The sequence below is a fragment of the Rhizohabitans arisaemae genome (assembly GCF_025996515.1).
In the GTDB taxonomy this organism is placed as follows: Bacteria; Actinomycetota; Actinomycetes; order Streptosporangiales; family Streptosporangiaceae; genus Rhizohabitans; species Rhizohabitans arisaemae.
Genome location: NZ_BLRH01000014.1, coordinates 229881 through 287232 on the forward strand (window position 1 = coordinate 229881; position 57352 = coordinate 287232).

Genomic DNA, 57352 nt, shown 5'->3' on the forward strand with positions numbered 1-57352 from the left:
GGTCACCCTCGCGATGGCCCAGACACTGGTCGGCCCGCTCCGGCGGCTCCGGACCGAGGCCTTGGCGATCGCCGGGGCGCGCCTGCCCGAGATGGTGCAGACCCTGCGCGAGTCCGGCGACACCGTCGTCGCACCCAAGGTGCGCCCGATCGGCGTCGACAACCGCGACGAGATCGGCGAGGTCGCCCGGGCCTTCGACGAGGTGCACCGCGAAGCCGTACGGCTCGCCGCCGACGAGGCCAAACTGCGCGGCAACGTCAACGCCATGTTCGTCAACCTCTCCCGGCGGTCCCAGACCCTGGTGGAGCGTCAGATCGACCTCATCGACGACCTGGAGCAGGGCGAACAGGACGACGCCCGTCTCGCCAACCTCTTCAAACTCGACCACCTCGCGACACGTATGCGGCGAAACAGCGAGAACCTCCTGGTCCTCGCCGGTCAGGAGGCGTCCCGGCGATGGAGTGGCCCGGTCGAACTGGTCGACGTGGTGCGGGCCTCGCTGGCCGAGATCGAGAACTACGAACGGGTGGCCCTGCGCATCCGGCCGGACGTCGCCGTCGTCGGGCAGGCCGTCAACGACGTCATCCACCTCTTCGCCGAACTGGTGGAGAACGCGATCTACTTCTCGTCCAAGGACACCGAGGTCGAGGTGGGGAGCAACACCATCGAGAGCGGCGGGGTCGCCCTCACGGTCGACGACCTCGGGATCGGCATGAGCGCCGAGGAACTCGCCGACGCCAACCGCCGACTGGCCGACCCGCCCGTCGTGGACGTCTCGGTGTCGCGGCGAATGGGGCTGTTCGTGGTCGGCCGGCTGGCGATGCGGCACGGCATCGGGGTCCGGCTGCAACGGCGCGGAGACGGGAACGGCCTGCGGGCCGTCGTCCTGCTGCCGCCGACGCTGATCACCCGGTCCGATTCCGTCTTTCCCGCCGACGCCGGCTGGCATCCGGGTGCGGTTGAGATCAACAGCCCCTGGCCGGACGTGGCGCCGCCGGTGTCGGTGCACTACGGGGCGCCCCCCGCGTTCTCCGGGTTCCGGCACAACGGAGTACGGGATCCGCTGGGGCCGGTCCGGCCCGAGAGTCCCCGGCACGCGTCGGCGTGGCCCTCCGCCGACTCCGCGCCCGGATCCACCACCGGCCCGGTGTCCTGGCCGTCCTCCCACGTCTCCGACACCGGCCCCATCCGTACCGGAACAGGCCCGATCCCGTGGCAGCGCGCGGAAGACGACAACGGTCCGATCCCCGACTTCCGCTCCGGGCCACTCGGACCGGAGGAGTTTCTTCCGATCTTCGCGGCGCTGGAGTCCGACTGGTTTCAGCGGGCGGACGAACCCGCCGCCCCGCCGGACCCGCCGGTCGAAGAGGACCTGTCCGCCAAGCCCGCCCCGGGGCCGGCCGAGCCCGTGCCCGAGCCGCCCGGGCCGGAGAAGGAACCGGCCTGGCGTTCCCCGGGCGACGCCGGCTGGGCCGCCGCGACCGCGGCCGTACAGGACACGGCCTTCGGCGGGCTCACCGCCGCCGGCCTGCCACGCCGGGTACCCAGAGCCAACCTCGTGCCCGGGGCCGCGCCCGAGCCGGGCCAGGCTCCGCCCGTACTCTCCCCTGAACAGGCACGTTCCCGGCTTTCCGGCTTGCAGCGAGGGGTACTTCGAGGCCGGGCCGAGATTCGCGGCTGGTCGTCACCGTCGTCCGAGGGAGGGGCTCATGGGCGGGCAGAGTAGCGCCAAGGGGTGGCTGTGGTAGGACACACCTGGCCGGAGGGGAGCGGCGCGCCGCCGCCCGGTGAACCCCCCGGCAAAATGCGGACCGGTCGAGATCGGGTGGTACGGCCCTACGCCGTCACCCGAGGCCGGACCAAAGGCCGACGCAGGCTCGAACTGGAGGCGCTCGTCTCCTCGGTGGCACCGGGCGGCAAGCAGCAGCGGGTTCTCACCCCCGAGTACCAGGCGATCGTCACGCTCTGCCGGAGCGTCCGGTCGGTGGCCGAGATCTCCGCCCTGATCAGGATGCCGCTCGGCGTGGTTCGGGTGCTCGTCGGAGACATGGCTGACGAAGGCCTGGTCAAGGTACACGAGCCGGCACTGGCCGAAGGCCCCTCCGAACTCAACCTCCTGGAAAGGGTCCTCAGCGGCCTCCGCCGCCTCTGACCGCGGGGCTCCCAGGTCCGTGGTGGTGGGTACGGCTGGATGCCGGGTGCCCGAGGCGTCGCGTCCGCACGTCCCGTGCCGCGCTCTCGGCGGGAAGGCGCGTGGCGGTTCATACCGTGTGAACCGCCACGGTCAAGGTCGGAGAAGACTGTTCTTGCAGGCCGCATCGTTCCTGGCGGGGTACCGCACGTCCAAGGTTGTCGTCACCCGGACGATTCCTCCCTGAGGAGCACTCACCGGGATAGATGAGAGCTTATGATAAACCGAGCAGTCGGTTTATTTTTGCGCTCGCCGTATCGGAGGTCATCTTGATCCGAACCCTCGACCCTGAGAAACACGCCGCCAAACGGCGCCGGATTCTGGTGGCGGCCGGTGAGTGCTTCGCCGAGAAGGGGTTCCACGCGACCCGGACCGCGGACATCTGCGCCAAAGCGGGGATCAGCTCGGGGAGTCTGTTCCACTACTTCCCCAGCAAGCACGCCGTCGTCGTCGCGCTCCTGGAGCAGGAGGGCCGAGAGACCGCGGAGGAGTTCGCCCGGCTGGCCGAGCTGGAGGACCCGCTGGAGGCACTGCTTCTCCTGCTCGACCACATCGTCGCACTGGCGGCCGACCCCGAGTACGCCGCCCTCGCCCTGGAGATCTCCGCCCAGGCCAACCGGGACGAGCCCATCGCCGACCTGGTCCGGAGGAACGATCGGGAGCTGCGGGAGAGCCTCGCCGGACTGGTGACCCGAATCCTGGCGCGCGGGCAGGTCGACCCCGGCCTCGATCCGGCGACCGTCGCCACCTGGCTCGCCGCCCTGATCGACGGGCTGTTCGCACGGGTCGCGGCGGATCCCGGGTTCCTCCCCCTGACGCATGGGCCGGTGCTCCGGACGCTGGTCACCCGATTTCTGCGCCCGGTCGGCACCGGGAACCCCGGGGGAGGGCGCGGGTGAGCGCCGTCGGCAGGGGTCTGGCCGCGGCGCCGGTCGCGGAGCGGAGGCTCGCCGATGTCGACGCGCTCCGCGGGCTGGCGCTCTTCGGCATCCTCATGGTGAACGTCTGGGCGTTCTCCTCCGGCTACTACGGCCTCGGCGTGATCGATCCCGCTTCCGGCTCTCCCCTCGACCAGGGGGTGCGCTGGATTGTCTCGATGTTCTTCGAGACCAAGTTCTACCTGCTCTTCTCTTTCCTGTTCGGATACAGCTTCACTTTGCAGATGGCGTCCGCGGAACGGGCGGGCGCGGGGTTCCTGCCCCGGATGCTGCGCCGGCAGACCGGGCTGCTGGCCATCGGGGTCGCCCACGGCGCTCTGTTCTTCCACGGGGACATCCTCGGCGTCTACGCGCTGCTCGGCCTGGCGTTGCTCTGCCTGCGGGGCGTTTCGGCGCGGGCCGCGGTGCGGACCGCCGTGGTCGTGATCGCCGTCGCCGGGGCGCTGTGGTGTCTGTTCGGTCTGGCGGTGCTGGTGGAACCCCAGGTCCAGGACGCGGCCGCACTGCACGCCGAGGCCGCCCGGATCGAGGCGGCTTACGACGGGACGGCCCTCGGCGTGCTCGCGGAGCACGCCGGCCGGCTGCCGGGGACCTTCGCCCTTCTTCTCCTCCTCCAGGGTCCGAGTGTTCTCGCCATGTTCCTGCTCGGCCTCGCCGCGGGGAGGCGACGGGTTTTCGCGGACTTCGACGCGCACCGTGCACTCTTCCGCCGTCTCCTTGTCCTCGGGCTGCCGATCGGGCTGGCGGGCGCCCTGGTCTACTCGTTCCTCGCGGTCTTCCGTCCGGGGAGCGCCGCCGAGGTCCTGGGCTTTGGGATCGGCGTTCTCTCGGCACCGCTGCTGACCGGCGCGTACGTCGCCACGGCAGTGATCTTCTTCCGGACCGGGGCAGGTGCGGCGGTGGCCCGGGCGCTGGCCGACGCGGGCCGGATCGCGCTCTCCAACTATCTGCTTCAGTCCGTGGTTCTCGGCGTCCTCTTCACTGCGTACGGGTTCAGGCTCAGCGGGGACCTGCCACCCCTGATGGTTCTGCTCACCGTGTCGGCCGTCTTCGCCGGGCAGCTTGTGGTCAGCGCGTGGTGGCTGCGGCGCCACGTCTACGGCCCCGGTGAGTGGCTGCTTCGCGCGATCACCGTCGCCTCCCGCCCTCCCTGGCGCAGGTCGTGACGGAGCGGAGGCGATTCCGCGGCCGCCCGGCGCCTCCGCTTCACCGCGGCCTCGGGTGCCGGTACGGGGATTTTCCGGCAAGCGGGCGGTGGATTTGGTAAAGATCTCAAGCTGAGCGCCGGACCGCGCCACATGGCCCGGCGGCGGGGTGGGCGCGACGTCCGGCATCCCGTTCCCGCGTTGGGATTCCGGGATCGCGCGGCGGCCTGCGCGGTGGCCGCCGTACCGTCAGGGGAGGGCGCGAGGCAGCCTGATCGTTTTGGGGTCACTCTCCAGTGAATGTCCTGTTTAGATAACAAAATGACTCTTTGTCCTATTTGTCGTATTAGCCCTGTCTGGCTGGATTGTGGTGCAATAACCCTCGCCCGCCCGTAGCGCCGGGTGTCGTAAGCGTTGCGGTGAGAGGTTGCGGAGACCAGTGACCACGGGATCGTTCCCCCATGACCGGGCTCCCGACGACGGGCGGCCCAGGCACGCGGCCCAGTCCACCGCCCGCAGCCCCTTCAAGATCGGCAATTGGCGGGTGCGGTCCCGGCTGATCGCGCTCATTCTCATCCCCACCGTGGTCGCCGTCTTCCTCGGCGGGGTCTCGGTGACGAACGCGATCAAGACCGGTGTCGAGTACCAGCGGCTCACCGAGATCGCCGAACTCGTCGAGCGGATCAGTCGGCTCACCCACGAGCTGGAGCGGGAACGCGATCTGACCACACTCGCCCTCGCCGAGGCCGGAACCGCGAACCGCCCGACCCGGGTGGAGGGCCTGCACGCCACGGTCGACCGCCTGTCGGGGGAGGTCCGCGGCCGGCTGGACAAGATCGACCAGAATCACGGCACCCGGGAACGTGCCAAGGCCGACCGGGTGGGCCGATGGCTCGACGGGCTCCCCGGGATGCGCGAACTCGCGGCGACCCAGGTGCCTCCCCGTGCCGCGTTCGACATGTACACCCGGATGATCGAGGACATGTCGGGGCTCCACGACGAGCTCGGCAGGGACGGCGACGACGCGGCGCTCTTTTCCGACGCGCTCGCGCTGAACGCGTTGACCCAGCTCAAGGAGGCCATCGCCCGGCAGCGAGGCATCCTCTCGGTCGCCCTCGCGGAAAAGAACCTCGGCTACGACGACATCGCCGACTTCCTCGGCGCCTGGTCGCAGCAGGAGACGGAGCTGGCGCGCTTCCGGAGCGAAGCCGAACCCGCCGACCTCAGGTTCTTCGACGCCACCGTGAACGGTCCCCAGGTCAACCAGACCGACGCGATCCGCGCCCTCGTCCTCAACCGGGTGCGGGCGGGCACCCCGGTTCGCGACATCGACCCGCGTCGCACCGACGACGTCAAGGTCTGGTTCGACGTCTCCACCGCCACGCTCGACCGGGTGCGCGCCGTCGAAGAACGCCTCACCACCTCGGTCGTCGCGGCCGTCCGGGACCTGCAGTCGGGCGAGACCCGGGGGGCGCTGGTGATCGGCGGACTCACCGTCGCCCTCCTGCTCCTCGTGCTGGCGATCACCGTGGGGGTGGCCCGTTCCCTGGTACGGCCGCTGCGGCGGCTCCGTACCGAGGCGCTGGAGGTCGCCGGGAACCGGCTCCCGGACACCGTGCGCGCCATCCGGGACTCGGGGGACGCCGGGACCGATCCGCGGATCGAGCCGATCGGGCTCGACTCCGGAGACGAGATCGGCGAGGTGGCGCGGGCGTTCGACGAGGTGCACCGCGAGGCCGTACGTCTCGCGGCCGACGAGGCGCGGGTCCGGCGGAACGTCAACACGATGTTCGTCAACCTCTCCCGGCGCAGCCAGACGCTGGTCGAGCGGCAGCTCGCCCTCATCGACGGCCTGGAGCGCGGCGAGGAGGACGAGGATCGGCTGGAGGATCTGTTCCGGCTCGACCACCTCGCCACCCGGATGCGGCGCAACAGCGAGAACCTGCTGGTGCTGGCCGGGCAGGAGACCGCGCGGCGCTGGAGCAAACCCGTTCAGCTCGTCGACGTGGTCCGTGCCGCGCTGGCCGAGGTGGAGGGGTACGAGCGGGTGGAGCTGGAGATCGCCTTGGGTACCTCGGTCGCCGGCCAGGCGGTGAACGACACCGTCCACCTCGTCGCGGAGCTGGTGGAGAACGCCCTGTCCTTCTCATCCGGCGAGACCCACGTCACCGTGTCCAGCCGGGTGACCGACGCCGGTGAGGCCATGGTCGTGGTGGACGACGCCGGCATCGGGATGACCGAGGACGAACTCGCTCAGGCCAACTGGCGTCTCGCCCATCCCCCCACCGTGGACGTCTCGGTCTCCCGCCGGATGGGCCTGTTCGTGGTGGGCCGGCTCGCGGCCCGGCACGGCATCGGGGTTCACCTCCGTCCGCGTCCGCAGGGCGGGCTGACCGCGCTGGTACGGCTGCCGCATGCGATCGTCTCGCCCGACGGGCTCGGGGTGCGGCCCGTCGTCCCGGCCGACCGGGGGCTCCCGCACCCGGCACCGGAGCGTCCCGCGGTCGCCGCCGACCCGGTCACCCCGGTTCGCGAGGCCGCGACGCCCCCGCATCCGGGTTTCGCCGAGCTCGGCCCGCCGTTGGAGCGTTCCGGAAACGTGGCGGACATCGTGCTGCCGACGGGACGGCCTCCGGCGTGGAGTTCGGAGGAGTATCTCCCCATCTTCGCGGCGGTGGAGTCCGACTGGTTCCGCTCCGGGGGAGCGGGCGGGGCCGGGCGGCGGCCGGGCGCCGAACCCGCGGCGGCCGAGAACGCCCCGCCGGCCTGGCGGGCCTCCCGCTCCGACTCGGGCTGGTCGGCCGCCGAAGCGGTGCAGGAGCCCGCCAGCGGCGGTGTCACCTCGGCCGGCCTGCCCAAACGGGTCCCCAAGGCCAATCTCGTCCCGGGGAGCGCGGATCAGGGTGAGGCGGCGCCCGCTCCGCCGGTTCTGTCAGCTGATCGAGTACGCAATAGGCTGTCGAGCTTTCAGCAGGGACTTCGGCAAGGACGCGCAGAGTCGCGTGCGTTGAAGGAGGATTCATGACAGAGCTCAGCAGGGCCGCCTCGAGCATGAACTGGTTGATCACCGATTTCGTCCACGGCGTTCCCGGTGTCGCGCACACCGTGGTCGTCTCCGCGGACGGCCTGCCCCTGGCGTACTCCGACGGTTTCCCCAAGGACCGCGCCGATCAGCTGGCGGCGGTCGCCGCCGGCCTGATCAGCCTGACCTTGGGTGCGGCCCGGGTCTTCGAGGGCGGGCAGATGATGCAGACGATCGTGGAGATGGAGCGGGGTGTCCTGTTGGCCATGTCCATCAGCGACGGGTCGTGCCTGGCGGTCCTCGCCTCGGCGGACTGCGATCTGGGGTTGGTGGCCTATCAGATGACGATGCTCGTGGAGCGGGCCGGAGAAGTGCTCACGCCGGCGGTGCGAAGCGAATTGCAGGCGGCCCATCCGCGGAGATGACGACAGGAGAAGGTGATGGCGGGAGCGGGGGAACACGGGTTCGGCGGCATGCCGGACCGGCCTGGTGGCGCGGGCTCGGATGCCGCCGACGAGATCCCCTTGGTCCGGCCGTACGCCTTGACTCGAGGGCGGACCAGAGCGCGGGTCAAGCTGGCGGTCGAGGCCTTGGTCTCCTCTGCGACGTTGGGGAATCGAGACCTGTCAACCCTTACTCCCGAGTTTCAGGCGATCGTATCTTTGTGTCGGCAAGTACGTTCGGTCGCGGAGATCTCCGCTCTGCTCAGGATTCCGCTCGGCGTCGTGCGCGTGGTCGTCGCCGACATGGCCGCCGAAGGCTTGGTACATGTGCATCAGCCACAACTTGATGAGGGTCAGCCAGATCTGAACCTGCTGGAAAGGGTGCTCAGTGGACTTCGCAGGCTCTGATTCCTTCCGGAGCCGTTCTTTTGGGAACGCCCCGGACCGGTCGAACGGCGGGCCGACGGGCATGGGCTCCGCGTTGACTTCGACGAAGATAGTGGTCGCGGGTGGGTTCGGCGTGGGGAAGACGACGTTTGTCGGGGCGGTTTCGGAGATTCTGCCGTTGACGACCGAGGCGGTGATGACCGAGGCGTCGGCGGGGGTGGACGATCTGGCGTTGACGCCGTCGAAGACGACGACGACGGTGGCGATGGACTTCGGGCGGGTGTCCTTGGATCAGGATCTGATCCTGTACCTGTTCGGGACGCCGGGTCAGCATCGGTTCTGGTTCATGTGGGACGACTTGGTGCGGGGTGCGATCGGGGCCGTGGTGCTGGTGGACACGCGGCGGCTTGCGGACAGTTTCCCGGCGGTGGACTACTTCGAGGAGGCGCGGCTTCCGTTCGTGGTGGGTGTGAACGGGTTCGGCGGGTCGTTTCCGCACAGTGAGGCGGAGATTCGTGAGGCGTTGACGTTGTCGCACGGTGTTCCGGTGGTGCAGTGCGACGCGCGGTCGCGGGAGTCGGTGAAGACGACGTTGATCGCGTTGGTGGAGCACGCGCTCACCGTCCGCTCGTCCACGGCGTTCTAAGGGCGACCGGCCTGATCGACGACAGGGGCGGTGACCTTTCAGAAAGGTCACCGCCCCTGTCGTCGGCGGATCCGGCGTTACCCGGGCACGCCCCGGACGAGACGGCCCACGTCGGCGCGGAGCCGGACGAACTCGGGGAGCTGCCGGGTGGCGATCTGGTCCCGGGGGTAGGGCAGCCCGACCGACAGGTCCCCCACGATCCGGGACGGCGCCTTGCTGAGCACGACCACCCGGTCGCCCACGTAGACGCTCTCGTCGATGTCGTGGGTGATCAGGACGATCGTCATGCCGTGCACCCCCCTGACCTGGAGGACGAGGTCCTCCAGGTCCTCGCGGGTCTGCGCGTCCACCGACCCGAACGGCTCGTCCATGAGCATGAACGCGGGCCGGTAGGCGAGCGCGCGGGCGATCGCCACCCGCTGCTGCATCCCGCCGGAGAGCTGCCAGGGGTACTTCGCGGCGGCGCCTTCCAAGCCGACCTGCTCCAAGGCCTCCAGCGCGGAGGTACGGCGCCGGGCGCCGCTCATGCCTTTGCGCCGGAGGGGCAGGGCGACGTTGTCGGCGACCGACATCCAGGGGAAGAGCGACCGGCTGTAGTCCTGGAAGACCACGGCGAGGTTGTCCGGCGTCCCGGCGACGGGGACGCCGTTGATCAGGATCTCCCCCTGGGTGGGCTTGAGCAGCCCGGCGATGGAACGCAGCAAGGTGGACTTGCCGCAGCCGGACGGGCCGACGATGCACAGGAGCTGACCCTCGTCGACCTTGAGGTCGATGCCGCCGAGGACCTCGTGCGAGCCGTACGAATGGCGCAGGTGGTTTATCTCCAGCATTAGTCCGTCCTTCTCGCACCCCGGTGCCAGGCCAGGATGCGGCGCTCCACGAGGAGGAACGTCGTGTTGAGCAGGAACCCCATGAGGCCGAGGAGCACGATCGCCGCCCAGGTCGTCGGGATGTCGAAGAGGCCCTGCGCCTGCAGCATGCGATGGCCGATCCCGTCGGTGCTGCCGACCAGTTCCGAGATGATCATAAGGATCAGGGAGAGCGAGACGCTGATCCGCAGACCCGCGAAGATCTTCGGGGCCGCAGCGGGCAGGATCACCCGCCGCAGCCGATCAAGGCGGGACAGCGAGAACACCTGGGCCGTGTCCAGATACTGCCGGTCGACGTACCGGGCTCCCTCGATCGCATTGATCATGATCGGCCAAACCACGCCGAAGACGATCGTGGCGACCTGCATGCTCCCGCCGAACTGGAAGAGGACGAGGAAGACCGGGACGAGGGTGGGCGGGGGGATCGACCGGCCGAAGTGCACCAGCGGGTCGACGTAGGCGGAAAGACGGGTGGACCGGCCCAGCGCCACCCCTACCCCGACACCGACGGCGCAGCCGAGCACCCAGCCGATGGCGAGCCGGGTGAAGCTCGGCAGGAAGTTGCCGATCGCGTCGTCGGTGAGGAAGAAGGTCCGCCACGATCCGGAGAACCAGAGCTCGTGCAGGCGCACCAGGACGGTGGACGGGGGCGGAAAGTAGACGGCCTGGATCCAGCGGGTGACGACTTCCCAGAGCACCAGGGCCACCGGCATGATCCACAGGGACAGGATCCGGCCGGCCACCCGCCGGGCCACCCCGGGCCTCTGGGCGGAGACGGCGGTCACGACGTCCCCCCCACCCGCTCCTGGTGCCAGCGGAAGAGCCGGCGTTCGGCACCGGTGAGCAGGAAGTTCGCCACCAGGCCGATCGCACCGGCCCAGATCGTCCCCGCGAGCACGAAGTCCATGTTCCCGGCCCCGGTGCTCATGTGGGTGAGGAAGGCGCCGATGCCCTCGCCGCCCGCGACGAGTTCGACGCTCACCGCGACGATCAGTGTCACCGAGGCGGCCAGCCGGATCCCCGTCGCGATGAAGGGCGCGGTGCTCGGCATCGTCACCCGCCACAGTACGGCGAGGGAACCGAACCCGAAGCTGCGCAGCGTCTCCTTGGCCAGGGGATCGACGTCGCGCACGCCGTACATCGTGTTGATCAGCAGCGGCCAGGTGCAGGCGTAGACGATGAGTGCGATCTTGGCGTTGTGCGTGGGGATGAAGACGAACAGTGCCAGCGGGATCAGGGCCAGGGACGGGATCGGCCGGAGGAACTCCAGCAGGGGACGGGTCGCCCGTTCGACCTTGGGGAGTGTGCCCAGGGCGACGCCGGCCGGCACCGCGAGGACGATGGCGATGAGGAGTCCGGCGAAGCACGCCAGCAGGGTGGCGCCGACTTCGCTCAGGAAGTCCCCGTCGGCGGCAAGGCCGATCGTACGGCCGAGAACCGTCGAGGTCAGGGGCAGGATAGTGGGATCGATCAGGCCGAGGCGCCCCGCGGCCTCGGCGACGAGGAGGAACCCCGCGACGCCAATGGCGCCGCGGAGTACCTTCCGAACGGTCATCCTGTGCTGCTCGCCAGCAGCTTGGTGACGTCGACGTTCCGCTTGAGGTACTGGAAGCGGAACATCAGGTCGGCGACCCGCTGCACCCGCTGCGGGCTGAGGGAGGTGCTGTAGACCCCCATCCCCATGGCGGCGGCGGCCTCAGCGGAGATCTTCGTGTAGGTCGGGATGATCCGGTTGATCGCGTTGCGGTCCTCTGCCGCGATCTTCTGGCCCTTGGCCAGCGCCCGCGTGAAGGCCGCGGCGGTCTTGGGGTGCTTGGTGACCCATTCCTCGGTCGCCGCCCATCCGTCCAGGGGCAGGTCCGCGGTCGGGCCGGCGATGGTGTCGATGATCGTCCTGACCCCGAGCTTGGTTTGGGCGCCGGAGAGGAAGGGCTCCACCAGCCAGGCCGCGTCGACCTTGCCGGTCTCCAGCGATGCGATCTGCTGATCGAACGGCACCGCGACGAAATCCACATCCAGCGGTGTGAGGCCGTGCACCTGCAGCTGGGCCGACATGGTGAGCTCGCCGAGGGCCTTGAGGGCGTTGACCGCGATGGTCTTGCCCTTGAGGTCCTTGGGCTCCTTGATCGCGGAGTCCTTCAGCACCACGATGTTGTGGATTCCGCTCTTGCCCGCCTGGGCGTCGGCGAGGAGCCGCAGTTTGGCCTGCTCCGAGTCGTTGATGGAGAGGAAGGAGACATAGCTCGACATGAAGGTGTCGATGCTCCCGTTGAGGATCTGCGGCATCACCGCTTGGGGGGCCTGGATGGGCAGCGTCTTGATCTTGATGCCTTCTTGGTCGAAGAACCCCTTTTCCATGGCGATGTACAAGGGTGCGGCGGAGGGAACCGGGACTACACCGATGGTGAGTTCTGTCTTCTCCAACCCGCCGGCGTTTGCAGGCTTGCCCGAATCTGTACCGGAACTGCCGCAGGCGCTGAGGGTCAATGCGGCAACAAGCCCAATGAGGGAACCGCGGAACGCGAGCCCAAACCTCATGGAGTCTCCTTAGCTGGGAAAACGCGCGAATGCGCACCCCTCAAACAGACCCGGGCGGGCGGGACCCAGTCGGACCCGTCACCGGTAACCTCGAGTTGCGCGAGGGGGCGAGGCGACGGCGGACCAGCGTAGCGGAGGGTAGATCAGGGCGGCTATGCCGAGTGTCAAATAAATCCGACTATCCCGTAAAAATCTGGATATCTCGGTATGCGCGAGGAAGTCGAATTCTTACATGGTTTGATCACCGGCTGTCACGGCTTCTTGTGCATGCCAGGGGCAGGGATATGCCCGTTCTGGCAATGTTTGGGTGGTTTGTCCAGATTTCTGGATGTGGGGCGACAAGGGGTGACCGTTAATACGGCATCCGAGTCCACCCTTACGGCCTTCAGGCTCTATGCTGCGAGGATCGCATGCGGCCAGACCATCCGATTCCGGTTCATAATGCCAAAAGCGTCCTGATGGTTGTCCGTTCGTTATGAAGTAGTGCAAGTGATTGTGGTGGCAATTAGGGATGTTTGGGTCCTGTGGGCTATTGGCCTATCTCATCCGGCTATGCTCCAATAACCCTCGCCCAATGGATTGCGATGGCGGGCCACGCCACACCAAGACGTGATCGCCCTGCACAAGACCGTCCGGTGAGAGGTTGCGGAGACCAGTGGGGACAGGACCAATCCAGCAGAGCGGTCGTAAGTCAGGCACCGCTGCGGCGACGCCTTCAGGTGGGACCAAGAAGACGAAGAACCCGAGGCGTGGCGGAGAGCCGGCCAAGGGAGGGCGGCTGGCCCTGCAGAACTGGCGCGTGCGCTCGCGCCTGGTGGCGCTCATCCTGATCCCGACCATCGCGGGTGTCTTCCTGGGTGGGCTCCGGGTCGTCGCCTCCATCAACGTGGCCGCGGACTACCGGCTGGTCCGGCAGAACGCCGAGTTCGTCGGAATCCTGGGTGAGCTGACCCAGGCCCTCGCCATGGAGCGGGACATCTCCGTCCTCTTCGTGGCCCAGGGCCGCCAGGGTGACACGCTGAACGAGGTCAAGGAGCAGCAGCGCCGCGTCGACAAGGTCGCGACGGAGGTGCGGGCCGTCGCCGCCGAGATCGTGAACGTCCCCGGGCAGGTCGACCGGCAGGAGATCCAGCAGGTCATCAACCGGATCGGCTCGCTCACCACCCTCCGGCGCGCGGTTCTTGAGACGCGGTTGCTGGTCGGGGACGCCGCCCAGGCGTACTCCCGGACGATCGACGACTTCCACTCGCTCAACGACAACATCAGCGGCGCGGTGGACGAGGAACTCATCGCCAGCGTGAGCGCGCTCGCCTTCCTCGCCCGGGCGAAGGAGCAGGCCTCGCGGGAGCGGGCGCTCCTCGCCGCCGCCCTGCACGCCGGGGCGTTCGACCGAACCGGCTACGCCCAGTTCCAGGCCGCGCGGGCGCAGGTCGCCACCGAGCTCGCCTCCTTCCGGGTCGAGGCGTCCATCGAGCAGCGTCAGTTCTTCGACGACACCCTCGCGGGTGACGACACCGACCGCGCCGCGTTCATGTCCTCCCGGGCGATCATCCTGGCGGAGCAGGGGCTGAACCTCCGGGGTGTCGTCCCCGCCGGCACGATCGCCTCCAACGACTGGTTCCGGGCGAGCACCGAGTCGATCAACCGGATGCGCAACGTCGAGAAGGTGATCGCCGACGAGATCATCTCGCGCAGCCGCACCCTGCAGGAGGACGAGCAGGCCAACGCGCTCGTCGTCGTGGGACTGGTCGTGGTCCTGCTCGTCGCGGTGCTCGCCGTCACCACGCTCGTCGCCCGGTCGCTGGTACGGCCGCTGCGGCGGCTCCGTACCGAGGCTCTGGAGATCGCCTCCAACCGGTTGCCCTCGGTGGTCAGCACCCTGCGTGAGTCGGGCGACACCGGGGTGGCGACCGAGATCCGCCCGATCGGTGTGGAGTCGTCCGACGAGATCGGTGAAGTCGCCCGGGCCTTCGACGAGGTCCACCGCGAGGCGATCCGGCTCGCCGGGGACGAGGCCAAGCTGCGGAGCAACATCAACGCGATGTTCGTCAACCTCTCGCGGCGCACCCAGACGCTGGTGGAGCGGCAGATCTCCCTGATCGACGGCCTCGAACAGGGCGAGCAGGACGGCGCCCGGCTGGCCAACCTGTTCTCGCTCGACCACCTCGCCACCCGTATGCGGCGAAACAGTGAGAACCTGCTCGTTCTCGCGGGTCAGGAGCCCGCACGGCGGTGGAGCCAGCCGGTTCCCGTCGTGGACGTCGTCCGCGCCGCCCTCTCCGAGGTGGAGAACTACGACCGGGTCAACCTCCAGGTCCAGTCCGGCATCGCGGTCGCCGGTCAGGCGGTCAACGACGTCGTCCACCTCATCGCCGAGCTGGTGGAGAACGCGATCTCGTTCTCCCCCCGCGACACCCGCGTCGTGGTCTCCAGCAACAGGATCGACGGTGGCGGGCTGATGCTCGGCATCAGCGACGCCGGTATCGGAATGACCGCCGAGGAACTCGCGCACACCAACGAGCGGCTGGCCACCCCACCCGTGGTGGACGTCTCGGTATCCCGCCGGATGGGCCTGTTCGTGGTCGGCCGGCTGGCCGCCAGGCACGGCATCCGGGTGCAGCTCCGCCACCAGGACGTCGGCGGTCTCACCGCCATGGTGCTCCTGCCGGAGGGCCTCGTCGCGCACGCGGGTTCCCCCGCTCCCGGCGGATTCGGGGCCGGCCCGTCCGCGCCGCTGGTGGGAGCAGGTGCCGGATCGGCCTCCTCGTACGGCGGGCAGCCGCTCGGCAGCCCCACCCTGTTCGCCGGCAACACGTCCCCGCCGGCGCAGCCGACGCCCGCCTGGCCGACTCCGCCGGCCCCGCAGCCCGCCCAGAGCGGCTGGTCCGCGGGAAGCCCGAGCGGCGGGTCGGGCTGGTCGTCGCCGCCTTCGGCCACCGATCGCCCTTCGGGGGGGCATTCGTTCTTCGACCAGCCTTCGGGTGCCCATTCCTTCACGGACCGCCCTTCAGGTGCCCATTCGTTCACAGATCGCCCTTCGGGCAGCCACTCGTTCACGGATCGTCCGTCAAGCGGCAGTCTGTTCGCCGACCGCTCCTCCGGGGACAGCCTGTTCTCCGACCGTCCTTCAGGCGCCCACTCGTTCGGCGGTCCCTCCGGTCAGCAGGACGTCATCAACACCGGCCCGCTCCCCGTCGTCCGCTCCTCTCCGATGGATCAGGCCGAGGAGTTTCTTCCGATCTTCGCCGCGGTCGAGTCGGACTGGTTCCGGCGGGCCGACCGGCGTGACGGAACCAAGCCCGCCGAGCAGGAGCCGCGGAAGGAGCCGGTCCGGCCGGTGGTCGAGGACGCTGCGAGCGTCGGCCGGGACACCGGTGGCTGGCGTTCGTCGCCGACCGACGTGGGCTGGCAGGCGGCTCAGGCGGCTCAGGAGCCGACCCTTGGCGGTACCACGTCCGCGGGGCTGCCCAAGCGGGTGCCGCGGGCGAACCTGGTCCCCGGCACGGCCGACCTGTCCGGTGGTTCCCCGGTCCCCCTGCCCCAGCCCGTCCTGTCGCCGGAGCGGGTTCGTAATCGTCTGTCGAGCTTCCAGCAGGGAGTCCGGCAGGGTCGTGCGGCGGTCCGTGGCGGGCCGCACGAGGAAGACGCCCCTCACGGGGATCAGAGTTAGGGAGGCTTGAGTGCGGGAGTTGAGCCAGGGCGCTCGCGGCGTGAACTGGTTAATCACCGATTTTGTCACCAATGTGCCAGGAGTGGCGCACACGGTGGTTGTCTCCTCGGATGGGCTTCCTCTTGCTTTCTCTGAGGGTTTTCCGAAGGATCGAGCTGACCAACTGGCGGCGGTCGCCGCCGGGTTGATCAGTTTGACGCAGGGAGCTTCGCGAGTCTTCGAAGGCGGTGCGGTGACGCAGACCGTGGTGGAGATGGAACGAGGCCTTCTGCTGATCATGTCGGTGAGTGACGGGTCCTGTCTTGCGGTGCTCGCGTCGGCGGATTGTGATATGGGCCTGGTGGCCTATCAGATGACGCTGCTGGTGGAGCGTGCGGGACAGGTCTTGACGCCTGCGGTGCGGGCTGAATTACAGGCATCGCATCCCCGGTGATGAAGGAGGACACCGTGGCAGGCCGCGGCTGGAGTGAGGGAGACCCGCTGGGCGGGTCTTCCTATACCCCTAATCCGGTGGGGTTCGGGGACGACCCTCGACAATTTGGTGCTGGGCACGGCCCGGAGTCACCGGAACCCAGCTCCTTGGTCCGGCCCTACGCCGTGACCGGAGGGCGTACCCAACCCCGGCGCGAGTTGGCGATGGAGGCGCTCGTCTCCTCGGCGACCGTGGTGAACCGGGACTTCTCTACCCTCATCCCCGAGTATCAGGCGATCAGTACGCTGTGTCGGCAGGTCCGATCGGTTGCCGAGATCTCCGCTCTGCTCCGTATGCCGCTGGGCGTCACCCGCGTGCTCGTCGGCGACATGGCTGACGAAGGCCTGGTGCAGTTGCATCAGCCGCAACTTGATGAGGGTCAGCCAGATATGAACCTGCTGGAAAGGGTGCTCAGTGGACTACGCAGGCTCTAACTCGCCCGGGCGATACACCCCGGGTAACCCGCTGACTTCGACGAAGATAGTGGTCGCGGGTGGGTTCGGCGTGGGGAAGACGACGTTTGTCGGGGCGGTTTCGGAGATTCTGCCGTTGACGACCGAGGCGGTGATGACCGAGGCGTCGGCGGGGGTGGACGATCTGGCGTTGACGCCGTCGAAGACGACGACGACGGTGGCGATGGACTTCGGGCGGGTGTCCTTGGATCAGGATCTGATCCTGTACCTGTTCGGGACGCCGGGTCAGCATCGGTTCTGGTTCATGTGGGACGACTTGGTGCGGGGTGCGATCGGGGCCGTGGTGCTGGTGGACACGCGGCGGCTTGCGGACAGTTTCCCGGCGGTGGACTACTTCGAGGAGGCGCGGCTTCCGTTCGTGGTGGGTGTGAACGGGTTCGGCGGGTCGTTTCCGCACAGTGAGGCGGAGATTCGTGAGGCGTTGACGTTGTCGCACGGTGTTCCGGTGGTGCAGTGCGACGCGCGGTCGCGGGAGTCGGTGAAGACGACGTTGATCGCGTTGGTGGAGCACGCGCTCACCGTCCGCTCGTCGTCGCGGTAGGGCAGCCGGAAACCCTGGAGGAGCGGCCCGGCCGATCACCGTCGTCCTCGGTCTGAGCGCGCGGGCCGACCGGGACCGGATAGGCTGAGAGGTCAATTGTGCTTATGCCGCCCCAGATGACGAGCAGAGACTGGCCAACCACGTGTTCGAGACACTTTCCGACCGTCTGACATCGGTCTTCTCCTCACTCCGCAGCAAGGGTCGGCTCTCCGAGGCCGACATCGACGCGACCTGCCGCGAGATCCGAATCGCCTTGCTCGAGGCCGACGTCGCGCTGCCTGTGGTGAAGGAATTCGTCGCCCAGGTCAAGGAGCGGGCGCGCGGCGCCGAGGTCTCCCAGGCGCTCAACCCCGCGCAGCAGGTCGTGCAGATCGTGAACGACGAGCTGATCGCCATCTTGGGTGGCGAGACGCGCAGGCTGCGATACGCGAAGACCCCCCCTTCGGTTTTCATGCTGGCGGGCCTGCAGGGCTCGGGGAAGACCACCCTGGCGGGAAAGCTCGCCCGCTGGCTCCGCGAGCAGGGCCACACGCCGCTGCTCGTCGCCTGTGACCTCCAGCGTCCCAACGCGGTCCAGCAGCTGTCCGTGCTGGCCGAGCGCGCCGGCGTCGGGATCTACGCCCCCGAGCCCGGCAACGGCACCGGAGACCCCGTCGCGGTCGCCAGGCAGTCGATCGACCACGCCCGGCGGCAGCAGCACGACATCGTGATCATTGACACCGCCGGCCGTCTCGGCATCGACGTCGAGATGATGCGCCAGGCGGCGGACATCCGGGACGCCGTCGACCCCGACGAGATCCTCTTCGTGGTCGACGCCATGATCGGCCAGGACGCCGTCACCACGGCGCAGGCGTTCCTGGACGGCGTCGGGTTCGACGGGGTGGTCCTGACCAAGCTCGACGGCGACGCCCGCGGCGGCGCCGCGCTCTCGGTCCGGCACATCACCGGGCGTCCCATCGTCTTCGCCTCCACGGGCGAGAAGCTCGACGACTTCGACGCCTTCCACCCGGACCGGATGGCCTCGCGCATCCTCGACATGGGTGACGTCCTCACCCTGATCGAGCAGGCGCAGCGGACCTTCGACGAGCAGGAAGCCGCCAAGATGGCGGGCAAGCTCGCGTCCGGGGAGGGCTTCACCCTCGACGACTTCCTCGAGCAGATGATGATGGTCCGGAAGATGGGGCCGATCAGCAACCTGCTCGGGATGCTCCCCGGCATGGGGCAGATGCGTGATCAGCTGAACCAGGTCGACGACCGCGACCTCGACCGGGTGGCCGCGATCATCCGCTCCATGACCCCCGGCGAACGGCAGAACCCGAAGATCATCAACGGGTCGCGCCGCGCCCGTATCGCCAACGGTTCCGGCGTGAGCGTGACCGAGGTGAACAGCCTCGTCACCCGCTTCTTCGACGCGCAGAAGATGATGAAGCAGATGGCCGGCGGAATGGGCATCCCCGGCATGCCGGGCTTCCGCCGCAAGCAGCAGAAGACGGCGAAGAAGGCCAAGGGCAAGCGGGTCAGCGGGGACCCCCGCAAGGCCGCGGCGGGACGCCCCGCCCTGGACCCGGCGCCCGCGCCCCAGGCTCCTTCCCCGGGTATGGGGGGATTGGGGGCGATTCCCGGGCAGCTTCCCCCCGGGCTCAAGCTCCCGCCGGGATTCGACCCCGCCAAGCTCAATCTGCCGAAGAAGAAGTAGCCCCCTGGGCTCGCCGGTTGATTGGGTCACCTGGGCGATCGTCTGGCACAATAAGACGTTGGAGCATCGTGATCGCCCGGGTGCCCTCTCAAACTCCGGGGAATTGCGTCTGTCCCTCGGACGGTCTCCGTCGAATCCCCACTCGATGTGATGCCGTTCACCCACGTTTCAGATCCAGGAGTTGACCACACCCGTGGCTGTCAAGATCAAGCTCAAGCGGTTGGGAAAGATTCGCAACCCGCAGTACCGCATCGTCGTCGCGGACGCCCGCACCAAGCGGGACGGCCGTGCGATCGAGGAGATCGGTAAGTACCACCCCAAGGAGCACCCCTCCTACATCGAGGTCGACTCCGAGCGCGCCCAGTACTGGCTCGGCGTGGGCGCCCAGCCCACCGAACCGGTCCTGCACATTCTCAAGCTCACCGGGGACTGGCAGAAGTTCAAGGGCGAGCCGGCTCCGGCCCCGCTGCTGACGCCCGAGCCGAAGCCGGACCGCCACGCGATCTACGAGGCCGCGGCGAAGGAGGCCCTGACCGGCGACGCCGGCGGTGCCGCGACCACGCAGCGCAAGCAGACGAAGAAGAGCCCGAAGAAGGACGAGGCCCCGGCTGAGGCCAAGGCCGCGGAGACCGAAGTGCCGGCCGCGAAGGCCGAGTCGGCTGAGGAGAAGTCGGAAGGCGAGGCCTGAGATGCTCGAAGAGGCCCTTGAACACTTGGTTAAGGGCATCGTTGAGCACCCGGGCGACGTCCGGGTTCACGCCCGGCGCATTCGCAGCGGGCGAGTGCTTGAGGTTCGGGTGCACCCCGACGACCTCGGGAAGGTCATCGGTCGCGGAGGCAGGACGGCCAAGGCGCTGCGCACCGTGGTCGGTGCGCTGGCCGGAGGCAGATATGTCCGGGTAGACCTGCTAGACCTGACCGAGGCTCGATAGCCGGACAGCGAGCAGCAGGCTTCAACGCCCTGGCGTGACGGGTAGCCCACTCACGGTATCGGTGAGTGGGCTCGCTCGTTTCCGGCGCTCGCACGGGCGCGTCGGGGGAATTCGAGGAACGATGTGAAGGGGGTCCGTGACGTGCGCCTTGTCATCGGCCGGATCGGCCGCCCGCACGGGGTCCGGGGAGAGGTCACCGTCGAGGTGCGGACCGACGAACCCGGGCGGAGATTCACCCCGGGTGCGGTGATCTCCACCGAATCTGCGGATGTCGGAAATATCACGATCGAGGCGGTGCGCTGGCACTCCGGCCGTCTCCTCCTGCGCGTCGCCGGGGTCGCCGACCGGGACGCGGCGGAGGAACTCCGGGGGACCGTGCTCGTCGTCGACTCGGCCGAACTGGACGACACCGGCGACCCGGACGAGTTCTACGACCATCAGCTGATCGGACTAGCCGTGGTCACCACCGCGGGCGAGGCGGTCGGCACGGTCGAGGCGGTCCTCCACCACGGTCAGGACCTCCTCGTGGTACGGCGGAACGCGGGGGAGCCGGTCTACATCCCGTTCGTGAAGGCGATCGTGCCCGAGGTCGATCTCGGCGCGGGCCGGCTAGTCGTCGACGCGCCCCCGGGTCTGCTCGACCTGAACGAGGCCGACTGATGCGCATCGACGTCATCTCCATCTTCCCCGAGTACTTCAGCCCGCTCGAGGTCTCCCTGCTGGGCAAGGCCCGTACCCGGGGGATTCTGGACGTACGGCTCCACCAGCTCCGCGACTGGACCCACGACACGCATCACACGGTCGACGACACGCCGTACGGCGGCGGTCCGGGCATGGTCATGAAGCCCGAGCCGTGGGGGGAGGCGCTGGACTCGGTGATCGACGGTCCGGCGCGGCTGATCGTGCCGACCCCGAGCGGGCGGCCGTTCACCCAGGCCCACGCGGTGGAGTACGCGAAAGAGGAACATCTGGTCTTCGCGTGCGGCCGGTACGAGGGCATCGACTCCCGGGTGGTGCGCGAGTACTCCACCCGGCTCACCGTGGACGAGGTGAGCATCGGGGACTACGTGCTCGCCGGCGGTGAGGCGGCCGTACTGGTGATCGTCGAGGCCGTCGCCAGGCTCCTCCCCGGCGTGCTGGGCAACACCGCCTCGGTGGCCGACGACTCGTTCGCGCCGGGCGCCATGGCGAACCTGCTGGAGGGCCCGGTCTACACCAAGCCGCCCACCTGGCGGGGACATGAGGTCCCGGAGATCCTCCTCTCCGGTCACCACGGCGCGATCGCCCGATGGCGGCGGGACGAGGCACTCCGGCGGACGGTCCGGAATCGCCCGGATCTCGCGGCCAACCTCGGCGATTTGGACAAGCGGGACAGGCAGGTCCTGGACGAGGTCTCGTTTCGCGTCCCGCCCCAGGATGTGGCAGACTGAATCGCTGTGCCAACGCCCAGGTCGTTGGCGCCGATCCGGATGACCGACCCGGGTAACCAGGATTCGTCTCGCACGTCCCCTGCCGATTCAGATATGTGGACCTCTGTGAGCACGCCGAATGAGGACTGCCGTCATGCACACGTTGATTCAGGAGCTTGAGAAGGCTCAGAAGCGCACCGACATCCCCCCCTTCCGCCCGGGTGACACGCTGGACGTCCACGTGCGTGTCATCGAAGGCACCCGGTCGCGTATCCAGCACTTCAAGGGCTTCGTCCTGCGCCGCCAGGGCAGTGGCTCCCGGGAGACCTTCACCGTCCGCAAGGTGAGCGCCGGCGTCGGCGTGGAGCGGACCTTCCCGGTGCACAGCCCGGTGATCGAGAAGATCGAGGTCGTGACCCGTGGTCACGTCCGCCGCGCCAAGCTCTACTACATGCGTGACCTGCGGGGCAAGGCCGCCCGCATCCGGGAGAAGCGCGACGTGCTCCCCGCCAAGTAATCGTCTGCTTCACCCGTGGCCCGCGCGACCTCGCGCGGGCCACGGTCGTTTTCCGGGCCTCCCGGCTCGCCGGCCGGAAATCTTCACGGCACCCATGCGTGTGAGCACTTGTCGGCGTTGCGCATCATCTAGGCTCGTCAGCGATGACAAGCGAATCCGAGGCTGTCGCCGGAGAACCGGAGCGGGTCGGTGCGGCCCACGAGACCGCCGGGGCCCACAAGCACGATGACGAGGTGGACGTGGTCTCTGAGGACGCCCGGGATGCAGGGGAGTCCGGGCCGGTCGGCGAAACCATGGGGAAAGCCAAGGAAAAGGGCTCTTTCTGGCGGGAGCTTCCGGTCCTCGTCGTCGTCGCGCTCGTCCTCGCGGTGATCATCAAGACCTTCGTCGTTCAGGCGTTCTACATTCCGTCGGAGTCGATGGAGGACACGCTGCTGAAGAACGATCGGGTCCTGGTCAACAAGCTCGTCTATCACACCCGCGACATCGAGCGCGGGGACGTCGTGGTCTTCTCCGGTGTGGACTCCTGGGACGGCGAGGTGGCCCTGGCCGAACCGGCCAACCCGATCGCCGCCTTCTTCCGCTGGCTGGGCACCTCCTTCGGGGTCGTGCCCGGTGAGAAGGACTACATCAAAAGGGTCATCGGGATCCCCGGTGACACCGTCAAGTGCTGCGACGCCCAAGGCCGGGTGACGGTCAACGGGGTTCCGCTCGACGAGCGGGGCTACCTGTATCCGGGAGACGTCCCCTCCCGGACCAAGTTTGAGATCAAGGTTTCCGCGGGGCGGCTCTGGGTGATGGGCGACCACCGCTCCGTCTCGCTGGATTCCCGCTCGCACCAAGGCGACCCCGGGGGCGGCACCATCCCGGTCGACAACGTCATCGGGCGTGCCTTCGTGATCGTCTGGCCGTTCGCCCGGGCCGGCTCGATTCCGATTCCCGGCACCTTCGCCCAGCCGGCGCTGGCCGCGCTCGGCGCGACGCCCTGGCTGCTCGGTCTCGCCGGGGCGGTGCCCTTGGTGCTGCTCAGAAGGCGCCTTCTCCATACCCGGGGACCGGGTGGCGATGGGGCCGGGCACCCGGCCGCCGTGTCCACCGGCCCGGACCGAGTCTCGGCACAGAGCCGCAGGCCGTAACCGTCCACCGCCCGACGACTCGGCGGGCGGCCCGGGGGGCGCGTCTTGGGGCGATCATCCGGACGGTGTACGGCCGCAGCCGACGGGACACGACCCAGATCGGCCCGGCGTGCGCTTTGTCCCCCTCAGGGTCCGGGTGGATGGCGGCGTACGCCGTACAGGATGCCGACGAAGCCGGTTCGGGTCGGCACCTTGGGGCGATCATCCGGACGGACGCGGGCCGCCGGGGCACCGCCGAGATCGGCCCGGCGTGTGCTGTGGTCCCGGGGTCGGGGCGGGGTGGCGGCGTACGCCGTACGGGATGCCGGGAAGCCGGTTCGGGCTGGGGAATAGGCGGGTACATCGGGAGGAATTGAGAACCATTCCGCGACAACGGCGGGAAGGACGTACGCTGCCAACATCATGTCGGTTCATGCCTTTCGTCCGCGGCCATGCATCATCCGCCGCGATTCCGGTCTCTACGGGTACGAACGCGCACTCAAACGCCGGGGCTTCTGGCCTGTCGCGGGGGTGGACGAGGCCGGCCGGGGTGCCTGCGCCGGTCCCCTGGTCGTCGCCGCGGTCATGCTGCGGGGGGAGATCGAGGGGCTGGCCGATTCCAAGCTCCTGTCCGCCGCGACCCGTGAGTACCTGTACGGAAAGATCGTGGGCTCCGCGCTGGCGTGGAGCGTCGTGGTCATCCCGTCGACGGAGATCGATCTCGTCGGGCTGCACAAGTCCAACGTGGCGGGGATGCGCCGCGCCGTCGCCGCGCTGGACTCGCCGCCCGGCTACATCCTCACCGACGGGTTCCCGGTGGGCGGCCTGACCGCGCCCTCGCTCGCGATGTGGAAGGGTGACCAGGTGGCGGCCTGTGTGGCCGCCGCGTCGGTTGTGGCGAAGGTGACAAGAGACCGGATGATGGTCACATTGGACGAACGGTATCCCGAGTACGGGTTTGCCGAGCACAAAGGGTACGTAACCGCGGTTCACCGCCGGGCGTTGACCGAACACGGCCCATGCCCAGACCATCGGTTCTCCTACGTGACGGTGGCGCGTGCGGCGAGAGGTGGGCAGATGGGCGAGAATGGAGCCGATGGCCATGGGTACGGGGCCGAAGCCGTAATCGTCTGAGGCTAAGTGAGGAGGGGAGTGCGGCCGTGAGTCCAGAGGATCTTGAAAAGTACGAGACCGAGATGGAGCTACAGCTCTACCGTGAATACCGCGATGTGGTGGGCCTGTTCTCCTACGTCGTGGAGACGGAACGGCGTTTTTACCTCACCAACTCGGTCGACCTCAAAGTGCGCAGCGCCGAGAACGGCGATGTGTACTTCGAGGTGACCATGCAGGACGCCTGGGTCTGGGATATGTACAGGCCTGCGCGCTTTGTGAAGAATGTTCGGGTGGTCACCTTCAAGGATGTCAACGTGGAGGAACTGGCCAAGCCCGAGCTGGAGGTTCCGAGCGGCAAGCCGGGCTTCCCCGGCTGACGGTACGGGTGAGCGTGTAGACGGCGGTAATGCTCACCGTTATGGGTATGGATTTCCTATGATGTCCGATCCCAATGTCAACCAGGAGAAACGGGAGCCGCTCCCGGTGAGCCCGGAAGAGGAGTCCGGCACTCCCGCGACCGATCGAAACGAGGAGCTCGGCCTGCTCCGACGGGCCGAGGAGAGCCCGGAAGCCGGAATCGTGACCCCCCTCTCGCCGACCGTGCCCACCCCCGGTGCGCCCTCGTCACCCCCCGAGGTGGAAATCGCCGCCATCGAGCGGGACGAAGCCGGCAAGCCGATCCTCATGCGGGTGGTGAGCGCCCCGCCGGGCAAGCCCGAGGGCGAGGTCGACACCCGCTGACCGAAGCCGGATCCCCGGCCGCGCGATGGTGTGACCCGCACGCGCCGCCGACCCCTTGTGGCCGGATCCGGAGAAGCCGACAGTCGGTGGGCGGGTTTCCACAGGGAAGATCGTTCTCTTGCGGGTCATCCCCAGAATCCGGTTCGGGTCCTCGGGGTCATGACGGGCCGCGGCACAGTCGTGGGCCGGAGGTGGTCTCATGGCCGCGAAGGACGAGCTCGGCAAGCTCGGTGAGCAGTTAGCCGCCGACTATCTGCGGGACGTGGGTTTACAGATCATCGACCGCAACTGGCGCTGCCGGGCGGGAGAGATCGACATCGTCGCACGGGACGGAGACGTCCTCGTCGTGGTCGAGGTGAAGACGAGGTCCGGCACATCGCACGGCACCCCGCTCGGGGCGGTCAGCGCCAAGAAGGCGTTGAGGCTGCGCAGACTCGCGGCCCACTGGCTGGGGGCGCAGTACGAGTGGTTCCGTTCGGTGCGCATCGACGTCCTCGCCGTCCAGCGGGTGGCCGACGGGCGCATGTCGATCAAGCATGTTCCGGGGGTGCTGTAGATGGCGGTCGCACGGACCAGGTGCGTCGCGTTGATCGGCGTGACCGGTCACATGGTCGAGGTCGAGACGGACGTCGCGAACGGGATCGTCGCCACCAACCTCATCGGCCTCCTGGACACGACGTTGACGGAAGCCCGCGATCGGGTGCGCTCCGCCGTGGTGAACAGCGGGTTTTCCTGGCCGGACGCCCGGATCACGGTGAGCCTCTTCCCCGCCGACCTGCCCAAGCGCGGCTCCGGGTACGATCTCGCGATCGCCGTGTCGATTCTCGCGGCGGCGAGGATGCTCCCCGCCGACCACATCGTCAAGCCGGTCTTCCTGGGCGAGCTCGGTCTGGAGGGACGGATCCGGCCCGTCCGCGGTGTGCTGCCCGCGGTGATCGCCGCCGCCGAGGCGGGGGCCGGGATCGTGGTCGTGCCGGGTGAGAACGCCCCGGAGGCGGCGCTGGTGCCCGGGCTCACGGTCGTCGCCGCCTCGACCCTGGCGGAGCTGGTCGGCTGGATTCAGGACGACGACCTGCTGGGGAACGCCTACACCCTGGACCCCACGGAACCGCCTCCCGACGACGAGTTCCCCGAGAACGGCGTCCGCAGGAGACGCCCGGACCTGTCGGATGTGGCGGGGCAGCCGGTGGGACGCAGGGCCCTGGAGGTGTGTGCCGCGGGCGGGCACAACCTCTGGATGCTCGGGCCGCCGGGAACCGGCAAGACCATGCTCGCCGAGCGCATGCCGACCTTGCTGCCCCGCCTCGACCGAGCCGCCTCCCTGGAGGTGAGCGCCGTCCACTCGGTGGCGGGGACCTTGCCGCCGACCTGGCCGCTCCTCGTCGAACCCCCGTTTCGCAGCCCCCACCACACCTCGACGACGGCGGCGATGGTGGGCGGTGGAAGCGGGCAGCTCAAGCCGGGCGCGGCGTCGCTCGCCCACCGCGGGGTGCTCTTCCTGGACGAGGCACCCGAGTTCGCCATGAACGTGCTGGACTGCCTCCGTCAGCCGCTGGAGTCGGGATACGTCATGGTGTCCAGGGCGGCGGGCACGGTCACCTTCCCCGCGCGGTTCATGCTCGTCCTCGCCGCGAACCCCTGCCCGTGCGCGGGTTCGGGCACGGCGGAGTCCCCCTGCATCTGCACGCCGAACACACGGCGGCGGTATCTCGCCAGGCTCTCCGGCCCCCTCCTGGACCGGGTCGACGTGAAGGTCACCCTGTTTCCCGCCAGCCGGCACGAGCTCCTCTCCGATCGGCGGTTCCTCGAATCCAGCGCGGTCGTGGCCGAACGGGTCCTGCAGGCCAGGGACCGGGCGGCACGGCGGTACGCGGGCACACCGTGGCGGACCAACGCCGAAGTGCCGGGGACCGAGCTGTGCTCCACCTTCCGGATCCCCTCCGACGCCTTTCACTCGCTGGAGGGGTCGCTGGACGACGGGTCGCTCAGCGCCCGAGGCGTCGATCGGGTCCTCCGGGTCGCGTGGACCCTGGCGGACCTGGCGGCCAAGCCGAAGCCGACCTCGGCCGAGGTGCACGCCGCGCTGATGATGTGGAAGGGGGTGCCGTCGTGACGTCGCGGAAGACAGGAGCGGCTCCGCCCGGAGGGGCGGATCGCGAGCGGCTCGCCCGGGTGACCCTCTCCCGCGTGGCCGAGGCGGCCGACCCGGTGATGGGGCGCCTCGTGCACGCCTACGGAGCCGAGGCCGCCGTGGATCGGATCCGCAGGGGCTCCCTCCCGGCGAAGTTCGTCGAGAGCGAGCGTTCCCGGGCGCGGGCGGAGCGCCGGAGGTTCGACCCCGGCGGCCGGCTGCAGACCTGGATCGCCCGCCTGGACGGCACCGACCCCCGGCGTGACCTGGCGCAGTCCGCGGCGCACGGGGCGAGGGTGATCGTCCCGGGCGATCCCGAGTGGCCGAGCCAGGTCGACGACCTGGGTGACCGGCGCCCCCTGGCGCTCTGGGCACGCGGCGAGACCGACCTGCGCTTCTCCTGCCTGAAGTCGGTGTCGGTCGTCGGATCCCGGAGCGCGACCCCCTACGGTGTGCACGTCGCGGGGGAGATCGCGGCCGACCTCAGCCGGGGCGGATGGGGTGTGATCTCCGGCGGGGCCTACGGGATCGACGGAGCGGCCCATCGGGGTGCGCTGACCGGAGAGACGCCGAGCGTGGGCGTGCTCGCGTGCGGGGTCGACGTCACCTATCCCCGCGGCCACACGGAGCTGTTCCGCGCCCTGCGCCGGACCGGGCTCCTGGTGAGCGAATCACCCCCCGGGGTCAGTCCGACCCGCATCCGTTTTCTGGTGCGGAACCGGCTGATCGCCGCACTGAGCAGAGGGACCGTGGTCGTCGAGGCCGCCCTGCGGAGCGGCGCCCTGAACACCGCCGCCCATGCGGTCACCCTGAGCCGCCATCTCGCCGTCGTACCGGGGCCGGTCACCTCGGGGAACTCGGCGGGATGCCACCGGCTGCTGCGCAGCGGAGCGGCGGTCTGCGTGACCGGAGCCGCCGAGGTGATCGAACTCGTCGGGGAACTCGGTGCGGATCTGGCGCCGGTCGCCCGCGGGCCGGTTCTCGCCCGGGACGCGCTCGATGAACGGACCCGCCGGGTGCTCGACGCGGTTCCGAGCCGGGGGCGGGCGGAGACCGCCTCGATCGCGGTCGCGGCGGGCGTCGACATCGGCACGGTGCTTCAGTGCCTGGGGGAGCTCGCCGCAGGCGGCTACGTGGTCCGGGCGGCGGGAGGCTGGAGGTTGAAAGCCCATGACCGAACCTGACCCGGGGGTGGACGCCGCCGCGTACGGGGAGCCTTGGGGTAGAGCCCCCGATGCGGGGGGAGACTGGATTCGTGATCCCGTTCGACTCCGCCCTCGCCGAGTACGCCCGCCACCTGAACCTGGAGCGCGATCTGTCGCCGCACACCGTGCGGGCCTACCTGGGAGACGTCACCGCGCTGTTCTCCCACGCGTCCCGGGTCGCGGGACTGTCGAGCCCGGCGGACGTCGACCTCACCCTGATCCGTGGCTGGCTCGGCGAACTGCACCGGGCCGGCCGGTCGCGGGCCGGTCTCGCCCGGCGAACCGCGGCCGTACGGGTGTTCACCGCCTACGCACACCGGCGTGGCTGGCTCGCGACCGACATCGGTGCGCTCCTGACCACCCCCAAGGTCGTCAGGGCCCTGCCCGAGGTGCTCCGGCAGGACGAGGCGGCGAGCCTGCTCGACGCCTTGGGCGGCACGTCGGCGAAGGACCTGCGGGACCGGGCGATGCTGGAGCTTCTCTACGCGACGGGGATCCGAGTCGGCGAGCTCTGCGCACTCGACGTCGACGACGTCGACCGTGACCGGCACACCGTCGTCGTCACGGGCAAAGGCCGCAAACAGCGGACCGTACCCGTCGGGCTCCCGGCACTGGCGGCGCTGGACGCCTGGTGCGTGCGGGGACGTCCGCTGTGGATACGCGACGGCACCGGACCTGCGCTCTTCCTGGGCGTGCGCGGGGGCAGGATCGATCAGGGGACGGTGCGCCGGGTCGTGCACGCCCGGCTGGGCGCGGTCGAGGGCGCCCCGGACCTGGGCCCCCACGGTCTGCGCCACACCGCCGCCACCCACCTGCTGGAAGGCGGCGCCGACCTGCGCAGCGTCCAGGAACTGCTGGGGCACGCGTCCCTGGCCACGACCCAGCTGTACACCCATGTGTCGATCGAGCGGCTGCGCCAGGGCTTTCGCCAGGCCCATCCACGCGCCTGACCCGCTCCAGGCGGGCGCCGGGGACGCCGACGTGGCCCCGGCGGGGCCGAATCAGGGACCGCCCGGTCCGTCGCGGTCGCGGGAGTCGTCGGGGTCGGCGGTGAGGGACTCCGCGAGGGGGAGGACGCGGTGGGGGACCACGGTGGACAGTGAGATGACCGTGGTGCTGCGGCGGACACCCGGGACGGCCAGGATCCGGTCCACGGTCCGCTGGAGGTCGGCGTGGTCGCGTCCCGCGATCCGGCACCAGATGTCGCCGGGACCGGTGATGATGTGCGCCTCAAGCAGCTCCGGGATCCCCGTCAGGACCGAGCTGATCGAGGCGCGGGAGAGCTGTTCCACCTCCAGGACGGTGAAGGCCTCGACGGGGTAGCCGAGCGCCCTCGGCGACAGGCTTGGGCCGAAGTCGGTGACGATGCCGGCGGAGACCATGTGGTCGAGACGCGCTTGAGCCGTGCCCCGCGCCACCCCGAGACGCCGGGCGATCTCCAGCAGGCCTTCGCGGGGGTGATCGCGGAGCAGGCGGAGGAGCCGCGTGTCGAGCTTGTCGGGTCGTCGCCTGCGTCGAGAATCAGCCAATGTGCACATCCCAGCCCGTCGGATCATCGAGGATGCTGCAAATATGGCAATAGATGAGATGAAGTGTTGTCGAAACACGCGGTATAACTCAAAATACGCTCACATTAATGACAGCCTTGGGAGCGCCATGCCTCGCGAACACAAGTACCCGTTCTTACCGTACGCTCCGGCGCGCTACCCGGAGCCGGACATGATCACGAAGGGGAGGGATCTCCTCTGCCTGATGGAGAAGCGGCGGAGTGTGCGCTTCTTCAGCGATGAGCCGGTACCGAGGGAGTGCATCGACCTCGCGATCCGGGTGGCCAACACCGCGCCGTCCGGGGCGCACCAGCAGCCGTGGAAGTTCGCGGTGATCGGGGACGCCGCGACCAAGAAACAGATCAGGCTCGCCGCCGAGGTGGAGGAGCGGGAGAACTACGAGGGCGGTCGTCTGACACCCGAGTGGCGGGAGGCGCTCGCCCACCTGGAGACCACGTCGGACAAGGGCTACCTGGAGACGGCTCCGTGGCTGGTGGTGTGCTTCGCGGAGAAGTACGGCATCCGCCCGGACGGGAACCGGCGCAAGCACTACTACGTCAACGAGAGCGTCGGAATCGCCTGCGGGTTCTTCATCTCGGCGCTGCACACCATGGGCCTGGTCACGCTGACCCACACGCCCAACCCGATGTCCTTCCTCACCGAGATCTGCCACCGGCCCGGCAACGAACGGCCGTACATTCTTTTCCCCGTCGGCTACGCGGCCCAGGACGCCGAGGTGCCCGATCTGCGCCGCAAGTCCCTCGCCGAGGTGGTGGTGGAGAGCCCCGGCCTCATCGCCTGAGGCCGTCACCCCGTTGATCGACTGTGCCGGGTACGCAAGGCGCCGCCAGACCTGGCGCGGTCGTCACGATCACCTCCGGCGGCGCGACCCGCCGTTCCGGCCGTGCAGATCGCGAGCCGACTCCGCTGATCGCTTCATCGGCGCCGACGACCGAGACGCAGTCGGCACGGCATCGAGGAGGGGCCGTGATCCGGCCGACCTCCGGGCCGGATCGTCTTGGCCACGACGACGATGAGGCTCCGTTGATCGGCTCCCCGTCGCGGGGAGCCGGATCGGTGCCGACCGTCGGCGGCACCGCGGGCCGGGGGTCCCACCGGCGGTACGGCTTGAGCCGGCGTGGCCCGTACCGGGGGACGGCCCGGTACAGGCGTCTCGGACACAATGATCTCCGCTCCGTTCGGCGCTACAGTTTGGTCACTGCCGTTTACCCCGACATTGCGTGATGTGGGAGTTGCCGTCATGCGCGTGGCGATCGCCGACGACTCCGTCTTGCTCCGGGAGGGCGTAACCCGGGTCCTCGAGGCGAGTGGAATAGAGGTGGTCGCTGCCGTCGGCGACAGCGCGGAGCTCGTCGCGGCGATTGAGCGGACGGTGCCGGATCTCGTGATCATCGATGTGCGGATGCCGCCGACCTACACCACGGAGGGGCTGCGGACCGCGCTCGCGCTACGGCGGAGCAGGCCGGAGATCGCGGTGATGATGCTCTCGCAGTACGTGGAGGAGAGCTATGCCGCCGAGCTGCTCTCCGGTGACATGTCAGGTATCGGATACCTGCTGAAGGATCGTGTCGCCGACGTCGGAAGGTTCGTCAAGGCGGTTCGCCGGGTGGCGGAGGGGGGAACGGCGCTCGACCCGGAGGTGGTCTCCCAGATCCTGGCCAGGCACCGCGGCAAGAGCACCGTGGAGCGGTTGACGCCGCGCGAGCTGGAGGTGCTCGGGCGGATGGCCGAGGGCAGGTCCAACTCCGGGATCGCGGAGGCGCTGGTGATCAGTGAGAGCGCGGTCGCCAAGCACGTCAACAACATCTTCGCCAAGCTCGGCCTGGCCCTCGCGGACGCCGACCACCGCAGGGTGCTCGCGGTGCTGAGGTTCCTGCGGGTGGACCGGGACCGCTGACCCTGCGGCGCGGATCACGGGGATCCGGTGCGGCACCCTGTACCTAGTGCCACCTCTATTCGGGTATTGCTACCAGTGACCGGCTGTCAGCGGAATGTCAGCCTTGATCGCATGCTCTCTCGTATAGGACGGTTCTGTATCCGGTTCCGGTGGTGGGTGCTCACCGCGTGGTTCATCGTCATGATCGCCGGTGGGGCATCGGCCGGACCACTGTTCTCCCTGCTGGCGGAGAACAGGGCACCCCAGGGGACCGAGTCCGACGTCGCCCTCCAGGTACTCACCGACGAGCGGTCCTACGGCGCCCGGCTCGTGGCCCTGGTCGACCGCGTCGACCCGGACCGGCCGCGGACCACTCAGGCCGTGGACCGGGCCGGCGCCGACGTACGGAAGACGGCCGGGGTCAAGGAGGTGGGTGAGCCCCTGATCGCGCCCGACCGCCGCGGTATGGCGATCACGGTCACCCTGGAGGGGCTCGACCACGCCGCCGTGGACGCCACGTTGCTCGCGGTGGAGAAACGCATGAGGGCGCTGGCCGGTGAGCTGCCGGGCGCGCAGGTGCGAATCGGCGGCGAGGAGATGATCGCGCTGGAGACGGACGCGACCTCCCAGAACGATCTGGCCACCGCCGAGCTGATCGGTCTGCCGCTCACACTGATCGCGCTGGTCTTCGTGTTCGGCGGTCTGGCCGCGGCGGTGCTGCCGGTGATCGGTGCGATGGTCACGATCTGCGGGTCCTTCCTCGGGGTCCTCGCCGTCACCTCGTTCGTCGAGATGGACACCACGGTGGTCAGCGTCGTCTCGCTGATGGGCCTGGGCCTGTCGATCGATTACGGCCTGCTGCTGGTCGCCCGCTACCGGCGGGAACTGGCCGACGGGTACGCGCCGGCCGAGGCGGTCGGCCGGGCGTGGGCCACCGCCGGGCGGACCATCGTGTTCAGCGGCCTCGTGGTGGTCGCGACCCTCGGCGGGTTGCTCGTGTTCGACGTGCCGCGGCTGCGGACGCTCGGCGTGGCGGGGATGAGTTCCACGCTGGTCGCGCTCCTGGTCGCCTTGACGTGCACGGGAGCCTTGCTCGGCGTGCTGGGCGGATGGATCGGGCCGGCTCGGGAGAAGCGGGCCGGGCGCGGGTTCTTCGCACGGCTCGGCCGGTTCACGCAGCGCAGGCCGCTCGGGGTCACCGTGGCCGCCGTCGTGATTCTGGCGGTGATCGCGGCGCCCCTGCTCACCGTCAAGGTGGCGCAGCCGAACCTGGCCGGTCTTCCCCGCGGTATGGAGTCGGTCCGGGTCGCCGACGAGCTGGCGGACCGCTACGGGCAGACGATCGACCCGCCGGTCATGGTGGTTTCCCGGGCCGACGCGGCCACCCTTGCGGCCTGGGCTGCGGGGTGGCGGGACGATCCGGCCGTGTCCGCGGTCGAACCGGTGGTCACGGAGGGCCCGGGGTTGACGTCGGTGGTCGTCAAAACCGCGGGCGGTTCCCAGGACGAGGTGGCCCGCGACCTGGTCCGCAGGATTCGGGCCGACCGTCCGCCGGGTGGGGATTCGTGGGTTCGGGGTGAGGCGGCCGTGCTGATCGACCTGGTCGGGGAGACGGCGGCCGGACTTCCGGCGGCCGTCACGATCATGATCGTGTCGGTGCTGGTGCTGCTGTTCCTGATGACCGGCTCGGTGCTGGTCCCGCTGAGCACGCTGGGGATGAATCTGCTGTCGACGGCGGCCGCCTTCGGGGTGATGACCCTGCTGTTCCAGCACGGCTGGCTGGCCGGGCCCCTGGACACGCTCACCCTGCCCGGGTTGAGCCCGTATGTGTTCCTGGTCGTGTTCACCTTCGCGTTCGCCTTCTCGATGGACTACGAGGTGTTCCTGCTCAGCCGGATCAAGGAGTACGCCGACGAGGGGCTGGAGAACGGCACGGCCGTCCGCCGGGGGTTGACGGACAACGGCCGGATCGTCACCTCCGCCGCGCTGCTCATGCTGATCGTGTTCGCCGGGTTCGGCGCCGCCCGGCTCGGCGACATCGAGCAACTGGGCATCGGCCTGTTCGTCGCGGTGCTGATCGACGCCACGATCGTGCGGTGCCTGCTCATGCCCGGGTTGATGACCTTGTTCGGGGCCGCGAACTGGTGGGCGCCGCATCCGCTGCGCCGCTTCCACGCCCGGTACGGCCTGCGGGAGTCCGGGCCCGCGCCGAGGCCGGAGGCGTATCCGGCCGGTTCCGGACGGGGAGCCGGGTAGCGGCGGCACACCCCGCCGATCCCGGGCGCCGTGTTCGCGCCCGGTGGCACCGCAGGACGGTCGAGCCGCGGGGGCCCGTCCGCGGAGCCGGAGCCGCCTCGGCGTGACCCGCACCCGATGCGACGGTCACGCCGAGGCTGCGCCGCAGGGAAGCTCCACCCGGATGGCCGTACCGCCGTCCGGCGGGCTGTCCATCGTGAACGACCCGTCCACCGATCGGACGCGCTCGGCGAGTCCGCGCAGTCCGCTGCCCGAGCCGACCACGGCGCCGCCGCGCCCGTCGTCGGTGACGTGGACCAGCAGCCGGTCGCCCTGCCGACGGACGACGACGTCGACCCGGCTGGCTCCGGAGTGTTTCGCGGCGTTGGTCAACGCCTCGGAGACCACGAAGTAGGCGACCGACTCGATGACGCCCGGCGGGCGATCCGGCAGGTCGACCGTGACCTCGACCGGCACAGGCGAACGGTCGGCGAGTCCGGACAGCGCCGCGTCCAGACCCCGTTCGTCCAGTACGGCCGGATGCAGGCCGCGCACGAATCCCCGTAGCTCGGCCAGGGCCAGCTTGGCCTCCTCGTGGCTTTCGACGATCGTCCGCATCGCCGCCTCGGGGACCCCGGTCAGGGTTTCCCGGGCCATGCCCAGATTCATCGCCAACGCGGTCAGCCGCTGCTGTGTGCCGTCGTGCAGGTCCCGTTCGATCCGGCGGCGTTCGGCGTCGATCACGGTGAGCAGCCGGGCCCGGCCCTCGACCAGCTCCCGCTCCCGTCGGTTGCCGAGGAGGGCCTGGGCCGCGGTGACGTCCGCGGCCGCCGCCGTGCGGGCCACCCACGGCGTCGCCGCCAGCGCCGTCAAGCCGACGGCCGTCAACGTGAGCACCGTGATCGGATCGCCGAGGTCCCAGCCGAACACGGTGACGCCCGGCCGCGCCCACGCGTGCAGCACCACGGTGCCGAAGGTCAGCCCGATCGCCAGGCCGCCGGCCGTCAGCCCGAAACCGATCACGGTGATGAGCGGCGCGAGCAGGTGGTAAGAGAGCTGACGCCAGGTCGCCTCGGCCCGGGCTTCGCGCAGCACCCGCTTGAGCCGGCCGGTCGCGACCGGCCGTGGGGTGGGCGGGATGTGCACATCGAGCAGGACGGCGAACCGGGAGCGCTGGATCGCGGTGCAGGCGCGGACGCCGTACACCAGGACGGCCTGCGCGGGGATCGCGAGCACCGTCAGGACGAAGGACAGGGCGAGGCTCATGGTGACCACGCTCAATCCGAGCAGCACGACGCAGCCGATCAAGCCGATCGGAAACCCGGCGGCGAGGTGGAGCGCCGACCTCAGCGTGGCGGACGGCGACCCGCGGAACGGCGTGCGCAGGCCCCGGATCACGCGCGCCGTGCGCGGGGCCGCGCGGTCGCCGAGGTCACGGGGCATCGAACGTGTTCCCGATGGAGACGCCGCCGTGTTCGCTGGTCGCCTCGATCCTGGTGGGGGCCGTGGGGTCGACCCGGACGTCCACGGATCGCAGTTCCCCGGCGGCGACGGCCCGCACGTCGTATCCTTGCTCCGGTGGCACCGCGATGACGACGTCACCCGTCGTGGACCGCGCCGTGACGTCGTGGGGAAGGCCGGCGAACTCCAGGAGTACGTCACCGGAGTCGGTGCCGACGTCGGCGGACACGGGGCCGAGGCGGTCGGCCGAGACGTCCCCCGACTCCGTCCGTACCCGGACGGGACCGTTCAGGTTCACCAGCCTCACCGGACCGGACGAGGTGTGCGCGATGATCGGGAGCCCGGAGGGCACCCAGATCCGGTACGTCGCCGCGCACCCGGGCAGCTGCGGCTCCGGCGGGCAGTCCAGGCTCAACCTGAGGGTGTCGCCCTGCCAGGCCTCCTCCGCGACCGGTTTGCCGACGGCCCAGGTCAGCCTCCGTTCGACCGTTACGGTGTCCCTGCCCGAGGCCAGTACGGTCACCTCGGTGTCCTTGACCTCGATCCGCAGCTGGGCGGGCCGTCGATACTCGTGCCGCTGGATCTCGGACTGACGCCACATCCAGGAGAGCAGGGTCACCACGCAGGCGGTGACCGTGAACCCCAGGACGACCCCGCCGGCGACCGCCCACAGCCGGCGAAATCTCCGGCCGTCCGGGGCCGTGGGGACGGATCCGTCCCGCGCCATTGGCCCGAGCACCCCCGTCCCCGTCTCGGCGTCCTACGTCGGTGGAACGCCTGTTCGCGACGGCGGACGCGTTCCGCTCCCACCCCGGCGGGACTTCCTCCTCGGGAGGGGATCCATGAACGGATCATTCCGGTGAATCGGGTACGACGTCCAGTCGATACCGGAAGGCGTGGATCTGTCCTGGGATTTCAGCCCTCGTGGCGTCGTCTCGGCTACGGGTCACCGATCGGTTTGGTGGTGCGGGTGGGCCCGTCGCCGGCGCTGCCTGATGGGTGGGGTCCCGTCGGCCGGCAGGGCGTTCCGGGTTTTCCACAGGCGTCCGGGCGACTGTCCACAGAACCGGGTTCTGTCGTCCCCGGCCGGTCCGGATCCGGACACACTCCCCTCATGACAGCCGCACGCCGCACCGTCGCCCTTCTCTGCGTGGTCTTTCTGGGCTCCTTCAACCAGGGCGCCTCGGCCGGGGCCGCACCACCGTCCGATCGGCCGGCTCATCGGGTGGCCGACCCGGTCGCGCACGTCGAGGATCTGACGCCGGTCGCGGGGCCGGGTCCTCTCCCCGTTGGCGACGGGGTCGGGGGAGCTCCGTCCGGGGCTGCGGGGTGGCGTTCTCCGCTGGCCGGGGCTCCTCGGGTGCTCCGTGCGTTCGCGCCGCCCGATCGGCCGTGGCTGCCCGGGCATCGGGGGGTGGACCTGGCCGCGTTGCCCGGCGACCCCGTGCTGGCCGCCGGGCCCGGGCTGGTGGGCCACGCGGGCCCGCTCGCCGGTCGGGGCGTGGTCGTGGTCCACCACGAAGGGGGACTGCGCACCACCTACCTCCCGGTCCGAGCCGAGGTACGGCATGGCCAGGAAGTGGCCGGCGGTGTGCCGCTGGGGACGCTGGAGGACAGGCCGGGCCACTGTCCCACGGCCTGTCTTCATTGGGGGCTGCGGCGGGGCGTCCGGTACCTCGACCCGCTTTTGCTGCTCGGCCTCGGCGTGGTGCGACTGCTTCCGTTCTGGGACGCCGACGCGCTTGCTCCGCCCGGTGACCGGATTCCCCGGCGTGCGGGGCCCGAAGGGCCGGCCGTCCCGCCGGCCTTGTTCCCGGGCCCGACCCACATTGATCGCGGGGCGACCGATTGGGTGGAAGGTGGTGGAGAAAGCAGACCTGCTTGCCCAAGTTGGCGCGAGGAGGGGGCGTGCGACGGGTACACTCTTATCGACGGCTCGCTTGACACGAGTCGATTTCGCGCGCCTGCTCATCGCCTAGGGGTAACCCAAAGCGGCGGAGCACGATCCCTTCGGTCCGCGTCGCCGATGTATCAGATGGTATGTCGCAGACGCGGCGGGAGCGGCTCGGTGGGCGCCAGGGCGGCAGTCGTACTCGACTGCCGCGCACAACCGAGAACGCGCCCGTGCGAGCGGGCGCCCAACCAGGAGGACCCACATGTCCCCGGCCCCCGTCGTCACCATGCGGCAGCTGCTTGAGAGCGGCGTCCACTTCGGCCACCAGACCCGTCGGTGGAACCCGAAGATGAAGCGGTTCATTCTGACCGAGCGCAACGGCATCTACATCATCGACCTGCAGAAGTCGCTCTCGTTCATCGACCGCGCGTACGACTTCGTCAAGGAGACCGTCGCCCACGGTGGCACGATCATGTTCATCGGCACGAAGAAGCAGGCGCAGGAGGCCATCGCCGAGCAGGCCACCCGCGTCGGCATGCCCTACGTCAACCAGCGCTGGCTGGGCGGCATGCTGACCAACTTCTCCACCGTGCACAAGCGGCTCCAGCGCCTCAAGGAGCTTGAGGAGCTCGACTTCGACGACGTCGCCGGCTCCGGGCTCACCAAGAAGGAACTCCTGATGCGCCGTCGGGAGAAGGACAAGCTGGAGCGCACGCTCGGCGGTATCCGGGACATGTCCCGTGTGCCGAGCGCCGTGTGGGTCGTCGACACCAAGAAGGAGCACATCGGGATCAACGAGGCCCGCAAGCTGGGCATCCCGGTGGTCGCCATTCTGGACACCAACTGCGACCCGGACGAGGTCGACTACCCGATCCCGGGCAACGACGACGCGATCCGCGCGGTCACCATGCTCACCCGGGTCATCGCCGACGCGGTCGCCGACGGCCTGATGGCCCGGGCCGGTGTCTCCCGCGGCGACGCCAAGCCGGAGGGTGTGGGCGTCGCCGAGCCGCTGGCCGAGTGGGAGCGTGAGCTGCTGGCCCGCTCCGAGGCGCCCGCCGAGGCCGCCGCGGTTGAGGCCGTCGCCGAGCAGCCCGCCCCGACCGAGCCGGTCGCCGAAGCGGTCGCCGAGGCCCAGGCCGAGACCGATGAGGCCGCCAAGGGTGAGCAGGCCTGATCAAGCCGCCGTCGCCTACGCCTGGGGAGCGGGGACTCCCCGGGCATAGGCCCTTCTGACCACTGCGCCGCCGGAAAGGCGGCCTGGAATCGTAACGACGAGGAACAACCACAATGGCTAGCGTCAACATGGCCGACGTCAAGCGGCTCCGTGAGCTGACCGCTTCCGGCATGATGGACTGTAAGAAGGCGTTGGAGGAGGCGGAGGGCGACTTCGACCGGGCCGTCGAACTGCTCCGTCTCAAGGGTGCCAAGGACGTGGGCAAGCGCGAGGCGCGCACCGCTTCCAACGGCCTCATCGCGGTGAAGCACGAGGGCGGCTCGCTCGGCGCGCTGCTTGAGCTCAACTGCGAGACCGACTTCGTGGCCAAGGGCGAGCGGTTCCAGGACCTGGCGGCCAAGGTCGTCGCCCACGTTCTCGACGCCAAGCCGGCCGACGTCGACGCGCTCCTCGCCTCCGAGGTGGACGGCAGGAGCGTCAAGGAGCTCCTCGACGAGGCCAACGCGGCGCTCGGCGAGAAGATCGAGATCCGCAGGTTCACGGTGCAGGAGGGCGGCCACGTCTCCTCCTACATGCACAAGTCCGACCCGCAGCTTCCGCCGACCGTCGGCGTGCTGATCCAGCTCGCGCAGGAGAACGCCGAGGTCGCCAAGGACCTCGCGCAGCACATCGCCGCGATGGCGCCGAAGTACCTCACCCGTGACGACGTGCCCGCCGAGACGGTTGAGAAGGAGCGCGCACTCGCCGAGGAGATGGCTCGCGAGGAGGGTAAGCCGGAGGCCGCGCTTCCGAAGATCATTGAGGGCCGGGTCAACGGGTTCTTCAAGGACTTCGTCCTGCTCGACCAGGCTTTCGTCAAGGACAACAAGAAGTCGGTGGCCAAGCTGCTCGAGGAGAGCGGCGTCTCCGTCCTCGCCTTCACGCGCTTCAAGGTCGGCCAGGCCTAGGCCTTACGCTAGGTCTGGAGCCGAAGAACAGAACCGAGGGGACGCGGGCCCTCGTGGGAAGTCGCCACGAAGGGGCCGCGTCGCCGCAACCGCAGGGAGGCCGCCGCCGTGCAGGAGAACAGATCACCCGCCAGGCCGGTGGCCTCACCTTTGCGTTGGAAGCGCGTGGTGCTCAAGCTCTCCGGTGAGGCGTTCGCCGGCGGGGAGCCGATCGGCATCGACCCGACCGTCGTGGCCAGCCTGAGCGAGTCCGTCGCCGCCGCCGTACGCGAGGGGGTTCAGGTCGGGGTCGTGGTCGGCGGAGGGAACATGTTCCGCGGCGCCGCGCTCTCCCAGGGCGGTATCGATCGGGCCCGAGCCGACTACATGGGCATGCTCGGGACGGTCATCAACTGTCTCGCCCTCCAGGATTTCCTGGAGAAACGGGGTATCGACACCCGGGTACAGTCCGCCATCAACATGCAGCAGGTCGCCGAGCCCTACATCCCGCGCCGTGCGATCCGGCATCTGGAGAAGGGCCGCGTGGTCATCTTCGGCGCCGGTCTGGGTTCGCCGTTCTTCTCCACCGACACCTGCGCGGCTCAGCGGGCTCTGGAGATCGGTGCCGAGGCTCTGCTCAAGGGCACTCAGGTGGACGGGGTCTACGACTCGGATCCCAGGAAGAACCCTGACGCCGTACTCTTTGATCAGCTTGACTACCACGAGGTGCTGACCCGGGGTCTGCAGGTCATGGACGCCACGGCGATCAGCCTGTGCATGGACAACGGTCTGCCGATCGTGGTGTTCGATTTGATGGGTGACGGCAATATCGTGCGGGCCGTGCGCGGTGAGAAGATCGGCACGCTCGTGAGTCCGGCAGGGAACTAGGGAGCCGAAGTGATCGACGAGACCCTCCTCGAAGCCGAGGAAAAGATGGACAAGGCCGTGGGAGTGGCCAAGGACGACTTCGCCGGTATTCGTACCGGCCGTGTCACCCCGTCGATGTTCAACAAGATCACGGCGGAGTACTACGGCACGCCCACGCCCGTGCAGCAGCTGGCGTCGTTCCACGTGCCCGAGCCGCGAATGGTGATCATTCAGCCCTACGACAAGAGCTCGATGGCCGCGATCGAGAAGGCCATTCGCAACAGCGATCTCGGGGTCAACCCCGGCAACGACGGCACGGTCATCCGGGTGGTCTTCCCCGACCTGTCCGAGGAGCGGCGCAAGGAGTTCATCAAGATCGCCAAGAACAAGGCCGAGGACGGCAAGGTCTCGATCCGCAACATCCGGCGTCGTGCCAAGGAGACCTTGGACAAGATGGTCAAGGACGGCGAAGCGGGTGAGGACGAGGTTCGCCGCGCGGAGAAGGAACTCGACGAGCTCACGCAGAAGCACGTCGCCAAAATCGATGAGCTGCTCAAGCACAAGGAAGCCGAGCTTCTCGAGGTCTGAGGCACGGGCTCGCGGGGACGGACGGGTGGTCGGCACTCGACGGTTCGCGGCGACAGGATGGGAACGAGCGCTGTGAGTCTGTCTCCAGTGGCCGGCAAGGACAGGGCAGCTATGGGTGATCCCGAGGCCTCGGATTCGGGTACGGCCGACGGCGGGGAAACGTCGTCCCCGGATGCGGAGAACGCTCCCGGGGAGAGTGGCTCCTCCGACTCGGGGAAGCCCGCTCCGGCGGCGCGGAGCGGTGGACGCGCGGGCCGTAACCTTGGCGCGGCCATCGCCGTCGGGGTCGTGTTCGGCGTGCTCATCGTGGGCTCGCTCTACACCGTCAAGGAACTCTTCCTCGTCGTGGTCGCCGTGGCGGTCGGCTTCGGTGTGATGGAACTCGCCCGCGCGTTCGCGTTCCGCGAGATCACGGTGCCGGTCGTGCCGGTCCTGGTCGGCATGGTGGCCATGCTCGCCGCCGGATATCAGGGCGGGCCGACGGCGCTGGTCGCGGTGTTCGCGCTGACGCTGCTGACCCTGTTGGTCTGGCGGATGCCGGCCGGGGTGACCGGTTACGTCAAGGACACCACGGCCTCGGTGTTCGTCACCGCCTACGCTCCGTTTCTCGCGGGATTCGTGGGGGTCATGCTCGCGGCACCCGACGGCAGCCACCGGGTGGTCGTCTTCGTCGCCGTCACCGTCGCCAGCGACATCGGAGGATACTTCGCGGGGATCACGCTGGGCCGGCACAGGATGTCACCCGTGATCAGCCCGAAGAAGACGTGGGAGGGCTTCGCCGGCTCGGTGGTCTTCTGCGTCGCCACCGGCGTGATCTTGATGGTGACGCTGCTCGGCGCGGCCTGGTGGCAGGGAGCGGTGTTCGGCGCCGTGGTGGTGGTCTGCGCGACGCTGGGCGACCTCGTCGAGTCCATGATCAAACGAGATCTGGGGATCAAGGACATGAGCAGTCTGCTCCCCGGGCACGGCGGGCTCATGGATCGGCTGGACTCGCTCCTCGCCGCGGTGGTGCCGGCCTGGCTGCTGCTCGCGCTCTTCGTCCCGGTGGCCGGATAGGCCGGGACCCGCCGGTCACCCGATCAGCCAGCCTCGGCCCTGAGCGGTCAGGTGCTTCACCAGCGCGGGGTATCCGCGTTCGGCCGCCAGCCGGCGTTCGGCTTCACTGATCGGCAGGAGCCAGAGCCACCGGACGACGTCTCCGCCGAAGGTGAATCCCGACAGGTCGGGCGCCTTTCCCCCGGGCAGGGTGCCGTCGTCGGAGAGCAGGAGCACCGCGCTCCAGGGCGGGCCCAGCGGAAACGTGGCGGGATCGTGGTACCAGCGGGCGATGTGGCCGTGGCCGAGCCAGGTGACCGAGTGCCAGGGGTACTGGGCGAGCCAGGGGAACAGCCGGGCCGCCTGCCTGCCGTCCCCGCGGGTCGCCATGGCCAGTTCGACGCGGGCGAACTCGCCCGACCGTTCCACGTACTGCTCGATGCTCGGCATGCGCTGGCAGCTCATGCCGACCGTGGAGAGCAGGGTGTAGTCCCGGTCCTGGCGGGGCGGTCGCTCGGTGATCCCGATGGTGGGCACCCGGTCGTCGCTGGCGTCCCAGTATCGGCCGCCCGGTCCGAGCCTGCTGCTGAGGTGCCCCATGATGAACTGCTGGAACGTCTCCCAGGCTCCGGAGCCCCGGCGCCACTCCCAGTACGCCTTCGCTCCGGAGATCCGGCGGTCGAGCCCCCCGAGGGCGTCCCGCAGCGACCAGGCGAACGGGGTCTCCCCGATGGTGTGCAGGGAGAACCCGGGGATGCCCCTGGTCATGTCGGCCCAGCCGGGGATGACGGCCAGGATGGTCCCCTGCTCGTAGAGGACGACACCGTCCCCTTCCTCGAACCAGACCACGTCGAGGGTGTCCGGGTCGATCGGGGGGCTGCCCAGGGGGTGGGAGGTGCAGGAGCGCGGCATGACGGGGGAGAGCCCGTCGTTGAGGCGGCCGAGATCGATGGCGGGGGGAGCCGCCTGATGGTTGGCCAGCCATACGGCGCCTTTGACCACGCCTTGCGGATCGCACAGATACGCTACTGAGGAGATGTGGTCGGACTCGACGACGAGTCTGCGGCTGCCGTACGGATTCGTGTCGGTCAGGATGACATTCGTCCCATCCGGAGTGCTGCCGCTTTTCCGGAATACCGCCATAGTTCTGGACTTTAGATCAGAGAGGCCCTCGGCCTGTGGTTCCGCGTCACAATCGATATACCTCCAGACCCGTGAGAAGGATATGTCCGCCCAGCTAACGTTCATCCCCCCGCGTCGCCCGAAGCCACCGCGGCACCTCGCCGACCTGTCGATGGAGGAGAGGCGTACCGCCGTCGCCGAGCTGGGCGAGAAGCCGTTCCGGGCGGACCAGCTCTCCCGTCACTACTTCGACCGGCTGACCGCGGACCCCGCCGAGATGAGCGATCTTCCGGCCGTCACCCGGGATCGCCTGGTCACCGCGCTTCTCCCCGATCTGCTGACCAGGGTCCGCGTCATCTCCTGCGACGACGACACCACCCAGAAGACCCTCTGGCGGGCGTTCGACGGCACGTTGATCGAGTCCGTGCTGATGCGGTACCCCGACCGGGCGACGATGTGTGTGTCGTCTCAGGCCGGATGCGGGATGAACTGCCCCTTCTGCGCCACCGGGCAGGCGGGTCTCACCCGCAATCTGACCACCGCGGAGATCGTCGCCCAGGTGGTCGGGGGAGCACGGGCACTCGCCCGGGGCGACGTCCCCGGCGGGCGGGGGCGGGTGAACAACGTCGTCTTCATGGGCATGGGCGAGCCGCTGGCCAACTACAAGGCCGTGATCGGCGCGGTCCGCCGCCTGGTCGACCCGTCCCCGCAGGGGCTCGGCATCTCCGCCCGGGGTGTCACGGTCTCCACCGTCGGGCTCGTGCCCGCGATCGGCAAACTCGCCGAGGAGGGGATCCCGGTCACCCTCGCGGTGTCGCTGCACGCTCCCGACGACGAGCTGCGGGACACCCTTGTGCCGATCAACACGCGGTGGAAGGTCGACGAGGTCCTCGACGCCGCGTGGGCGTACGGGGCGAAGACCAAGCGGCGGGTCTCCATCGAGTACGCCCTCATCCGCGACGTCAACGACCAGGAATGGCGGGCCGACCTGCTGGGACGGCTGCTCAAGGGCAGGCTCGTCCATGTGAACCTGATCCCGCTCAACCCCACGCCCGGCTCCAAGTGGACCGCTTCGCGGCCGGAGGACGAGCGGGCCTTCGTCCGGCGGCTTGAGTTCCACGGGGTCGCGGTCACGGTCCGGGACACCCGCGGCCGGGAGATCGACGGCGCCTGCGGTCAGCTGGCGGCCAACCCCACCGGGGCGTCGGAGGGGTGAGCCGGGCTCGAGGCGGGACCGATCGGCCCTGTGTGTTCTGCGCGATCGCCGGCGGGACCCCGCCCGGGCGGGCGGGTGACGGGAGCGCGCACGTCGTGCTCTCCGACGAGCACACGGTCGCGTTTCTCGACGCCCGGCCGGTTTTCAAGGGCCATGTCCTGGTCGTGCCCCGCGCGCACGTGGAGACGCTGGCCGATCTGCCGGCGGCGTCGATCGAACCGTTCTTCGGCCGGGTCCGCGAGGTGTCCGTCGCGGTGGAGGCCGGCCTCGGGGCCGACGGCACGTTCGTGGCCCTGAACAACCGGGTCAGCCAGAGCGTGCCGCACCTGCACGTCCACGTGGTGCCGCGGGTCAGGGGCGACGGGCTCCGCGGTTTCTTCTGGCCGCGGACCAAGTACGGCGACGACGCCGAGGCCGCCGACTACGCCGTACGAATCGGCGCGGCCCTGGCTGGGGCGTAGGACCAGGCACTTGTACGGCGTGCGCGGGCCGGTCGGCCGGCGCCGGGGCGCGGAGGTTCGCGCGACATCGGGTCCGGTGTGGTTGCCGCGGGTACGCCGTACGGAGTCCGCCTGACGCTGACGGCGCGGGGTGTGGCGCCGAGTACGTGCAGGTCAGGTGGGATGGCCGTGGAGTGGGCCGTCCAGGCCCGTGTGGCATCGCTGTGGGCTGCGCGGCGTGTGCGGGCCGGTCGGCCGGCGCCGGGGCGCGGAGGTTCGCGCGACATCGGGTCCGGTGTGGTTGCCGCGGGTACGCCGTACGGAGTCCGCCTGACGCTGACGGCGCGGGGTGTGGCGCCGAGTTGTCTCCGTACAGTATGTGCAGGTCAGGCGGTATCCCCTGGAGGTCGCCGCAGCGGCGGGCGGGCCGCATGGGTCTGTGCGGCGTCGTTTCGGGGCTACGGCGGGGAGGCTGCGGAGCGGGCCGTACGGGTGCGTGTGGCGCCGTACGGCGTAGACCATGGAGCGGGGTGCGGCTACGCCGTACGGATGTGCGGGGTGGGGACGCCGGTCAGCGGGTGCCCCAGGAGTAGGTCTGCTTGCGGAGTTTGAGGTAGACGAAGGTCTCGGTGGTGCGGACCGAGGGGATCGCGCGGATCTTGCCGAGGATCTCCAGGAGGTGCCCGTCGCCTTCGCAGACCACCTCGCACATGATGTCGACGGATCCGGCGGTCAGGACCACGTAGTCGATCTCGTCGATGGCGGACAGCTCGTCGGCGACGGTCTCCAGGTCCCCCTCGCATTTGATGGAGATCATCGCCTGCCGGGAGAAGCCCAGGGTGAGCGGGTCGGTGACGGCGACGATCTGCATGACGCCGGCTTCGAGGAGTCGTTGCACCCGCTGGCGGACCGCGGCCTCGGAGAGGCCGACCGCCTTCCCGATCGTGGCGTAGGGGCGTCGTCCGTCCGCCTGGAGCTGTTCGATGATCTGCTTGGAGATGTCGTCGAGCACGATCGTCGCCGGTGACGTGTCGTTGGGGCGACGGGTGCCTCTCAGTGGAGTCGACATGCCGTGAACGCCTTCCCTCCGGGGCTTGAGGACACGGCATCCCTTGTCCAGCCGCGGGGCCGACTTGAAGCCTGGATGCGCAATCGTGTCAGGTCTTCCTGCCATGATCAAGGGATTTCGTCGCAATTTGATATATTCACCACGAAATCCCTTGTCTTGCGTAGCTTACTCTGCCAGAGTCGCCAGGACTCGGCCACTGGAACCGGAGGAGTCCGCTGTGAGAGCCCGGCTGCAGAACTTCATCAACGGGGAGTTTACGGACGCCGAGAGCGACAGCCTCTCCGAGGTGATCGATCCAAGTACCGGGGTGGTCTACGCCCAGGCCCCCGTCTCCGGCGAACGGGATGTGGACGCCGCCTACCGCGCCGCGGCGGCCGCGTTCGAGAAGTGGCGCGATGTCACGCCGCAGGAGCGGAGCAACGCTCTCCTGAAGTTCGCGGACGCCGTGGAGGCTCGCGCTGAGGAGATCGTGGAAGCTGAGTGTAAAAACACCGGTAAACCACGCGGACTTACGATGAGCGATGAAGTTCCGCCCATGGTGGACAATATCCGCTTCTTCGCTGCCGCGTCACGGATTCTTGAGGGGAAGGCGACCGGCGAGTACCTGGCGGACCACACCTCGAGTATCCGGCGGGAGCCGATCGGTGTGGTCGGCCAGGTGACCCCGTGGAACTACCCGATGATGATGGCGGTGTGGAAGTTCGCCCCCGCGATCGCGGCCGGGAACACGGTGGTGCTTAAGCCGTCCGAGACCACACCGGTGAGCACGCTCCTCCTCGCCGAGATCGCCGCGGAGTTCTTCCCGCCCGGCGTCTTCAACGTGATCTGCGGCGATCGGGACACCGGCCGTGCGCTCACCGCCCACCCCGTCCCGCAGATGCTGGCGCTCACCGGATCGGTGCGGGCGGGCATGGAGGTCGCCCGGGCGGCCGCCGCGGATCTCAAGCGGGTCCATCTGGAGCTTGGCGGCAAGGCCCCCGTGGTCGTGTTCGACGATGCCGACGTGGCGTCGGCCGCAGCGCGGATCGCGGGCGCGGGCTACTTCAACGCAGGTCAGGACTGTACGGCGGCCTGCCGGGTGCTCGTCGACGCGCGGATCGCCGATGACTTCACCGCCGCGCTGGCCGAGGCGGCCCGCGGCACCAAGGTCGGCGGGCTCGACGTGGCGGACGCCGACTTCGGCCCGGTGAACAACGCCGATCGGCTGGCCGTGATGAAGGGCTTCATGGAGCGGACCCGTGGCGAGGTGCTCGCCGGGGGACACCAGGTCGGCGATCGGGGCTATCTGTTCGCCCCCACGGTCGTCTCCGGCCTGGAGCAGGACGACGAGCTGGTCCAGGACGAGGTCTTCGGCCCGGTGATCACGGTGCAGAGCTTCACCGACGAGGATCTCGCGGTCCGCTGGGCCAACGACGTCAGGTACGGCCTGTCGGCGAGTGTCTGGACCAACGACCACAGGCGGGCGATGCGGATGACCAAGCGCCTGGACTTCGGCGCCGTCTGGGTCAACACCCATATTCCGTTTGTCTCGGAGATGCCGCATGGGGGGTTCAAGCACTCGGGCTACGGCAAAGATCTATCTATATATGGGTTTGAGGACTACACCCGCATTAAGCATGTAATGCACTATATAGGCGAGTAAAGGTGGCTGATAGATGGTAAAACCCCAGGTCGCCGGGGCGGTTACGGCCAACGCTCGCGTAGATCGCACGTCCGCGATCGAGCTTGTCGACGTGGCGAAGGAATACACCGTTCACGGCGAAGTCGTCCACGCGGTCAAAGGCGTCAGTCTGGACATCGCCGAAGGAGAGTTCTTCTCGCTGCTCGGTCCGTCGGGCTGCGGCAAGACCACGACCATGCGCATGATCGCCGGTTTCGAGGATCCCACCCGGGGTGTGGTCCGCCTGTACGGCCAGGACGTCACCGACGTCCCGCCGAACCGCCGTGACGTCAACATGGTCTTCCAGTCCTACGCCCTGTTCCCGCACATGAACGTCTGGGAGAACGTGGCCTTCGGGTTGAAGCGCCGCAAGGTGGCCGCCCAGGAGATCAAGACCAGGGTCGGGGAGATCCTGGAGGTCGTGGGCCTGACCGGGCGGGAGAAGCGTCGTCCGAGGGAGATGTCCGGCGGGCAGCAGCAGCGGGTCGCCCTGGCCAGAGCCCTGGTCAACCGCCCGCGGGCGCTCCTGCTGGACGAACCGCTCGGTGCCCTGGACCTCAAGCTCCGCCACACGATGCAGATCGAGCTCAAGCGCATTCAGCGTGAGGTCGGGATCACCTTCGTCTACGTCACCCACGATCAGAGCGAGGCGCTCACCATGAGCGACCGGATCGCCGTCATGAACGACGGTGTGGTGGAGCAGCTCGCCGGGCCGCGGGAGATCTACGAGCAGCCGGCGACCGCCTTCGTGGCGGGGTTCATCGGCACCTCCAACCTGATCAACGGGACCGTCTCCGCGGTCGACGGCGCGCACGCCGTACTCAGCCTCGGATCCGACGATCGGATCCTGATCCCCTCGGGGTCGGCCCCGGGGCAGGGGGAGGCCGCCGTCATCACCGTGCGGCCCGAGAAGATCACTATCGCCAGGCAGCGGCGGGATCAGGAGGTTTCGCAGGTCCGGGGGACCGTCTCCGAGGTCGTGTACCTCGGGACCTACAACAGCTACGTGGTCACCCTCGACGGGGGCGCCGAGGTGACCGTCTTCGAACAGAACGCCATGGACGGCACGAGTACGGCGGAGCGCGGCGACTCGGTGTGGTTGTCCTGGCGGCCCCAGCACTCGTACGCCCTCCGCGGCGCCTAGTCCCACCTCCTGGAGCTCCCCATGTCACAGCTGTTCCGTGGATTGACCCAGTCACGCTTCGGGCGTCAGGACGCGTCACTCGTCACCCGCAGACAGGCGTTGCGGCTCGCCGGACTCTCCGCGGCCGGTCTCGCCCTGGCCGCCTGCGGTGTCCAGGGGCAGAAGGCCGCGCCTCCCCGGCAGAGCGAGATGGAGAAGTTCTGGGCGGGGAAGCAGAAGAACGGCAAGGTGGTCTTCGCCAACTGGCCGGAGTACATGCCGGAGGGCCGTGATCCGCTGAAGACGTTTCAGCAGGAGACCGGGATCGCCTGGGAGTACAAGGAAGTCATCCAGGACAACGCCGACTTCTTCGGAAAGTCCGAGCCGCAGCTGCGCGCCGGTCAGCCGCTGGGTTACGACATCGTCGTCATGACCAACGGCATCCATTTCACCAAGATGCAGCAGCTCGGCTATCTGATCCCCCTCGACCACGCGCAGCTCCCCAACTTCGCGGCGAACGCGGGGACGAAGTTCAAGAACCCGTCCTACGACGCGAACAACACCTACTCGATTCCGTTCCAGGCGGGGATCACCGGGATCGCGGTCAACACCGAGTTCGTGAAGGAAAAGATCACCAGTATTCAGTCCCTCTGGGATCCGAAATACAAGGGGAAGGTCGGCATGATGTCCGACACCCAGGAGATCGCCAACTTCGCGATGTTCGCGCTCGGCATCGACCCGGACAAGTCGACCCTGCCCGACTGGGAGAAGGCCGGGGCGAAGCTCAAGGAGCAGCGCGAAGCTGGCATTGTCCGGAAATATTACGATCAGTCGTATATCGATGCGGTGGCCCGCGGCGACATCTGGCTGAGCATGGCGTGGTCCGGCGACGTCTTCCAGCGGCAGCTCGCCGGCGAGCCGGTGGAGTTCGTCGTCCCCCAGGAGGGCGGGACGATCTGGGTGGACTCCATGATGATCCCCAAGGGCGCCGCCAACCCGGTCGACGCGCTCGCGCTCATGGACTACCTCTACAAGCCCGACACCGCCGCGCAGCTCGCGGAGTTCATTCAGTACGTCACCCCGGTGCCGGCCGTCAAGGACGTCCTGTCCGCCAAGGTCGGCAGTCTGAGCGGCGAGGACAAGAAGGCGATGGAGCTGATGGTCTCCAGCTCGGCGATCTTCCCCAGCGACGCGGACTACGCCCGGCTGCGCAGCTACAAGACACTGAGCAACGCCGAGGAGCAGTCCTTCCAGAACATCTTCCAGCCGATCACTCAGGGATAGGGCCGTGCGCGAGATCCGACTCCCCGAAACGGCGGCGCGATGAGGCGGGTACGGGCGGCGCTGGCGCCGTACCTGCTCGCCCTGCCCGGCGGCCTCTGGCTCGCCGTCTTCCTGGTGGTGCCGATCGCCACCATGGCCTCGGTCGCCCTGCAGACCGGCAACCTCATGGACGGCTTCAGCCAGACCTTCAACATCGCGATCTTCGGTGAGGTGTTCGCGCAGTACCACACGCAGTTCCTGCGTTCGATCGTGTACGGCGGCATCGCGACGGTCATCATGCTGGTCGTCGCCTACCCCATGGCGTACTGGATCGCCTTCAAAGCCGGTCGCCGAAAATCGGTCTACCTCTTCCTGATCCTGCTGCCGTTCTTCGTCTCCTTCGTCCTGCGGACGATCTCCTGGGGGTTCCTCCTCGCCGACGACGGCATCGTGCTCGCGCCGCTGCGCGATCTCGGCCTCATCCCCGACGACTTCCACATCCTCGCCACGACGACCGCGGTGATCGGGGGGCTGGTCTACAACTTCCTCCCCTTCATGGTGTTGCCGATCTACGTGGCGCTGGAGCGGGTCGACCCCCGGGTGATCGAGGCCGCCCAGGACCTGTACGCGGGGCGGTTCCAGGCCTTCGTCCGGGTCGTGCTCCCGCTCTCGCTGCCCGGGGTGTTCGCCGGGGTGCTCATGACGTTCATTCCGGCCACCTCGGATCCGGTCAACGCCCAGATCCTCGGCGGGACCTCGAACACCATGATCGGCAACATCATCTACACCGAGTACCTGGTGAACAACGACTATCCGGCCGCCTCGGCGCTCTCGTTCATGCTCATGGCGGTGCTGCTCATCGGCATCTTCGTGTACGCGAGGGCGCTCGGGACCGAGAACGTGATGGAGGCGGCCGCCCGATGACCACCGTCGCCCGCAAGGCCGGGACCGGGCGTGGGCGCCTGGGCGACCGGCTGCTGCACGCCTACACCTGGCTGATCATCGTATGGCTGTCCACACCGATCGCCGTGATGATCCTGTTCGGGTTCAACGACCGCAAGAGCCGCTCCAACACCTCCTGGCAGGGGTTCACCCTGGAGTGGTACCGGCGGCTCTTCGAGATCGACGGGCTCACCCAGGCTCTGATCAACTCTTTGCTCATCGCGGTGGCCGCCACCGTGCTGACCACCGTCATCGGGACGCTGCTCGGGCTCGCCCTGGGCCGCTACCGGTTCCGGGGCCGGGGGATCTCCAACTTCCTGATCTTCACGGCGATCTCCACCCCCGAGCTGGTCATGGGCGCCTCCCTGCTCTCCCTGTTCGTCTCGGGGAACCTGCAGCGCGGCCACGCCACCATCGTCATCGCCCATGTGCTGTTCGCCCTCGCGTTCGTCACGGTGACGGTCCGGGCCCGGGTGGTGGGGCTCGACCCGTCCCTGGAGGAGGCGGCGCGGGACCTCGGGGCGAGCACCTGGGACACCTTCCGGCTGGTGACCCTGCCCGCGATCATGCCCGGCGTGGTGGCGGGCGGCCTGCTCGCCTTCGCCCTGTCCATCGACGACTATGTGGTGACAAGCTTCGTCAACGGCTCCACCTCCACCTTCCCCCTGTGGATCGTCGGCTCCGTCAAAGTGGGCATCCCTCCGCAGGTGAACGTGATGGGCACGCTCATCTTCGCCTTGGGCGCGGCTCTCGCCATCGTCAACGCGGTCGCCTCCCGCCGCAAAGCGTGACCTCGCCGATCGGGTGAGGGTGAGGAGGTCGAATGGATCCGGCCAAAGGGATCAAGGACGCGGAACGGCGGGTCTACTGGCTCGACGATCCGCGCGGCCGGTCGGAGTCGCCCCGGCTCGACGGCGCCGCCGAGACCGACCTGCTGGTGATCGGCGGGGGATTCACCGGGTTGTGGACCGCGCTGCTGGCCAAGGAGCGGGACCCCGGCCGGGCGGTGACCCTGATCGAGGGACGCCGGATCGGCTGGGCGGCGACCGGCCGTAACGGGGGGTTCTGCGCGGCGAGCCTCACCCACGGCATCGGCAACGGGCTCGCCCGCTGGCCCGGGGAGATGCCGGAGCTCCAGCGCCAGGGGCTGGCCAACCTGGACGAGATCGAGCGGACCGTCGCGCGCCACGGGATCGACTGCGACTTCCGGCGCTCCGGCGAGATGCATGTGGCGACCGAGGCGTGGCAGGTGCCGGAGCTGGCCGAGGAGGCGGCGGCCGCCCGGAGCCTTTGCGGCGGGGACACGATCGAGGAGCTCGACCGGGACCGGGTCCGAGCCGAGGTGGATTCGCCCACCTACCTGGCCGGGCTGTGGGATCGGCGGGGGGTCGCGATGATCGACCCGGTGCGGCTCGCCTGGGGGTTGCGGGACGCCTGTCTCTCCCTCGGGGTCCGCGTCCACGAGCGGACCCCGGCGCTCGACCTGCGCGCGGCGGGGGCTTCGATGGCGGTCCGCACGCCCGGGGGAGGGATCCGTGCCCGGCAGGTCGCCCTGGGCACGGGCGTCTTCGCCCCGCTGCTCCGGCGGCTCCGGCACCTGGTCATCCCGGTCTACGACTACGCCCTGGTCACCGAGCCGATCCCGGAGCGCCTGCTCGCCTCGGTGGGGTGGCGGAACCGTCAGGGCATCGGGGACTCGGCCAATCGGTTCCATTACTACCGGCTCACCCACGACAACCGAATCCTCTGGGGCGGATACGACGCGATCTATTACAACGGTGGTCTGATCAAGGGTGCGCACAACCAGCGCGACCGGACGTTCCTGACGCTGGCCGAGCACTTCTATCAGACGTTTCCCCAGCTCGACGGGGTACGGTTCAGCCACCGCTGGGGCGGCGTGATCGACACCTGCAGCCGGTTCTCCGCGTTCTTCGGGACGGCGTACGGCGCACGCGTGGCCTACGCCGCCGGGTACACCGGGCTCGGGGTCGGGGCGAGCCGGTTCGGGGGGAACGTCATGCTGGATCTGCTCTCGGGGACCGCCACCGAGCGGACGCGCCTGGCCATGGTCCGGCAGACCCCGATCCCGTTCCCGCCCGAGCCGATCCGGTCGGGGGTGGTTCAGCTGACCCGCTGGTCGATCGCCCGGGCGGACGAGGACCAGGGCCGCCGCAACCTGTGGCTGCGCACCCTGGACGCCTTGGGCGTCGGCTTCGACTCGTAGCGGCGGTTTCCCGCACGACATTGATCATCCGGGCATTGTCGGAAAACGCGGCGTCAGAGTCGTTGAATCCAGCAATCTCTATGTAAAGATGTGGGCTGATGACGGAGATTGGCACGGTGGGAGTGCCTGCCGAATCACTTGATTATGCATTTATGCACAATGTCATGGAATATCCCTCTAGATGATGAGGAAAACCATCCCCAGGTTGAGGATCGGGTGGGCCGGACGGGTGACCGATTCGCCGTCCCCGGGCCGGAAGGCCGACTGATCGCGGAGGATTCTCCGGATGGGCGATCCTTCGCCGCGGTCCTTGGATCGGAGGGATCGTTGAGGAGGCGGTATGGATCAGAAGTTTAGCTATTGTGCGCTTCCGCCCCAGTCGGAGCCCGTCATTCCTCCGGGGATCGGGCATGATCGGGCACGCGCAATTCTCCAGTTCAGCGCTAAATGGGTGAACGGTACGGCTCTGCATTATTACTTCTTCGACCGGAAAGAAGACGGATCCCAGGTCCGCTTCACCAACGGCACGTCCCGATTCGTCACCTGGGTCGGCGCCGAGGCTCAGCGGCAGGTCGTCCGGGACGCCTTCCAGGTCTGGAAGGACCTCGGCATCGGGCTGGAGTTCCGCGAGGTCTCCGATCGCAACCAGGCCGAGATCAGGATCGGGTTCATGGATTTCGACGGCTCGTGGTCCTACCTCGGCCGGGGGATCCTGCAGGCGGGCGTGAACGAGCGCACCATGAACTTCGGCTGGGACCTCACCACGCCGTACGGCCGTACCACCGCGCTGCACGAGATCGGGCACACGCTCGGCATGCCGCACGAGCACCAGAACCCCTTCACCGGCATCCAGTGGGACGAAGAGGCCGTCTACGCCCACCTCGGCGGCCCGCCCAACAACTGGACGCGCCAGCAGACCTTCCACAACGTGCTCCGCAAGCTCAACACCCAGGAGGTCTCGGGCTCGACCTGGGACCCGAACTCGGTGATGGAGTACTCGTTCCCGCCCGGCCTCATCCTCGCGCCGGAGAAGTATCGCAATGAGGGGATAAGCCCGCCGGGCACCATCTCCCCGGTGGACGCGGAGTACATCCGGCAGTGGTATCCGCCGCTCGCACCCGAGGGGCCGCCGCCGCTGAAGCCGTTCGAGTCCGTCCCGCTCGACCTCGCCTCCGGGCAGCAGGCGGACTTCTCCATCGCCCCGGAGGCCACCCGCGACTACACCTTCGGCACGTTCGGTTCGACCGACGTGGTGCTCGTCCTCTTCGAGCAGGTCGGCGACGAGCTCCGGTACGTGACGGGGGACGACGACAGCGGCGCCCCGCGGAACGCGACGCTGAAGCAGAAACTCTTCCAGGACCGCAGATACGTCCTGCGGATGCGTCTCTACTCCGCCTGGCAGTCGGGCAAGTCCGCCGTCATGTACTGGTGATCGGCCGGAGCCGTTCCCACGTGGGGCCGTCCCACGTGGGACGTCTCACGCCGGTACGGCGACGGTCAGCCGGCGCAGGCACCGGCGGAAGGCGTACACCGAGATCGCCAGGGCCGCCCCGCTGACCACCGCGACCGCGCAGGTGCGGATCACGAGGTAGGCGCCGATGGACTGGCTCAGCAGCAGCCAGATGCTCATCGCCGAGTTGGCGAGCAGGACGAAGGCCCAGAGCAGGGTGATCCGCGCGAAGAACCGCCGTACCCGGTGATGCCGGAGTACGGCCGAGGGCAGATGGATGTAGTCCAAGGTGAGCTTCTGGACGAGCGGCCTGCGCAGCCGTACCGAGGCGAGGAACGCCATGCTGATGCAGATCGTGCCGAGTTCCGGTTGCAGGAAGTAGACGACCTCGCTCCCGGTCCAGAACCCGAGGGCCGCCCGGGCGGTGATCGCGATGGCGGCGAGCACCATCGTCCCGGGCACCGGGCGGCGCAGGATGAGCCGCCAGGCGACCCCTCCGTAGACCCAGCAGACCGCGGCGACGAGGGCACCGGTGAGTCCGAGGACCGCCAGTGCCACGTAGAACACCACCAACGGGGCGATCACCCCTTCGAGGACGCGGGGTATCGCCTGCTTCACCAGCGCGGTGACGCGGGGGAGGGTGACAGGGGGGACGGGCATGGGACTCCACCAGGGGGCGATCGTGCCGGATGGGCGACCGTCCCCTCGCACGACCCGGCTCGCGGCGCGCGAGCCTGGCCGGGAAGCTGACAATGGGCCCGAGCGCTTACCGTAGCCCAAACTCCTGTATCACCAACAAATAGATCTACGATTAGTGACAGGACACCATAACTGAGGTCAAAGTGACGAATGTTCCGTACGCCGGAGAGCGATGACACAGACGAGCCCGATGACCGCGCTGACCGGGATGACCACCGTCGGATCGGCGAATTCCGCGGCCGCCCCGGCGACGGCGAACCCCAGGCCCTGCCAGAACATCAATCCTGCGGACTGCAGACTGAGGGCGCGGGACCGCAGGTTCTCCGGGGCCGCCTCGATAAGCCGCCGATCGAGGCCGAGATGGTGGGCGAAACCGATACCGGAAACCGCCAGGATCGCGATCGACAGCCATAGTCCGGGTTCGGTGGCGAACATGAGCTGGGGCAGGAACACGCATACGGCCAGCGGGATGATTCTCCGGATTTTCAGCCAGACCCCGAACAGCTCCCCGATCACGCTTCCGATCGGCATCGCGGTCAGGAAGAGGCCGAGGGCGAAGGTGTCGAAGCCCTGCGCGCGGGTGTACGGGACCGCGAGCGCGGAAGGGAAGATCGCGAGTGCGGGGACCCACCAGCCGAGGAGCAGAATCCGCCGGAGCGGCGGGACCGCCATGACCCGGCGCAGACCTGAGAGGGAGTCCCGCAGGAGTGACCCCTGGGTTTCCTTCTTGGTCGCGCGTTCCTTGGTGCCGAACCGGAGAACCGCGGCGGAGAGCAGGAAGCAGGCGCCGACGATCAGGAGTGCGAGGTGCGGCTCGATCGCGGTCAGCAGGAGACCGGTGAGGGTGAATCCGGCCATCAGGGTCAACTGCGCGACGAGCCGGAACAGGCTGCGGCCGGGGATGTAGGCGTGATCGGGGAGCACGTCGGGAAGGGTGGCCGATCGGGCTCCGCTGAACACCGGGGCGACGAGTCCCACACAGAACGCGAGGAGGAGCAGGACGACGATGGGGATGCCGGGAATCGCCATGGCACAGGAGAGCAGCGCGGTGACGAGGTTGGAGCCGACCAGGAGCCGCCGGATCGGGACGCGGTCCACCAGGGCGTTGAGGAGCGTTCCGCCGAACAGGTGTGGGGAGAAGCCGAGCGTGAAGACGAGCGCGGAGAGGAACGGGGATTGCGTCCGCTCGTACACGAGCACCATGAGCGAGAACTCGGTGATCACCGTCCCAAGCATGGAGACCACGTGGGATATGAAGATCGCGCGGAATTCCGGGATGGCCAGTGCGTCGCGGTATCGCCCATCAACGGATGTCTGGGTCACGCGCTCACCGTGGCTGTTCTAGGATCACAGCGCGAGTGATTCATCTAGAAACGAATGAAATATGGCATATAGGCTGCTATTCACGGACGAGGACCTGCTTTTCAGCAGATTTGCGATATCTCCGTTATGGGAGACTGTCGCGGCGGTCCGTGTCATCCATGATGTACGACGGCACGCCTTTCATCTGGCTTGGCTGAAAGATGTCAAGGAGCAGCTCACCCGACTTGACCTGAGCCCGATTATCGCGCTTCAGCCATTACGGGGGGAAACGCCCGATTTTCTGTCGCCACCTCCGGCCCGGCCCGCCATCGAGATCGAGGAGGAACTGGAGACGGTACGGGCGGTGCCCGCCGAGACCGTCGTCTCGGAGTTCCGTCGCACCCTCGCCGACCAGCGCGATCCGGCGGCGCGAGCGCTGATCGAGAAGCTGCTTGAGGACCCGGCGGCCTCCCGGGATCAGCTCGTCGACCTCTGCGCCCGGTGCTGGAAACTGTTGATCCACCCCTACTGGGGTCGTATCCGCCGGCTGCTCGAAGCCGACATCGCCCACCGCGCCCGGACCCTGACCGAATACGGACTGGCCAGGGTCTTCACCGACATCAACAAGAAGCTCACCTACCAGGACGGGATCCTGAGCCTGTCCGACCACTACGTCCGGGAGCGCCTGGTCGGCGGGGTCGGCGTCGTGCTGCTGCCGAGCGTCTTCATCTGGCCGTCCACCGCCGTCATCTCGGCCTCACCGTGGCAGCCGACCATCTCCTACCCGGTGCGGGGGGTGGGCGACCTGTGGCGGCAGCCGAGCGCGGGGTCGCCGGAGGCGTTGGAGCGGCTGATCGGCCGTACCCGCGCGATGATCCTCGCCGGACTCGACCGGCCGACGTCCACGACGACCCTGGCGGAGCAGTACGGACTGAGTCCCAGTGGGGTGTCCGCGCATCTCACGGCGTTGCGCGACGCCGGATTGGTCTCCTCCCGCCGCGATCGCCACCAGGTTCTCTAC

Annotated in this window: 56 protein-coding genes (2 of these 56 only partly in view); 45 read left to right on the forward strand and 11 right to left on the reverse strand. The window is 68.8% G+C overall.

The genetic code is table 11. The features are described from left to right. The 8 genes from RUR_RS07620 to RUR_RS07655 all read left to right on the forward strand — a co-directional run. Window positions 1-1726 carry the 3' portion of a sensor histidine kinase gene (locus tag RUR_RS07620; RefSeq protein ID WP_283134203.1) on the forward strand. Its footprint begins 959 nt before the window's first position, so 1726 of the gene's 2685 nt are visible here — the last part of the coding sequence; its start codon lies off the left edge, out of view; its stop codon occupies window positions 1724-1726. Window positions 1727-1741: 15 nt separating this feature from the next. Further along, on the forward strand, window positions 1742-2152 hold the full coding sequence (locus RUR_RS07625) for a DUF742 domain-containing protein (protein WP_346349024.1): 411 nt from the start codon (window positions 1742-1744) through the stop codon (window positions 2150-2152). 308 nt (window positions 2153-2460) lie between these two features. Continuing rightward, window positions 2461-3090: a TetR/AcrR family transcriptional regulator gene (locus RUR_RS07630; RefSeq protein ID WP_283134204.1), complete on the forward strand. Its 630-nt coding sequence runs from the start codon at window positions 2461-2463 to the stop codon at window positions 3088-3090. Continuing rightward, window positions 3087-4295, forward strand: a complete 1209-nt coding sequence (locus RUR_RS07635; RefSeq protein WP_283134205.1) for a DUF418 domain-containing protein — start codon at window positions 3087-3089, stop codon at window positions 4293-4295. Before RUR_RS07630 ends, RUR_RS07635 begins: the two co-directional genes overlap by 4 nt. A gap of 418 nt (window positions 4296-4713) precedes the next feature. Next, window positions 4714-7299, forward strand: coding sequence for a sensor histidine kinase (locus RUR_RS07640; RefSeq protein WP_283134206.1), 2586 nt, complete (start codon window positions 4714-4716; stop codon window positions 7297-7299). Beyond that, entirely contained in the window at window positions 7296-7721 is a 426-nt protein-coding gene (locus RUR_RS07645) for a roadblock/LC7 domain-containing protein (protein ID WP_283134207.1), read from the forward strand. Before RUR_RS07640 ends, RUR_RS07645 begins: the two co-directional genes overlap by 4 nt. Before the next feature lie 48 nt (window positions 7722-7769). Further along, a complete protein-coding gene (locus RUR_RS07650) occupies window positions 7770-8147 on the forward strand; it encodes a DUF742 domain-containing protein (RefSeq protein WP_283134360.1) in 378 nt (125 codons plus the stop codon). A 73-nt stretch (window positions 8148-8220) separates the two neighbouring features. Beyond that, window positions 8221-8772: a GTP-binding protein gene (locus RUR_RS07655; RefSeq protein ID WP_283134208.1), complete on the forward strand. Its 552-nt coding sequence runs from the start codon at window positions 8221-8223 to the stop codon at window positions 8770-8772. A 77-nt stretch (window positions 8773-8849) separates the two neighbouring features. Here the strand turns inward: RUR_RS07655 and RUR_RS07660 are convergent, their stop codons facing one another. From RUR_RS07660 to RUR_RS07675, 4 genes are read right to left on the reverse strand one after another with little or no spacing between them, the layout of a single operon-like run. Next, window positions 8850-9602, reverse strand: coding sequence for an ABC transporter ATP-binding protein (locus tag RUR_RS07660; protein WP_283134209.1), 753 nt, complete (start codon window positions 9600-9602; stop codon window positions 8850-8852). Beyond that, window positions 9602-10426, reverse strand: a complete 825-nt coding sequence (locus tag RUR_RS07665) for an ABC transporter permease (RefSeq protein WP_283134210.1) — start codon at window positions 10424-10426, stop codon at window positions 9602-9604. Before RUR_RS07665 ends, RUR_RS07660 begins: the two co-directional genes overlap by 1 nt. Then, window positions 10423-11196, reverse strand: a complete 774-nt coding sequence (locus tag RUR_RS07670) for an ABC transporter permease (protein WP_283134211.1) — start codon at window positions 11194-11196, stop codon at window positions 10423-10425. The genes RUR_RS07665 and RUR_RS07670 overlap by 4 nt, the downstream gene beginning before the upstream one ends. Beyond that, window positions 11193-12179 (reverse strand): ABC transporter substrate-binding protein, encoded by a 987-nt coding sequence (locus RUR_RS07675; RefSeq protein WP_283134212.1) that lies wholly within the window; start codon window positions 12177-12179, stop codon window positions 11193-11195. Before RUR_RS07675 ends, RUR_RS07670 begins: the two co-directional genes overlap by 4 nt. 655 nt (window positions 12180-12834) lie before the next feature. Here RUR_RS07675 and RUR_RS07680 point away from each other — a divergent pair. The 18 genes from RUR_RS07680 to RUR_RS07765 all read left to right on the forward strand — a co-directional run bounded on the left by RUR_RS07680 (window position 12835) and on the right by RUR_RS07765 (window position 29144). After that, window positions 12835-15849 carry a sensor histidine kinase gene (locus RUR_RS07680; protein ID WP_283134213.1) on the forward strand — a complete coding sequence of 1005 codons (3015 nt, stop codon included), beginning with the start codon at window positions 12835-12837 and terminating at the stop codon, window positions 15847-15849. 10 nt (window positions 15850-15859) lie between these two features. Then, on the forward strand, window positions 15860-16282 hold the full coding sequence (locus tag RUR_RS07685; protein ID WP_283134214.1) for a roadblock/LC7 domain-containing protein: 423 nt from the start codon (window positions 15860-15862) through the stop codon (window positions 16280-16282). Then, on the forward strand, window positions 16282-16755 hold the full coding sequence (locus tag RUR_RS07690) for a DUF742 domain-containing protein (protein ID WP_428846979.1): 474 nt from the start codon (window positions 16282-16284) through the stop codon (window positions 16753-16755). Before RUR_RS07685 ends, RUR_RS07690 begins: the two co-directional genes overlap by 1 nt. 31 nt (window positions 16756-16786) lie before the next feature. Then, window positions 16787-17335, forward strand: a complete 549-nt coding sequence (locus RUR_RS07695) for a GTP-binding protein (protein ID WP_283134362.1) — start codon at window positions 16787-16789, stop codon at window positions 17333-17335. Window positions 17336-17477: 142 nt separating this feature from the next. Further along, window positions 17478-19031 carry a signal recognition particle protein gene (ffh, locus tag RUR_RS07700; protein ID WP_283134215.1) on the forward strand — a complete coding sequence of 518 codons (1554 nt, stop codon included), beginning with the start codon at window positions 17478-17480 and terminating at the stop codon, window positions 19029-19031. A gap of 193 nt (window positions 19032-19224) precedes the next feature. After that, window positions 19225-19719, forward strand: coding sequence for a 30S ribosomal protein S16 (gene rpsP, locus RUR_RS07705; protein WP_283134216.1), 495 nt, complete (start codon window positions 19225-19227; stop codon window positions 19717-19719). A gap of 1 nt (window position 19720) precedes the next feature. After that, complete coding sequence (locus tag RUR_RS07710; RefSeq protein WP_283134217.1) at window positions 19721-19963, forward strand: RNA-binding protein; 243 nt, start codon at window positions 19721-19723, stop codon at window positions 19961-19963. A 141-nt stretch (window positions 19964-20104) separates the two neighbouring features. After that, a complete protein-coding gene (gene rimM / locus RUR_RS07715; protein ID WP_283134218.1) occupies window positions 20105-20623 on the forward strand; it encodes a ribosome maturation factor RimM in 519 nt (172 codons plus the stop codon). Next, window positions 20623-21393 (forward strand): tRNA (guanosine(37)-N1)-methyltransferase TrmD, encoded by a 771-nt coding sequence (gene trmD / locus RUR_RS07720; protein WP_283134219.1) that lies wholly within the window; start codon window positions 20623-20625, stop codon window positions 21391-21393. The genes rimM and trmD overlap by 1 nt, the downstream gene beginning before the upstream one ends. Window positions 21394-21526: 133 nt before the next feature. Further along, entirely contained in the window at window positions 21527-21889 is a 363-nt protein-coding gene (rplS, locus tag RUR_RS07725; RefSeq protein ID WP_283134220.1) for a 50S ribosomal protein L19, read from the forward strand. Between the two features lie 233 nt (window positions 21890-22122). Then, a complete protein-coding gene (gene lepB, locus RUR_RS07730; RefSeq protein WP_428846982.1) occupies window positions 22123-23025 on the forward strand; it encodes a signal peptidase I in 903 nt (300 codons plus the stop codon). A gap of 402 nt (window positions 23026-23427) precedes the next feature. Continuing rightward, entirely contained in the window at window positions 23428-24138 is a 711-nt protein-coding gene (locus RUR_RS07735) for a ribonuclease HII (RefSeq protein WP_283134221.1), read from the forward strand. 26 nt (window positions 24139-24164) lie between these two features. Next, window positions 24165-24494, forward strand: a complete 330-nt coding sequence (locus RUR_RS07740) for a DUF2469 domain-containing protein (protein WP_283134222.1) — start codon at window positions 24165-24167, stop codon at window positions 24492-24494. A 61-nt stretch (window positions 24495-24555) separates the two neighbouring features. After that, complete coding sequence (locus tag RUR_RS07745) at window positions 24556-24858, forward strand: hypothetical protein (protein WP_283134223.1); 303 nt, start codon at window positions 24556-24558, stop codon at window positions 24856-24858. Window positions 24859-25057: 199 nt separating this feature from the next. After that, entirely contained in the window at window positions 25058-25414 is a 357-nt protein-coding gene (locus RUR_RS07750) for a YraN family protein (protein ID WP_283134224.1), read from the forward strand. Further along, window positions 25415-26971: a YifB family Mg chelatase-like AAA ATPase gene (locus RUR_RS07755; protein ID WP_283134225.1), complete on the forward strand. Its 1557-nt coding sequence runs from the start codon at window positions 25415-25417 to the stop codon at window positions 26969-26971. Next, window positions 26968-28173 carry a DNA-processing protein DprA gene (dprA, locus tag RUR_RS07760; protein ID WP_283134226.1) on the forward strand — a complete coding sequence of 402 codons (1206 nt, stop codon included), beginning with the start codon at window positions 26968-26970 and terminating at the stop codon, window positions 28171-28173. Before RUR_RS07755 ends, dprA begins: the two co-directional genes overlap by 4 nt. Window positions 28174-28244: 71 nt before the next feature. Further along, on the forward strand, window positions 28245-29144 hold the full coding sequence (locus tag RUR_RS07765; protein WP_283134227.1) for a tyrosine recombinase XerC: 900 nt from the start codon (window positions 28245-28247) through the stop codon (window positions 29142-29144). A 51-nt stretch (window positions 29145-29195) separates the two neighbouring features. Here the strand turns inward: RUR_RS07765 and RUR_RS07770 are convergent, their stop codons facing one another. Continuing rightward, window positions 29196-29723, reverse strand: coding sequence for an Lrp/AsnC family transcriptional regulator (locus tag RUR_RS07770; protein ID WP_283134228.1), 528 nt, complete (start codon window positions 29721-29723; stop codon window positions 29196-29198). Window positions 29724-29913: 190 nt separating this feature from the next. Between RUR_RS07770 and RUR_RS07775 the strand changes: the two genes are divergently transcribed. From RUR_RS07775 to RUR_RS07785, 3 genes are all read left to right on the forward strand, one after another. Beyond that, entirely contained in the window at window positions 29914-30543 is a 630-nt protein-coding gene (locus RUR_RS07775; RefSeq protein WP_283134229.1) for a nitroreductase family protein, read from the forward strand. Window positions 30544-31002: 459 nt separating this feature from the next. Then, window positions 31003-31659 (forward strand): response regulator, encoded by a 657-nt coding sequence (locus RUR_RS07780; RefSeq protein WP_283134230.1) that lies wholly within the window; start codon window positions 31003-31005, stop codon window positions 31657-31659. A gap of 111 nt (window positions 31660-31770) precedes the next feature. Then, entirely contained in the window at window positions 31771-33894 is a 2124-nt protein-coding gene (locus RUR_RS07785) for an MMPL family transporter (RefSeq protein ID WP_283134231.1), read from the forward strand. A 126-nt stretch (window positions 33895-34020) separates the two neighbouring features. On the opposite strand, the gene RUR_RS07790 is transcribed toward RUR_RS07785, so the two are convergent. After that, window positions 34021-35316, reverse strand: coding sequence for a sensor histidine kinase (locus RUR_RS07790; protein WP_283134232.1), 1296 nt, complete (start codon window positions 35314-35316; stop codon window positions 34021-34023). Further along, entirely contained in the window at window positions 35306-36061 is a 756-nt protein-coding gene (locus tag RUR_RS07795; protein WP_283134233.1) for a DUF4097 family beta strand repeat-containing protein, read from the reverse strand. The genes RUR_RS07790 and RUR_RS07795 overlap by 11 nt, the downstream gene beginning before the upstream one ends. Before the next feature lie 387 nt (window positions 36062-36448). Between RUR_RS07795 and RUR_RS07800 the strand changes: the two genes are divergently transcribed. The 6 genes from RUR_RS07800 to RUR_RS07825 all read left to right on the forward strand — a co-directional run bounded on the left by RUR_RS07800 (window position 36449) and on the right by RUR_RS07825 (window position 41842). Next, window positions 36449-37531, forward strand: coding sequence for a murein hydrolase activator EnvC family protein (locus RUR_RS07800; protein ID WP_283134234.1), 1083 nt, complete (start codon window positions 36449-36451; stop codon window positions 37529-37531). Beyond that, window positions 37491-38405, forward strand: coding sequence for a 30S ribosomal protein S2 (gene rpsB / locus RUR_RS07805; protein WP_283134235.1), 915 nt, complete (start codon window positions 37491-37493; stop codon window positions 38403-38405). Before RUR_RS07800 ends, rpsB begins: the two co-directional genes overlap by 41 nt. 113 nt (window positions 38406-38518) lie before the next feature. Next, a complete protein-coding gene (tsf, locus tag RUR_RS07810) occupies window positions 38519-39352 on the forward strand; it encodes a translation elongation factor Ts (RefSeq protein WP_283134236.1) in 834 nt (277 codons plus the stop codon). A gap of 108 nt (window positions 39353-39460) precedes the next feature. Continuing rightward, window positions 39461-40219, forward strand: coding sequence for a UMP kinase (gene pyrH / locus RUR_RS07815; RefSeq protein WP_283134237.1), 759 nt, complete (start codon window positions 39461-39463; stop codon window positions 40217-40219). 9 nt (window positions 40220-40228) lie between these two features. After that, window positions 40229-40786: a ribosome recycling factor gene (gene frr / locus RUR_RS07820; protein ID WP_283134238.1), complete on the forward strand. Its 558-nt coding sequence runs from the start codon at window positions 40229-40231 to the stop codon at window positions 40784-40786. A 111-nt stretch (window positions 40787-40897) separates the two neighbouring features. Further along, a complete protein-coding gene (locus RUR_RS07825) occupies window positions 40898-41842 on the forward strand; it encodes a phosphatidate cytidylyltransferase (protein WP_283134239.1) in 945 nt (314 codons plus the stop codon). A 15-nt stretch (window positions 41843-41857) separates the two neighbouring features. On the opposite strand, the gene RUR_RS07830 is transcribed toward RUR_RS07825, so the two are convergent. Then, window positions 41858-42964 (reverse strand): suppressor of fused domain protein, encoded by a 1107-nt coding sequence (locus RUR_RS07830; RefSeq protein WP_283134240.1) that lies wholly within the window; start codon window positions 42962-42964, stop codon window positions 41858-41860. Window positions 42965-43046: 82 nt separating this feature from the next. On the opposite strand from RUR_RS07830, the gene rlmN reads away from it, so the two are divergent. Beyond that, entirely contained in the window at window positions 43047-44159 is a 1113-nt protein-coding gene (rlmN, locus tag RUR_RS07835; RefSeq protein ID WP_283134241.1) for a dual-specificity RNA methyltransferase RlmN, read from the forward strand. Then, window positions 44156-44620 carry an HIT family protein gene (locus tag RUR_RS07840; RefSeq protein WP_283134242.1) on the forward strand — a complete coding sequence of 155 codons (465 nt, stop codon included), beginning with the start codon at window positions 44156-44158 and terminating at the stop codon, window positions 44618-44620. Before rlmN ends, RUR_RS07840 begins: the two co-directional genes overlap by 4 nt. Before the next feature lie 550 nt (window positions 44621-45170). Here RUR_RS07840 and RUR_RS07845 read toward each other — a convergent pair. After that, on the reverse strand, window positions 45171-45668 hold the full coding sequence (locus RUR_RS07845; protein ID WP_283134243.1) for an Lrp/AsnC family transcriptional regulator: 498 nt from the start codon (window positions 45666-45668) through the stop codon (window positions 45171-45173). Window positions 45669-45885: 217 nt separating this feature from the next. Here RUR_RS07845 and RUR_RS07850 point away from each other — a divergent pair, with 217 nt between their 5' ends. The 7 genes from RUR_RS07850 to RUR_RS07880 all read left to right on the forward strand — a co-directional run bounded on the left by RUR_RS07850 (window position 45886) and on the right by RUR_RS07880 (window position 54312). Then, window positions 45886-47310: an aminobutyraldehyde dehydrogenase gene (locus RUR_RS07850; RefSeq protein WP_283134244.1), complete on the forward strand. Its 1425-nt coding sequence runs from the start codon at window positions 45886-45888 to the stop codon at window positions 47308-47310. A gap of 13 nt (window positions 47311-47323) precedes the next feature. After that, complete coding sequence (locus RUR_RS07855) at window positions 47324-48472, forward strand: ABC transporter ATP-binding protein (protein WP_283134245.1); 1149 nt, start codon at window positions 47324-47326, stop codon at window positions 48470-48472. A gap of 21 nt (window positions 48473-48493) precedes the next feature. Next, a complete protein-coding gene (locus RUR_RS07860) occupies window positions 48494-49735 on the forward strand; it encodes a polyamine ABC transporter substrate-binding protein (RefSeq protein WP_283134246.1) in 1242 nt (413 codons plus the stop codon). A 39-nt stretch (window positions 49736-49774) separates the two neighbouring features. Continuing rightward, window positions 49775-50638, forward strand: coding sequence for an ABC transporter permease (locus tag RUR_RS07865; RefSeq protein WP_283134247.1), 864 nt, complete (start codon window positions 49775-49777; stop codon window positions 50636-50638). Next, the gene (locus tag RUR_RS07870; protein ID WP_283134248.1) at window positions 50635-51447 is read left to right on the forward strand and encodes an ABC transporter permease; all 813 of its coding nucleotides are present in this window, start codon (window positions 50635-50637) and stop codon (window positions 51445-51447) included. The genes RUR_RS07865 and RUR_RS07870 overlap by 4 nt, the downstream gene beginning before the upstream one ends. Window positions 51448-51479: 32 nt before the next feature. After that, complete coding sequence (locus RUR_RS07875; RefSeq protein WP_283134249.1) at window positions 51480-52880, forward strand: NAD(P)/FAD-dependent oxidoreductase; 1401 nt, start codon at window positions 51480-51482, stop codon at window positions 52878-52880. 451 nt (window positions 52881-53331) lie between these two features. After that, a complete protein-coding gene (locus RUR_RS07880; RefSeq protein WP_283134250.1) occupies window positions 53332-54312 on the forward strand; it encodes a matrixin family metalloprotease in 981 nt (326 codons plus the stop codon). 45 nt (window positions 54313-54357) lie between these two features. Here the strand turns inward: RUR_RS07880 and RUR_RS07885 are convergent, their stop codons facing one another. Next, a complete protein-coding gene (locus RUR_RS07885) occupies window positions 54358-54990 on the reverse strand; it encodes a VC0807 family protein (protein ID WP_283134251.1) in 633 nt (210 codons plus the stop codon). A gap of 177 nt (window positions 54991-55167) precedes the next feature. Then, window positions 55168-56352 (reverse strand): MFS transporter, encoded by a 1185-nt coding sequence (locus tag RUR_RS07890; protein WP_283134252.1) that lies wholly within the window; start codon window positions 56350-56352, stop codon window positions 55168-55170. 343 nt (window positions 56353-56695) lie between these two features. On the opposite strand from RUR_RS07890, the gene RUR_RS07895 reads away from it, so the two are divergent. Further along, window positions 56696-57352 carry the 5' portion of an ArsR/SmtB family transcription factor gene (locus RUR_RS07895; RefSeq protein WP_283134253.1) on the forward strand. 39 nt of this gene lie beyond the right edge of the window, so the window shows 657 of its 696 coding nt (coding positions 1-657); it begins with the start codon at window positions 56696-56698; the stop codon falls past the right edge of the window.

Bases quoted from the DNA above. Each gene is read 5' to 3' on its own strand.
- RUR_RS07645 (WP_283134207.1), top strand. From the start codon at position 7,296: ATGACAGAGCTCAGCAGGGCCGCCTCGAGCATGAACTGGTTGATCACC.
- RUR_RS07650 (WP_283134360.1), top strand. From the start codon at position 7,770: ATGCCGGACCGGCCTGGTGGCGCGGGCTCGGATGCCGCCGACGAGATC.
- RUR_RS07660 (WP_283134209.1), bottom strand. From the start codon at position 9,602: ATGCTGGAGATAAACCACCTGCGCCATTCGTACGGCTCGCACGAGGTC.
- RUR_RS07670 (WP_283134211.1), bottom strand. From the start codon at position 11,196: ATGACCGTTCGGAAGGTACTCCGCGGCGCCATTGGCGTCGCGGGGTTC.
- RUR_RS07675 (WP_283134212.1), bottom strand. From the start codon at position 12,179: ATGAGGTTTGGGCTCGCGTTCCGCGGTTCCCTCATTGGGCTTGTTGCC.
- RUR_RS07690 (WP_428846979.1), top strand. From the start codon at position 16,282: ATGAAGGAGGACACCGTGGCAGGCCGCGGCTGGAGTGAGGGAGACCCG.
- RUR_RS07710 (WP_283134217.1), top strand. From the start codon at position 19,721: ATGCTCGAAGAGGCCCTTGAACACTTGGTTAAGGGCATCGTTGAGCAC.
- trmD (WP_283134219.1), top strand. From the start codon at position 20,623: ATGCGCATCGACGTCATCTCCATCTTCCCCGAGTACTTCAGCCCGCTC.
- rplS (WP_283134220.1), top strand. From the start codon at position 21,527: ATGCACACGTTGATTCAGGAGCTTGAGAAGGCTCAGAAGCGCACCGAC.
- RUR_RS07735 (WP_283134221.1), top strand. From the start codon at position 23,428: ATGTCGGTTCATGCCTTTCGTCCGCGGCCATGCATCATCCGCCGCGAT.
- RUR_RS07745 (WP_283134223.1), top strand. From the start codon at position 24,556: ATGTCCGATCCCAATGTCAACCAGGAGAAACGGGAGCCGCTCCCGGTG.
- RUR_RS07750 (WP_283134224.1), top strand. From the start codon at position 25,058: ATGGCCGCGAAGGACGAGCTCGGCAAGCTCGGTGAGCAGTTAGCCGCC.
- RUR_RS07755 (WP_283134225.1), top strand. From the start codon at position 25,415: ATGGCGGTCGCACGGACCAGGTGCGTCGCGTTGATCGGCGTGACCGGT.
- RUR_RS07775 (WP_283134229.1), top strand. From the start codon at position 29,914: ATGATCACGAAGGGGAGGGATCTCCTCTGCCTGATGGAGAAGCGGCGG.
- RUR_RS07780 (WP_283134230.1), top strand. From the start codon at position 31,003: ATGCGCGTGGCGATCGCCGACGACTCCGTCTTGCTCCGGGAGGGCGTA.
- RUR_RS07785 (WP_283134231.1), top strand. From the start codon at position 31,771: ATGCTCTCTCGTATAGGACGGTTCTGTATCCGGTTCCGGTGGTGGGTG.
- RUR_RS07790 (WP_283134232.1), bottom strand. From the start codon at position 35,316: ATGCCCCGTGACCTCGGCGACCGCGCGGCCCCGCGCACGGCGCGCGTG.
- RUR_RS07795 (WP_283134233.1), bottom strand. From the start codon at position 36,061: ATGGCGCGGGACGGATCCGTCCCCACGGCCCCGGACGGCCGGAGATTT.
- RUR_RS07800 (WP_283134234.1), top strand. From the start codon at position 36,449: ATGACAGCCGCACGCCGCACCGTCGCCCTTCTCTGCGTGGTCTTTCTG.
- rpsB (WP_283134235.1), top strand. From the start codon at position 37,491: ATGTCCCCGGCCCCCGTCGTCACCATGCGGCAGCTGCTTGAGAGCGGC.
- tsf (WP_283134236.1), top strand. From the start codon at position 38,519: ATGGCTAGCGTCAACATGGCCGACGTCAAGCGGCTCCGTGAGCTGACC.
- RUR_RS07825 (WP_283134239.1), top strand. From the start codon at position 40,898: ATGGGTGATCCCGAGGCCTCGGATTCGGGTACGGCCGACGGCGGGGAA.
- RUR_RS07830 (WP_283134240.1), bottom strand. From the start codon at position 42,964: ATGGCGGTATTCCGGAAAAGCGGCAGCACTCCGGATGGGACGAATGTC.
- rlmN (WP_283134241.1), top strand. From the start codon at position 43,047: ATGTCCGCCCAGCTAACGTTCATCCCCCCGCGTCGCCCGAAGCCACCG.
- RUR_RS07845 (WP_283134243.1), bottom strand. From the start codon at position 45,668: ATGTCGACTCCACTGAGAGGCACCCGTCGCCCCAACGACACGTCACCG.
- RUR_RS07855 (WP_283134245.1), top strand. From the start codon at position 47,324: ATGGTAAAACCCCAGGTCGCCGGGGCGGTTACGGCCAACGCTCGCGTA.
- RUR_RS07860 (WP_283134246.1), top strand. From the start codon at position 48,494: ATGTCACAGCTGTTCCGTGGATTGACCCAGTCACGCTTCGGGCGTCAG.
- RUR_RS07865 (WP_283134247.1), top strand. From the start codon at position 49,775: ATGAGGCGGGTACGGGCGGCGCTGGCGCCGTACCTGCTCGCCCTGCCC.
- RUR_RS07870 (WP_283134248.1), top strand. From the start codon at position 50,635: ATGACCACCGTCGCCCGCAAGGCCGGGACCGGGCGTGGGCGCCTGGGC.
- RUR_RS07875 (WP_283134249.1), top strand. From the start codon at position 51,480: ATGGATCCGGCCAAAGGGATCAAGGACGCGGAACGGCGGGTCTACTGG.
- RUR_RS07885 (WP_283134251.1), bottom strand. From the start codon at position 54,990: ATGCCCGTCCCCCCTGTCACCCTCCCCCGCGTCACCGCGCTGGTGAAG.